General features: G+C 66.9%; 58 protein-coding genes and 1 other RNA gene (2 of these 59 cut by a window edge). 37 read left to right on the top strand and 22 right to left on the bottom strand.

Annotated features, from left to right (window positions below; translation table 11 throughout):
- Window positions 1-54 carry the final stretch of a DUF6491 family protein gene (locus ORK51_RS07005; RefSeq protein ID WP_266084621.1) on the top strand. It extends 411 nt beyond the left edge of the window, so 54 of the gene's 465 nt are visible here — the last part of the coding sequence; its start codon lies beyond the left edge, outside the window; its stop codon occupies window positions 52-54.
- 134 nt (window positions 55-188) lie between these two features.
- Here the strand turns inward: ORK51_RS07005 and ORK51_RS07000 are convergent, their stop codons facing one another.
- From ORK51_RS07000 to ftsY, 3 genes are read right to left on the bottom strand one after another with little or no spacing between them, the layout of a single operon-like run.
- Window positions 189-458 carry an oxidative damage protection protein gene (locus ORK51_RS07000; RefSeq protein WP_019183247.1) on the bottom strand — a complete coding sequence of 90 codons (270 nt, stop codon included), beginning with the start codon at window positions 456-458 and terminating at the stop codon, window positions 189-191.
- A gap of 4 nt (window positions 459-462) precedes the next feature.
- Window positions 463-1,602, bottom strand: a complete 1,140-nt coding sequence (mutY, locus tag ORK51_RS06995; RefSeq protein ID WP_266084620.1) for an A/G-specific adenine glycosylase — start codon at window positions 1,600-1,602, stop codon at window positions 463-465.
- Window positions 1,603-1,651: 49 nt separating this feature from the next.
- Window positions 1,652-3,169 carry a signal recognition particle-docking protein FtsY gene (ftsY, locus tag ORK51_RS06990; protein ID WP_266084619.1) on the bottom strand — a complete coding sequence of 506 codons (1,518 nt, stop codon included), beginning with the start codon at window positions 3,167-3,169 and terminating at the stop codon, window positions 1,652-1,654.
- Between the two features lie 167 nt (window positions 3,170-3,336).
- On the opposite strand from ftsY, the gene ORK51_RS06985 reads away from it, so the two are divergent.
- Window positions 3,337-3,633: a hypothetical protein gene (locus ORK51_RS06985; protein WP_266084618.1), complete on the top strand. Its 297-nt coding sequence runs from the start codon at window positions 3,337-3,339 to the stop codon at window positions 3,631-3,633.
- Window positions 3,634-3,724: 91 nt separating this feature from the next.
- On the opposite strand, the gene htpG is transcribed toward ORK51_RS06985, so the two are convergent.
- Complete coding sequence (gene htpG / locus ORK51_RS06980; RefSeq protein WP_266084617.1) at window positions 3,725-5,623, bottom strand: molecular chaperone HtpG; 1,899 nt, start codon at window positions 5,621-5,623, stop codon at window positions 3,725-3,727.
- A 327-nt stretch (window positions 5,624-5,950) separates the two neighbouring features.
- On the opposite strand from htpG, the gene rsmD reads away from it, so the two are divergent.
- The 6 genes from rsmD to ORK51_RS06950 all read left to right on the top strand — a co-directional run bounded on the left by rsmD (window position 5,951) and on the right by ORK51_RS06950 (window position 10,736).
- Complete coding sequence (rsmD, locus tag ORK51_RS06975) at window positions 5,951-6,553, top strand: 16S rRNA (guanine(966)-N(2))-methyltransferase RsmD (protein WP_266084616.1); 603 nt, start codon at window positions 5,951-5,953, stop codon at window positions 6,551-6,553.
- A gap of 7 nt (window positions 6,554-6,560) precedes the next feature.
- Window positions 6,561-7,070: a pantetheine-phosphate adenylyltransferase gene (coaD, locus tag ORK51_RS06970; RefSeq protein WP_019183241.1), complete on the top strand. Its 510-nt coding sequence runs from the start codon at window positions 6,561-6,563 to the stop codon at window positions 7,068-7,070.
- 47 nt (window positions 7,071-7,117) lie between these two features.
- On the top strand, window positions 7,118-7,609 hold the full coding sequence (locus ORK51_RS06965) for a hypothetical protein (RefSeq protein WP_070427135.1): 492 nt from the start codon (window positions 7,118-7,120) through the stop codon (window positions 7,607-7,609).
- Between the two features lie 125 nt (window positions 7,610-7,734).
- On the top strand, window positions 7,735-8,019 hold the full coding sequence (locus ORK51_RS06960; RefSeq protein ID WP_070427136.1) for a YfhL family 4Fe-4S dicluster ferredoxin: 285 nt from the start codon (window positions 7,735-7,737) through the stop codon (window positions 8,017-8,019).
- A complete protein-coding gene (ggt, locus tag ORK51_RS06955; protein WP_266084615.1) occupies window positions 8,016-9,752 on the top strand; it encodes a gamma-glutamyltransferase in 1,737 nt (578 codons plus the stop codon). Before ORK51_RS06960 ends, ggt begins: the two co-directional genes overlap by 4 nt.
- Before the next feature lie 96 nt (window positions 9,753-9,848).
- Window positions 9,849-10,736, top strand: a complete 888-nt coding sequence (locus ORK51_RS06950) for an MBL fold metallo-hydrolase (protein ID WP_019183237.1) — start codon at window positions 9,849-9,851, stop codon at window positions 10,734-10,736.
- A gap of 139 nt (window positions 10,737-10,875) precedes the next feature.
- Here ORK51_RS06950 and ORK51_RS06945 read toward each other — a convergent pair whose 3' ends face one another.
- Entirely contained in the window at window positions 10,876-11,160 is a 285-nt protein-coding gene (locus tag ORK51_RS06945) for a PsiF family protein (protein WP_266084614.1), read from the bottom strand.
- Between the two features lie 108 nt (window positions 11,161-11,268).
- The gene (gene upp / locus ORK51_RS06940) at window positions 11,269-11,904 is read right to left on the bottom strand and encodes a uracil phosphoribosyltransferase (RefSeq protein ID WP_019183235.1); all 636 of its coding nucleotides are present in this window, start codon (window positions 11,902-11,904) and stop codon (window positions 11,269-11,271) included.
- Between the two features lie 206 nt (window positions 11,905-12,110).
- Here upp and ORK51_RS06935 point away from each other — a divergent pair, with 206 nt between their 5' ends.
- The 4 genes from ORK51_RS06935 to ORK51_RS06920 are packed head-to-tail and all read left to right on the top strand — an operon-like array spanning window position 12,111 to window position 17,881.
- Window positions 12,111-14,681, top strand: a complete 2,571-nt coding sequence (locus tag ORK51_RS06935) for a TonB-dependent receptor (protein ID WP_261997395.1) — start codon at window positions 12,111-12,113, stop codon at window positions 14,679-14,681.
- A complete protein-coding gene (locus ORK51_RS06930) occupies window positions 14,681-15,814 on the top strand; it encodes an NHL repeat-containing protein (RefSeq protein WP_266084613.1) in 1,134 nt (377 codons plus the stop codon). The genes ORK51_RS06935 and ORK51_RS06930 overlap by 1 nt, the downstream gene beginning before the upstream one ends.
- 32 nt (window positions 15,815-15,846) lie before the next feature.
- Window positions 15,847-17,196, top strand: coding sequence for a purple acid phosphatase family protein (locus ORK51_RS06925; RefSeq protein WP_070427582.1), 1,350 nt, complete (start codon window positions 15,847-15,849; stop codon window positions 17,194-17,196).
- A 49-nt stretch (window positions 17,197-17,245) separates the two neighbouring features.
- Window positions 17,246-17,881, top strand: coding sequence for an inorganic diphosphatase (locus tag ORK51_RS06920; RefSeq protein ID WP_019183231.1), 636 nt, complete (start codon window positions 17,246-17,248; stop codon window positions 17,879-17,881).
- A 211-nt stretch (window positions 17,882-18,092) separates the two neighbouring features.
- On the opposite strand, the gene ORK51_RS06915 is transcribed toward ORK51_RS06920, so the two are convergent.
- Window positions 18,093-18,419 (bottom strand): tetratricopeptide repeat protein, encoded by a 327-nt coding sequence (locus ORK51_RS06915; protein ID WP_266084612.1) that lies wholly within the window; start codon window positions 18,417-18,419, stop codon window positions 18,093-18,095.
- Window positions 18,420-18,531: 112 nt separating this feature from the next.
- A complete protein-coding gene (locus tag ORK51_RS06910) occupies window positions 18,532-19,161 on the bottom strand; it encodes a superoxide dismutase (protein ID WP_266084611.1) in 630 nt (209 codons plus the stop codon).
- A gap of 218 nt (window positions 19,162-19,379) precedes the next feature.
- Here ORK51_RS06910 and ORK51_RS06905 point away from each other — a divergent pair, with 218 nt between their 5' ends.
- Both ORK51_RS06905 and ORK51_RS06900 read left to right on the top strand, forming a co-directional pair.
- A complete protein-coding gene (locus tag ORK51_RS06905) occupies window positions 19,380-20,795 on the top strand; it encodes a cryptochrome/photolyase family protein (RefSeq protein ID WP_070427144.1) in 1,416 nt (471 codons plus the stop codon).
- Window positions 20,796-20,946: 151 nt separating this feature from the next.
- Window positions 20,947-21,642, top strand: a complete 696-nt coding sequence (locus tag ORK51_RS06900; protein WP_019183227.1) for a YiaD family glycine zipper/OmpA-like lipoprotein — start codon at window positions 20,947-20,949, stop codon at window positions 21,640-21,642.
- Between the two features lie 244 nt (window positions 21,643-21,886).
- Here the strand turns inward: ORK51_RS06900 and ORK51_RS06895 are convergent, their stop codons facing one another.
- The 3 genes from ORK51_RS06895 to ORK51_RS06885 form a co-directional block, all read right to left on the bottom strand.
- Window positions 21,887-22,147: a hypothetical protein gene (locus ORK51_RS06895; protein WP_156785771.1), complete on the bottom strand. Its 261-nt coding sequence runs from the start codon at window positions 22,145-22,147 to the stop codon at window positions 21,887-21,889.
- A complete protein-coding gene (locus ORK51_RS06890) occupies window positions 22,144-22,527 on the bottom strand; it encodes a hypothetical protein (protein WP_266084610.1) in 384 nt (127 codons plus the stop codon). Before ORK51_RS06890 ends, ORK51_RS06895 begins: the two co-directional genes overlap by 4 nt.
- 347 nt (window positions 22,528-22,874) lie before the next feature.
- Window positions 22,875-23,897 carry a LysR family transcriptional regulator gene (locus ORK51_RS06885; RefSeq protein WP_019183226.1) on the bottom strand — a complete coding sequence of 341 codons (1,023 nt, stop codon included), beginning with the start codon at window positions 23,895-23,897 and terminating at the stop codon, window positions 22,875-22,877.
- Window positions 23,898-24,264: 367 nt separating this feature from the next.
- On the opposite strand from ORK51_RS06885, the gene ORK51_RS06880 reads away from it, so the two are divergent.
- The 6 genes from ORK51_RS06880 (at window position 24,265) to ORK51_RS06855 (ending at window position 32,288) form a co-directional block, all read left to right on the top strand.
- Window positions 24,265-25,038 carry an SDR family NAD(P)-dependent oxidoreductase gene (locus tag ORK51_RS06880; RefSeq protein ID WP_019183225.1) on the top strand — a complete coding sequence of 258 codons (774 nt, stop codon included), beginning with the start codon at window positions 24,265-24,267 and terminating at the stop codon, window positions 25,036-25,038.
- 90 nt (window positions 25,039-25,128) lie between these two features.
- On the top strand, window positions 25,129-26,340 hold the full coding sequence (locus tag ORK51_RS06875; protein WP_070427146.1) for an efflux RND transporter periplasmic adaptor subunit: 1,212 nt from the start codon (window positions 25,129-25,131) through the stop codon (window positions 26,338-26,340).
- Between the two features lie 160 nt (window positions 26,341-26,500).
- Window positions 26,501-29,671: an efflux RND transporter permease subunit gene (locus ORK51_RS06870; protein WP_019183223.1), complete on the top strand. Its 3,171-nt coding sequence runs from the start codon at window positions 26,501-26,503 to the stop codon at window positions 29,669-29,671.
- Between the two features lie 25 nt (window positions 29,672-29,696).
- Window positions 29,697-30,434, top strand: coding sequence for an SDR family oxidoreductase (locus tag ORK51_RS06865; RefSeq protein WP_019183222.1), 738 nt, complete (start codon window positions 29,697-29,699; stop codon window positions 30,432-30,434).
- Entirely contained in the window at window positions 30,428-31,858 is a 1,431-nt protein-coding gene (locus tag ORK51_RS06860; protein WP_266084609.1) for an efflux transporter outer membrane subunit, read from the top strand. Before ORK51_RS06865 ends, ORK51_RS06860 begins: the two co-directional genes overlap by 7 nt.
- A 208-nt stretch (window positions 31,859-32,066) precedes the next feature.
- Entirely contained in the window at window positions 32,067-32,288 is a 222-nt protein-coding gene (locus tag ORK51_RS06855) for a membrane protein (RefSeq protein ID WP_019183220.1), read from the top strand.
- Between the two features lie 82 nt (window positions 32,289-32,370).
- On the opposite strand, the gene ORK51_RS06850 is transcribed toward ORK51_RS06855, so the two are convergent.
- The 3 genes from ORK51_RS06850 to ORK51_RS06840 form a co-directional block, all read right to left on the bottom strand.
- Complete coding sequence (locus ORK51_RS06850; RefSeq protein WP_266084608.1) at window positions 32,371-33,243, bottom strand: endonuclease/exonuclease/phosphatase family protein; 873 nt, start codon at window positions 33,241-33,243, stop codon at window positions 32,371-32,373.
- Between the two features lie 100 nt (window positions 33,244-33,343).
- On the bottom strand, window positions 33,344-34,012 hold the full coding sequence (locus tag ORK51_RS06845; RefSeq protein ID WP_266084607.1) for a hypothetical protein: 669 nt from the start codon (window positions 34,010-34,012) through the stop codon (window positions 33,344-33,346).
- A 55-nt stretch (window positions 34,013-34,067) separates the two neighbouring features.
- Window positions 34,068-34,478 (bottom strand): g-type lysozyme inhibitor, encoded by a 411-nt coding sequence (locus ORK51_RS06840; RefSeq protein WP_266084606.1) that lies wholly within the window; start codon window positions 34,476-34,478, stop codon window positions 34,068-34,070.
- 272 nt (window positions 34,479-34,750) lie between these two features.
- Here ORK51_RS06840 and ORK51_RS06835 point away from each other — a divergent pair, with 272 nt between their 5' ends.
- Both ORK51_RS06835 and ORK51_RS06830 read left to right on the top strand, forming a co-directional pair.
- Window positions 34,751-34,921, top strand: coding sequence for a hypothetical protein (locus ORK51_RS06835; protein ID WP_019183216.1), 171 nt, complete (start codon window positions 34,751-34,753; stop codon window positions 34,919-34,921).
- A gap of 129 nt (window positions 34,922-35,050) precedes the next feature.
- Window positions 35,051-35,386, top strand: coding sequence for a hypothetical protein (locus tag ORK51_RS06830; protein ID WP_037553151.1), 336 nt, complete (start codon window positions 35,051-35,053; stop codon window positions 35,384-35,386).
- A 17-nt stretch (window positions 35,387-35,403) separates the two neighbouring features.
- Here ORK51_RS06830 and ORK51_RS06825 read toward each other — a convergent pair whose 3' ends face one another.
- Window positions 35,404-35,673, bottom strand: a complete 270-nt coding sequence (locus ORK51_RS06825; RefSeq protein ID WP_266084605.1) for a hypothetical protein — start codon at window positions 35,671-35,673, stop codon at window positions 35,404-35,406.
- A 211-nt stretch (window positions 35,674-35,884) separates the two neighbouring features.
- Here ORK51_RS06825 and ORK51_RS06820 point away from each other — a divergent pair, with 211 nt between their 5' ends.
- The 4 genes from ORK51_RS06820 to ORK51_RS06805 all read left to right on the top strand — a co-directional run bounded on the left by ORK51_RS06820 (window position 35,885) and on the right by ORK51_RS06805 (window position 38,876).
- Entirely contained in the window at window positions 35,885-37,390 is a 1,506-nt protein-coding gene (locus ORK51_RS06820) for an MFS transporter (protein WP_266084604.1), read from the top strand.
- Window positions 37,391-37,394: 4 nt separating this feature from the next.
- Window positions 37,395-37,946, top strand: coding sequence for a TetR/AcrR family transcriptional regulator (locus ORK51_RS06815; protein WP_261997401.1), 552 nt, complete (start codon window positions 37,395-37,397; stop codon window positions 37,944-37,946).
- A 55-nt stretch (window positions 37,947-38,001) separates the two neighbouring features.
- Window positions 38,002-38,313, top strand: a complete 312-nt coding sequence (locus ORK51_RS06810) for a hypothetical protein (RefSeq protein ID WP_266084603.1) — start codon at window positions 38,002-38,004, stop codon at window positions 38,311-38,313.
- Between the two features lie 260 nt (window positions 38,314-38,573).
- Window positions 38,574-38,876 (top strand): hypothetical protein, encoded by a 303-nt coding sequence (locus ORK51_RS06805; protein WP_266084602.1) that lies wholly within the window; start codon window positions 38,574-38,576, stop codon window positions 38,874-38,876.
- A gap of 280 nt (window positions 38,877-39,156) precedes the next feature.
- On the opposite strand, the gene ssrA is transcribed toward ORK51_RS06805, so the two are convergent.
- The 4 genes from ssrA to smpB form a co-directional block, all read right to left on the bottom strand.
- Window positions 39,157-39,559: a transfer-messenger RNA gene (gene ssrA / locus ORK51_RS06800) on the bottom strand.
- Window positions 39,560-39,666: 107 nt separating this feature from the next.
- Window positions 39,667-40,020: a hypothetical protein gene (locus ORK51_RS06795; RefSeq protein WP_019183168.1), complete on the bottom strand. Its 354-nt coding sequence runs from the start codon at window positions 40,018-40,020 to the stop codon at window positions 39,667-39,669.
- A gap of 137 nt (window positions 40,021-40,157) precedes the next feature.
- A complete protein-coding gene (locus ORK51_RS06790; protein ID WP_266084601.1) occupies window positions 40,158-40,586 on the bottom strand; it encodes a GNAT family N-acetyltransferase in 429 nt (142 codons plus the stop codon).
- Window positions 40,586-41,089 carry an SsrA-binding protein SmpB gene (gene smpB, locus ORK51_RS06785; RefSeq protein ID WP_019183166.1) on the bottom strand — a complete coding sequence of 168 codons (504 nt, stop codon included), beginning with the start codon at window positions 41,087-41,089 and terminating at the stop codon, window positions 40,586-40,588. Before smpB ends, ORK51_RS06790 begins: the two co-directional genes overlap by 1 nt.
- 57 nt (window positions 41,090-41,146) lie before the next feature.
- Here smpB and ORK51_RS06780 point away from each other — a divergent pair, with 57 nt between their 5' ends.
- The gene (locus ORK51_RS06780; RefSeq protein ID WP_026069778.1) at window positions 41,147-41,575 is read left to right on the top strand and encodes a type II toxin-antitoxin system RatA family toxin; all 429 of its coding nucleotides are present in this window, start codon (window positions 41,147-41,149) and stop codon (window positions 41,573-41,575) included.
- Window positions 41,576-41,578: 3 nt separating this feature from the next.
- Window positions 41,579-41,839, top strand: a complete 261-nt coding sequence (locus tag ORK51_RS06775) for an RnfH family protein (RefSeq protein ID WP_261997414.1) — start codon at window positions 41,579-41,581, stop codon at window positions 41,837-41,839.
- A 16-nt stretch (window positions 41,840-41,855) separates the two neighbouring features.
- Here the strand turns inward: ORK51_RS06775 and ORK51_RS06770 are convergent, their stop codons facing one another.
- The gene (locus tag ORK51_RS06770) at window positions 41,856-42,248 is read right to left on the bottom strand and encodes an outer membrane protein assembly factor BamE (protein ID WP_019183163.1); all 393 of its coding nucleotides are present in this window, start codon (window positions 42,246-42,248) and stop codon (window positions 41,856-41,858) included.
- Between the two features lie 104 nt (window positions 42,249-42,352).
- Here ORK51_RS06770 and fur point away from each other — a divergent pair, with 104 nt between their 5' ends.
- The gene (fur, locus tag ORK51_RS06765) at window positions 42,353-42,760 is read left to right on the top strand and encodes a ferric iron uptake transcriptional regulator (RefSeq protein ID WP_019183162.1); all 408 of its coding nucleotides are present in this window, start codon (window positions 42,353-42,355) and stop codon (window positions 42,758-42,760) included.
- A gap of 86 nt (window positions 42,761-42,846) precedes the next feature.
- Here fur and ORK51_RS06760 read toward each other — a convergent pair whose 3' ends face one another.
- Window positions 42,847-44,088 carry an SGNH/GDSL hydrolase family protein gene (locus ORK51_RS06760; protein WP_266084600.1) on the bottom strand — a complete coding sequence of 414 codons (1,242 nt, stop codon included), beginning with the start codon at window positions 44,086-44,088 and terminating at the stop codon, window positions 42,847-42,849.
- 96 nt (window positions 44,089-44,184) lie between these two features.
- On the opposite strand from ORK51_RS06760, the gene ORK51_RS06755 reads away from it, so the two are divergent.
- Window positions 44,185-45,102 (top strand): LysR family transcriptional regulator, encoded by a 918-nt coding sequence (locus ORK51_RS06755; RefSeq protein WP_266084599.1) that lies wholly within the window; start codon window positions 44,185-44,187, stop codon window positions 45,100-45,102.
- A gap of 145 nt (window positions 45,103-45,247) precedes the next feature.
- Here ORK51_RS06755 and recN read toward each other — a convergent pair whose 3' ends face one another.
- Window positions 45,248-46,909, bottom strand: coding sequence for a DNA repair protein RecN (gene recN, locus ORK51_RS06750; protein WP_266084598.1), 1,662 nt, complete (start codon window positions 46,907-46,909; stop codon window positions 45,248-45,250).
- Between the two features lie 125 nt (window positions 46,910-47,034).
- Between recN and hrcA the strand changes: the two genes are divergently transcribed.
- The 7 genes from hrcA to ORK51_RS06715 all read left to right on the top strand — a co-directional run.
- On the top strand, window positions 47,035-48,102 hold the full coding sequence (gene hrcA / locus ORK51_RS06745) for a heat-inducible transcriptional repressor HrcA (protein WP_019183158.1): 1,068 nt from the start codon (window positions 47,035-47,037) through the stop codon (window positions 48,100-48,102).
- 82 nt (window positions 48,103-48,184) lie between these two features.
- Entirely contained in the window at window positions 48,185-48,700 is a 516-nt protein-coding gene (gene grpE / locus ORK51_RS06740) for a nucleotide exchange factor GrpE (RefSeq protein WP_019183157.1), read from the top strand.
- Between the two features lie 175 nt (window positions 48,701-48,875).
- Window positions 48,876-50,804 carry a molecular chaperone DnaK gene (dnaK, locus tag ORK51_RS06735; RefSeq protein WP_019183156.1) on the top strand — a complete coding sequence of 643 codons (1,929 nt, stop codon included), beginning with the start codon at window positions 48,876-48,878 and terminating at the stop codon, window positions 50,802-50,804.
- A gap of 164 nt (window positions 50,805-50,968) precedes the next feature.
- Entirely contained in the window at window positions 50,969-52,102 is a 1,134-nt protein-coding gene (dnaJ, locus tag ORK51_RS06730) for a molecular chaperone DnaJ (protein ID WP_019183155.1), read from the top strand.
- A 153-nt stretch (window positions 52,103-52,255) separates the two neighbouring features.
- Entirely contained in the window at window positions 52,256-53,233 is a 978-nt protein-coding gene (locus ORK51_RS06725; RefSeq protein WP_237393607.1) for a hypothetical protein, read from the top strand.
- Window positions 53,234-53,296: 63 nt separating this feature from the next.
- Entirely contained in the window at window positions 53,297-54,205 is a 909-nt protein-coding gene (pdxY, locus tag ORK51_RS06720; protein WP_019183153.1) for a pyridoxal kinase, read from the top strand.
- On the top strand, window positions 54,202-54,934 hold the 5' portion of the coding sequence (locus ORK51_RS06715) for a prephenate dehydrogenase (protein ID WP_266084597.1). It continues 380 nt past the right edge of the window; the window shows 733 of its 1,113 coding nt (coding positions 1-733); its start codon is at window positions 54,202-54,204; its stop codon lies off the right edge, out of view. The genes pdxY and ORK51_RS06715 overlap by 4 nt, the downstream gene beginning before the upstream one ends.

Raw genomic sequence — 54,934 nt, 5'->3', positions numbered from 1 at the left:
CGGCAGGCGCAGCTGCAGGAGCGCGAAGAAGGCCAGCAGGCGCCGACCCGGTAGTGCCGGCCGCTGGCCGGACAAGGCCTATGGAGGATACACCGCGAGCTCGCGACCGGGATAACCTCGCGGCCGCCGACAACGTCGCGGTCCCATCCTCGCGGTAGATACCGACCGTTGGTCGGTATCAGACCCGGTCACGCCTCCGGAACGAACCCGGCCGGCTTCTCCGCGCCACCGCTGAAGAGATATTTCACCAGTTCCTCTTCCAGGAACGCACGGTGCTTGGGATCGCGCGGCGACAGCCGGTTCTCGTTGATCAGCATGGTCTGGTGCGCCAGCCACGCGGCCCAGGCCGGCTTGCCGATGTGGTTGAAGATGCGCTGGCCCAGCTCGCCGGGGTAGGGCACGAAGTCCAGGCCTTCGGCGTCGCGTTGTTCGTACTGGCAGAAAACGGTGCGGGGCATAGCGTTACTCGTTGTCTTGGGATGTTGCTGCGCGCCGCATTGTACGGCGCTTGGGCTGAGCGGGCGGTGCACCGGTCTGGAGCAGCTTGCGGATCGGTGCGGGCAGGCCCAGCGTGGCCAGCGCTTCGGCAGCGACCCAGCGTACGCCGGCATCCTCGCCGCGCGAGCCCTGAACCGTTGCCACCAGTATCTGCAGATGCAGCCGGTAGTGGCTGAAGGTGTGCTCCAGCACCGGCAGCGGCTCGGCATCGTCCAGCGAGCCCTCGATATGCGCATCGAACCAGTCCTGCAGGGCGATGCCGCTGTCAGCCTGGGGCAGGGTCCACAGCTGCGCCCAGATGCCGGTGTCCGGCCGCTTCTGCAGCAGCACGCGGCCGCGCGCATCGCGCAGCAGCAGCGCCACCGCCTCGCGTTCGGGCAGGGTCTTGCCCGGCTTCGGTGTCGGCAGCTGATCGGTACGGCCTTCGCGCCGTGCGACGCAGGTCGCCTGCAGCGGACAGATCACGCAGGCAGGCCTGCTGCGGCTGCAGACGCTGGCGCCCAGGTCCATCTGCGCCTGGGTGTAATCGACCATGCGGGTCGCGGGTACCTGCGCCGCGTGCGCCTCGGCGACCGCCCACAGTTGCTTCTCGATCGCCGGCAGGCCGGGGAAGCCCTCGATGCCGTGATAGCGGGTCAACACGCGTTTGACGTTGCCATCCAGGATCGCGAACCGATCATTCCAGGCCTGGCTGAGAATTGCGCCGGCGGTGCTGCGGCCGATGCCCGGCAGCGCATGCAGGGCATCGAAATCACGCGGCAGCTCGCCGCCATGCAGTTCGACGCAGCGCTGCGCGGCGGCATGCAGGTTGCGTGCACGGGCGTAGTAGCCCAGCCCCGCCCACTGCGCCATCACCGCGTCATTGCTGGCTGCGGCCAGGTCGGGCAGGGTCGGGAACACGTCCAGGAACTTCAGGAAGTACGGGATGACCGTGCTGACCTGGGTCTGCTGCAGCATGATCTCCGACAGCCACACCCGGTACGGCGAGCGCGGGTGCTGCCAGGGCAGGTCGTGCCGGCCATGGTCATCGAACCAGTGCAGCAGCCGGGAAACGAACACATCGTCGGCAGGCAATACGGCGCTGGCGGGTGGCTGGCGGGTCATGCAGATTCCGGAGAAGGACGGGAGCCACGCCATGCGTGGCTGCATCGGCTTAGGCCCCCAACGCTTCCGGCAGCAAGGCGTCGACAAAGGCCTCCGGATCGAACACGCGCAGGTCTTCCGGGCGCTCGCCGATGCCGCAGAAGCGGATCGGAATGCCGAACTCGCGGGCCAGCGCGAACACCACGCCGCCCTTGGCGGTGCCATCCAGCTTGGTCACCACCAGCCCGGTCACGTTGACCGCGGCATGGAACTGACGCAGCTGCGAGAGCGCGTTCTGCCCGGTGGTGCCATCGATGACCATCAGCACTTCATGCGGCGCATCGGCATCGATCTTGCCGAGCACGCGGCGGATCTTGCCGAGCTCGTTCATCAGGCCAGCCTGGGTATGCAGGCGGCCGGCGGTATCGGCGATCAGCACTTCGGTGCCGCGCGCCTTGCCGGCCTGCAGCGCATCGAAGGCGACCGAGGCCGCGTCGGCATTCTGGCCCTGGGCGACCACGGCCACGCCGTTGCGCTCGCCCCAGGCCTGCAGCTGCGCGACAGCGGCGGCACGGAAGGTATCGCCGGCGGCCAGCATCAGGCTGTGGCCGTCGTCCTTGAAGCGCTTGGCCAGCTTGCCGATGGTGGTGGTCTTGCCGACGCCGTTGACGCCGACGGTGAGCACCACGAACGGCTTGGCGGTGCGGTCGATCACCAGCGGCTTGGCGACCGGCTGCAGGATGGCGATCAGCTCGGCGCGCAGCGCGGTGAGCAGCGCATTGGCATCGGCGAACTCGCGCGCCTTCATGCGCTTGCGCAGGCCTTCCACCAGCGCGGTGGTCGCACCGACGCCGACATCGGCGGTGATCAGCGCAGTTTCCAGCTCATCGAGCAGGTCATCATCGAGCTTGGGATTGCGCGAGAACAGGCCGCCGAAGCTGCGGGCGATCACGCTGTTGCGCAGTCGCTCGCGCCAGCCGCTCTTGCCGGCCGCGGCGGGGGCGATGTCCTGGGAGGACGGGCGCTCGGTCAGGATGATCGGGGCAGCCGGGGAAGTCAGAGCTGCCGGGGCTGCCGGAGCGGCGACCGGCGGCGCGACGACCGCTGGCGCAGGCGCGCTCACCGGGGTGGCCGGTGCCGGGCTCGGTGCGGCTGGTGCCGCGCGGTTCTCCACGGGAGCTGCTGGAGCCGGCGCCGCGACGACAGGTGCAGGAGCAGCCGGAGTCGGGACAACCGGTGCGGTCACTACAGGTGCCGGCGCGACCGGCGGCGGGGCGGCAGGCGGTGCGACCACGGGCGCAGGTACAACGGGGGCGGGCACGACCGGGGTCGCAACTGCCGGCGTCGGAACTGCCGGGGCGGGAACCGCCGGGGTCGGCGCGATCACGCGCTCTGCGGGGGCAGTCGGCGCGACGGCAGGCACCGGGGCTTCCGCTGCGGGCGGCAGCGGCGCAGGCGCCGGCGGTTCTGCAGGCTGGGGATTGGCCTGCGGGAACGCGGCTGCCAGCTCCTCGGTGGAGTAATGCTGGGTTTTGGCCGCCTCTTGCGGGGCGTCCTGGGGCTTTTTGCGACGGAAGAAGCTGAGCATTGGCAAAAGACGCTGAAATCAGAGGGGTATGCTACCACTGCGCCCCGAAGGCCCATGGGCGTGCAGGTGCGGTGGGGCGGGACTCAAGTAATGGCCGATGCGGCCGTTACCGGTTGTGAAGGGCTGCGCCATGCCGGCGCGGCCGGAACAGCAGAAAACGGTGACCGATGAGCGTGATGTCCATTGCCAGTGCCGGCACGCGTGCCGCCTCGCTCGGGGTACAGACCGCCGCGTCCAACGTGGCGCGGTTGCCGGTCACGGATGCGACCCGCCTGGGCGTCGCGCAGACTGCAGCGGCACGCGGCGGCGTCACTGCCACCGTGATCACCGCGCCCGACGATGCCAATGCGCCGATTGCGGACCTGCTCACGGCCAGAGAAGCCGCGCTGGCGTTCGCCGCCAACGCGAGCGTGTTCCGCCGCCAGGACCAGATGCTGGGCACCTTGCTCGACCGCTGGGCCTGACTCGATTGCGCACGCCGGCCACGGTCCGGCGCCACGCATCATCAACGCCGGCAGGTGCCGACCCTTGGCCGGCACCCACCCGCAGAGCGACTTACGCCGACAGCTCCAGCAACAGCTTGTTGAGCCGGCGCACATACGCCGCCGGGTCCTTCAGCGTGTCGCCCGCGGCCAGCGCGGCCTGGTCGAACAGCACGCGGCTCAGGTCATCGAAGCGCGCGGCATCGCCTTCCTGGTCCAGCTTGCCGATCAGCGGGTGGCCGGGGTTGAACTCGAACACCGGCTTGCTGTCGGGCACCTTCTGGCCGCTGGCTTCCAGGATCTGGCGCATCTGCAGGCCCAGGTCCTGTTCGCCGATCGCCAGGATTGCCGGGGAGTCGGTCAGGCGGTGCGAGACGCGCACGTCGGCCACGTCATCGCCCAAGGCGGACTTGATGCGGTCCACCAGCGCCTGCTTGTCCTTGGCGACGGCTTCCTGGGCCTGCTTGTCTTCGGCGCTTTCCAGGGCGCCCAGGTCCAGATCGCCACGCGCGACATCGACGAACGACTTGCCGTCGAACTCGGTCAGGTACCCCATCAACCATTCGTCGATGCGGTCGGTAAGCAGCAACACCTCCACGCCCTTCTTGCGGAACACTTCCAGGTGCGGGCTGTCCTTGACCTGGGTATGGCTGTCGCCGGTCAGGAAGTAGATCTTGTCCTGGCCTTCGATCATGCGGCCCACGTAATCGGCCAGCGAGACGCTGGGCTCGCCGCTGTCGTCATGGGTGGAGGCGAAGCGCAGCAGGCCGGCGATCTTCTCGCGGTTGCCGTAGTCCTCGGCCGGGCCTTCCTTGAGCACCTGGCCGAACTGCTTCCAGAAGCCCGCATAGACCTCCGGCTTGTCCTTGGCCAGTTTCTCCAGCATGTCCAGCGAACGCTTGGTCAGCGCCGACTTCATCGAATCGATGACCGGGCCGGACTGCAGGATCTCGCGGGAAACGTTCAACGACAGATCGTTGGAATCCACCACGCCCTTGATGAAACGCAGGTACAGCGGCAGGAACTGCTCGGCCTGGTCCATCACGAACACACGCTGCACGTACAGCTTCAGGCCCTTGGGCGCGTCACGGTGGTACAGATCGAACGGCGCATGGCCGGGCACGTACAGCAGCGAGGTGTACTCCAGCTTGCCTTCAACCTTGTTGTGGCTCCACGCCAGCGGATCCTGGTGGTCATGCGCGGCGTGCTTGTAGAACTCCTGGTACTCGGCGTCGGTGATCTCGGTGCGCGGGCGGGTCCACAGCGCGCTGGCACGGTTGACGGTTTCCCACTCGACCTCGGCCGGGGCATCTTCGCCGTGGTGTTCCTTGGCCATCTGGATCGGCAGGCCGATGTGATCGGAGTACTTTTTGATGATGCCGCGCAGGCGCCAGCCATCGGCGAAGTCGCGCTGGTCATCCTTGAGGTGCAGCACGATGCGGGTGCCGCGCTCGGGCTTGTCGATGCTTTCCACGTCGAACTCGCCTTCGCCGCGCGAGGACCAGTGCACGCCCTCGCTGGCGGGCAGGCCGGCACGGCGGGAGTAGACGTCCACCTGGTCGGCGACGATGAAGGCGCTGTAGAAGCCGACGCCGAACTGGCCGATCAGCTGCGAATCCTTCTTCTGGTCGCCGGAGAGCTGACGCAGGAAGTCGCCGGTACCGGACTTGGCGATGGTGCCCAGGTGGGCGATCGCTTCGTCACGGCTCATGCCGATGCCGTTGTCGTCGATGGTCAGGGTGTTGGCGGTGGCGTCGAAGCTGACGCGGATGCGCAGTTCGCCGTCGTTCTCGAGCAGGGCCGGCTGGGTCAGCGCTTCGAAGCGCAGTTTGTCCGAGGCATCGGCCGCGTTGGAGATGAGCTCGCGAAGGAAGATTTCCTTGTTGGAGTACAGCGAGTGGATCATCAGCTGCAGCAGCTGTTTGACTTCGGTCTGGAAGCCCAGGGTTTCTTTTTGGGTCTGCACGGTCATGGGTCGTGTTGCTCCTTGGGACATTGCCGCGCCCGGCGCGGCGGCTGGCTCAAGGGGTAGGGGTGGATTGTCCCGAATTCAAGAGCGTCGGCAGCACCCGGGGCCGAATCGCAAGCAGGAGCGCGGTGCCTGCCTCTACAAGGTGGATCGGGCGTGCGACAGGTAGAGCCACGCCATGCGTGGCTGCATTTCATGCCAGCATCGGGATGCCTGGCAGAGACAGCGACCGGACCGCCTAGAATATTGTCCTGAACTCCTGCCATCTGTGCCCATGACTCTCTCCCGCCCGTTCGCCCATCCCGCTTCCATCTGCCCCCGGAGCCCCGCATGAAGCCGCGCCAGCCGGCAGCCGCCGTGGGCCAGGTGCGGATCATCGGGGGCAAATGGCGCAGCACGAAGCTGCCGGTGCCGTTGTCGCCGGGGCTGCGGCCCAGCAGTGACCGGGTGCGCGAGACGCTGTTCAACTGGCTGATGCCGCGCCTGGGCGGGGCGCGGGTGCTGGATCTGTTCGCCGGCAGCGGAGCGCTGGGGCTGGAAGCGGTCTCGCGCGGGGCGGCGCAGGCCACGCTGGTGGAGCGCGATGCCGCATTGTCCCGGCAGCTGCGCGAGTCGGTCGCCAAGCTGGGGGCGCAGGACCAGATCGCCGTGGTGCAGGCCGATGCGCTGCAGTGGCTGCGGCAGCCGGCCGGGGCGCTGGCGGACATCGCGTTCATTGATCCGCCGTTTGCCGATGGGCTCTGGGAGGCCGTGATGGCGGGACTGCCCCCGCATCTGGCGCCTGATGCCTGGGTGTACGTGGAGTCCCCGGCCGATCAGGCGCCGAAGATGCCGGCGCCGTGGCTGCTGCACCGCGAGGGGGGCACCCGGGAGGTCCGTTTTGCCCTGTATCGCCGCGCCACTGCTACACTTTCACCAGACCAACACGCGTAGCTGACGTATGACCGTGGCCAACCGCCGCATTGCTGTCTACCCGGGCACCTTCGATCCGATCACCAACGGTCACATCGATCTGGTGAACCGCGCTGCCCCCCTGTTCGAGAAGGTGGTGGTGGGCGTGGCGCAGAGCCCGTCCAAGGGACCGACGCTGCCGTTGGAGCTGCGCGTCCAGCTGGCCCGTGATGCGCTGGGCCACAACCGCAACGTGGAAGTGCGTGGTTTCGATACCCTGCTGGCGCATTTCGTGCGCTCGGTGCAGGGCGGGGTGCTGCTGCGCGGGCTGCGCGCGGTCTCCGATTTCGAGTACGAATTCCAGATGGCGAGCATGAACCGCCATCTGATCCCGGAGGTCGAGACGCTGTTCCTGACCCCGGCCGAGCAACACAGCTTCATTTCGTCTTCGCTGGTCCGCGAGATCGCCCGCCTGGGCGGCGACGTGTCCGGCTTCGTGCCGTCCGCCGTGCTTGAGGCACTGCGCAAGGTCCGTGAAGCGAAGTCGGGCCAAGCGTAGTACCTGTCAGACCCATACATACCAAGAATCACCAAGGGAGGAATTCCATGAACAACACCATGCGTGCCATGTTGATCGCGTCGTTCGCGCTGGCCTTCACCGCCTGCAAGAAGGAAGAGGCCGCGCCGGTCGTCGAAGCCCAGCAGGCGCTGGTCGCCCCGGCTGCCGATGACGATGCCGGCTGGAAGAAGTACCTGCAGGCCGTGGCCGTGCAGAACATGGGCAACATCAGCAACAGCCCGTACCTGTACTACCTCTCGCCGGAATCGGATCCGGAATTCGCCGCCAAGTATGAGCGTCAGGTCGAAAGCGCCACCCAGGCCGTCGCCCGTGGCGTGCAGCCGGGCAACATGCTGGCCTTCGGTTCCTCGGCCTCGGCCAAGATGGCCGACATGATCCAGGCCGTGTTCAAGGACGTCTCGCCGGACTCGATGAAGGGTGTGCGCGTGGTGTTCATCGGCAAGGCCGCCGACAACGCCCGCGTCCAGTCGATCATCCAGCCGACCGGCGCCGAGTACATCTTCGTCGAAGCCAAGTAACCCGTGCAGTGGCGGCCGTGCCTTGTGCGCGGCCCGGGTGGCGCCCGCAGGGGCGTCACCGATGACCGGCCCGCGCGCCCGCGTGGGCCGGTTCTCATCCGCCGGCGCGGGCGTGGAGTAACGCCATGTCGCTGAAAATCAATGAGCTCTGCGTCAATTGCGACGTCTGTGAGCCGGCCTGTCCCAATCAGGCCATTTCGATGGGTGAAACCATCTACGTGATCGATCCGGCCCGCTGCACCGAGTGCGTGGGGCATTTCGACGAACCCCAGTGCGTGGTCGTCTGCCCGGTCGAATGCATCGATCCCGATCCGGACATTCCGGAAACCCAGGACGCCCTGCTGGCCAAGCTGCACGGGCTGCAGCGCGATCATCCCGAATTGTATGTCACGGAGTTTCTGCCCAAATGAGAACGCTGTCGCGTCGTTGGTTGCTGCTCGTCCTGCTGGTGGCCCCGAGTGCCTGGGCCGCGGAATCCGCACCGGGGGTTCTGGCCAAACACCCTGACGGCGCCGCCGTCGCCAGTGGCCATCACCTGGCCACGGAAGCGGGCATGGAGATCCTGGCCAAGGGCGGCAACGCGTTCGACGCCGCCGTGGCCGTGTCTGCCACGCTGGCGGTGGTCGAGCCGATCAGCTCGGGCCTCGGCGGCGGTGGATTCTTCCTGCTGCACGATGCGGCCACCGGCAAGGACGTGATGCTGGACGCGCGCGAAACCGCGCCACAGTCCGCCACGCCCGAGGCGTTTCTCGACAAGAAGGGTGACCTGGACCGCGACCGTTCGGTCAACGGCGCCTGGTCGGCCGGTATCCCGGGCCTGCCGGCCGCGCTGGTGGAACTGTCCTCCAGGCACGGCAAGCTGCCGCTGAAGACCTCGCTGGAGCCGGCGATGCGCATCGCGCGCGATGGCTTCCCGGTGTACGCGCGCATGTCCAAGGGCTATCAGTCCCGGCGTGAGGTGATGCAGCGCTACCCCGGCACGCGCGAGGTCTACGAGCGCAACGGCAAGCCGATCGCCGAGGGCGACCTGTTCCGTCAGCCGGAACTGGCCAGGACCATGGAGCGCCTGGCCGACCAGGGCTTCGATGGCTTCTACCGGGGCGAGACCGGCAAGCTGCTGCTCAAGGGCGTGAAGCAGGCCGGCGGACACTGGACCGCCGAGGAACTGGCCGGCTACCGGGTCAAGCTGCGCGAGCCGATCGCCTTCAAGTACCGCGACTGGACCATCACCACCGCTTCGCCGCCGTCGTCCGGCGGCATCGCGTTGGCCGCCATGCTGCAGATCCTGGAAGGCTGGGACCTGAAATCGATGGATCCGGCGCACCGCACCCATCTGGTGGTGGAAGCCATGCGCCGCGCCTACCGCGACCGTACCTTCTTCCTGGGCGATCCGGATTTCGTGGACATCCCGCAGAAGGTGCTGACCAGCAAGGATTACGCGCAGGGCCTGCGTGCCACCATCCACCCGGACAAGGCCACCCCCAGCGATCTGCTGTCGGGCAACCCGACCCCGCTGGAAGATGACGAGACCACCCATTTCTCGATCATCGACCGCGAAGGCAACCGCGTCGGCGCGACCCAGACCGTGAACCTGCTGTACGGCTCGGGCCTGATTCCGTCCGGCACCGGCGTGCTGCTCAACAACGAAATGGACGATTTCGCGCTGAAGCCGGGCACGCCGAACGCCTTCGGCGTGATGGGCTATGCGGCCAATGCGCCCAAGCCGGGCAAGCGCATGCTCAGCTCGATGACCCCGACCTTCATGGAGTCCGCCGACAAGGTCGTGGTGCTCGGCACGCCCGGTGGCAGCCGCATCATCACCATGGTGCTGCTGGGCATCCTGGGGTACGACGACGGCCTGACCGCCCAGCAGGTCGCCGCGCTGCCGCGCTATCACCACCAGTGGCTGCCGGACCTGATCGAGGCCGAGGACGGCACCTTCGATGTGGGCACCATCAAGCAGCTGCAGGCGATGGGCCACAAGATCGACCTGCCCGGCGATACCGCAGCTGGCGGCCGCGGTTCCAGCCACGTCTGGGGCAACCTGCAGACCGTGGAATGGGACCGTCGCAGCAACGTGCTCAGCGGCGGCAGCGACCCGCGCAATCCGGTCGGCAGCGCCGCGGTCAGCCAGGCGCACTGATTGACCGCAGAAACGAGAAACCCCGTCCCAGTGGCGGGGTTTTTTCATGGGCGATGGCTAGCAAATATTTAACGGGCACGCGACGATAATTTGCGAATGAAACTATGGTCCATCCGCGGTAACACCCAGAAACTCGACGGCGGTGCGATGTTCGGCAACGCCCCGCGCGCGGTGTGGGAAAAGTGGGCGGCACCGGACGATCTCAACCGGATCGAACTGGCCTGCCGTGCACTGCTTGCCAGCCCGCTGGCGGGCAAGACCGTGCTGTTCGAAACCGGTATCGGGGCCTTCTTCGAACCGAAGCTGCGTGACCGCTACGGCGTGCAGGAACCCGGCCATGTGCTGATCGAATCCCTGCGTGAGGCCGGTTTCGAGCACGAGGATATCGACGTGGTGGTGCTGAGCCATCTGCATTTCGATCATGCCGGTGGCCTGCTGGCGCCGTGGAGCGAAGGGCGCACGCCCGAACTGCTGTTCCCGAACGCGACCTTCCTGGTCGGCGCCGAGCACTGGGCGCGCGCGCTGCATCCGCACCCGCGCGACCGTGCCAGCTTCATCCCCGAACTGCCTGGCCTGCTGCAGGCAAGCGGTCGGCTGGAAATCGTCGACGGCCCGCACTCCAGGACGCTGGGCGACAGCGTGCGTTTCAGTTTCAGTGACGGGCACACGCCGGGCCTGATGCTGGCCGAGATCATCGGCCCCGAAAGCGTGGATGGCCAGGCGCGGGGTGGGGTGGTGTTCTGTGCGGACCTGATTCCCGGCCGCTCGTGGGTGCACGTACCGATCACCATGGGCTACGACCGTAACGCCGAACTGCTGATCGACGAGAAACGCAGCTTCCTGGAAGACAAACTGGCCCGCAACGTCCATCTGTTTTTCACCCACGACCCGCAGTGCGCGCTGGCGCAGGTGTCACGCGATGAGAAGGGCCGCTTCGGCACCGTGCACGAACAGGGCGAACTGAAGGCCCGCGCGCTCGCGTAACGCCTGCGGTACATCCGGCCGCGCATGGGCCGGTGTCACCGCGCGGCCCCCTGCAGTAACGTCTGAGCAAGCACACCGGTAGGTGCCGACCGTTGGTCGGCACGGCACCCACGGCCGCGGGCATTACCCGCTCAACGCGTCAATGCGCCTTCAAACACCCGCTCATGAACGTCTTGCGCGCATCGCCGGCCAGCTTCTTCGCGGCCGCATCGGCGTTGCAGGTCTTCATGCGCTCCTGCGGCGTGCTTGCCGCCGGCGCCGGAGCGCTCAGGCAGGCCTTCTGCGCAGTCTTGTAGTCCTCGCCGGTCTTGCCTTTGTTCTTGGCCGAGCAATCGACCATCCGTTGTTGCTGCGGGGTCGCCGCGCTGGCGATCACAGGGCCACCCAGAAACAGCAGGCAGGCCAGCAGGGACAGGGTCTTCATGACGCAGCTCCAGGCACGGGTTGATGGTGCGCGCAGCTTCTGCCTGGCCATGGCCAGGCCGTGTGAAGCACCGGCGGCCGGTGCTGGCCGCCGGTCAGAACGAGCGGATCAACCGACCACGCGGGTCCCGAAGATGCGGTCGCCGGCATCGCCCAGGCCCGGCAGGATGTAGCCCTTCTCGTTGAGCTGGGCATCGATGGCGGCGGTGAAGATCTCCACGTCCGGGTGCACGGCCTGCACGGCGGCGATGCCTTCCGGCGCGGCGACCAGGAAGATGCCCTTGATGCGGCGGGCGCCAGCGCGTTTGAGCATGTCGATGGTGGCGATCAGGGTGCCGCCGGTGGCCAGCATCGGGTCCAGGATCAGCGCATCGCGCTCTTCCAGGCGGCCGGTCAGGCGCTCGAAGTAGGGCACCGGCTGCAGGGTTTCCTCATCGCGCTGCAGGCCGACCACGCTCACCCGCGCGGCGGGGATCAGCGAGAGCACGCCACTGAGCATGCCCAGGCCGGCGCGCAGGATCGGCACCACGGTGATCTTGGCCCCGGCAATGCGCTGCACCGTGACCGGGCCGGCCCAGCCGGCCATGGTGTGGGCTTCGGTATCCAGGTCGGCGGTGGCCTCATAGGCCAGCAGCCCACCGAGTTCATTGGCCAGCTCGCGGAAGTCCTTGGTGCTCAGGGACGCATCGCGCATCAGGCCGATCTTGTGCTGCACCAGCGGATGGCGCACTTCGACGATTTTCATGGGGGAATCAGGGGAGAGGAGAGGTCACTAGTGTGCCGCAACGCCCAACCGAAGCCAAAAGCCGAAGCCGCCATGCCCGGTAGTGCCGAGCCATGCTCGGCAGGCCCGCGACCCCGATCTCCGGCCTCGATGTCCCCGGTGTCATCCCCATGCAACCTCCCGGACATACCGTGCTGACCCATTCTTTACACAGATTGGGGAATGCAGTGCAGAAGAAGCGTCCGTTGGGCCTGGCGATCAGCCTTTCATTGCTGGCGGTGATCACCCCGTCCGCCCATGCCGCCGATACGCCCGATGGCAGCACGGTGGCCGGCAGTGCCGCCGCCGGTGCCGCCGCCATCGATCTGGACCGCGTGGAAGTACGCCCGCAGCTGGAGTCGCAGACGCGCGCGGTCGACCTCAAGCGCAGCAGCGATGCGATCGAAGATGCAGTGTCCTCCGATGCCATGGGCGTCTACCCGGACAAGAACGTGGCCGAATCGCTGCAGCGCCTGCCCGGCGTCAGTGTCACCCGTGACCAGGGCGAGGGGCGCTTCGTGGTCATCCGTGGCCTGGATGCGAATCTCAACAGCGTCAGTGTCGACGGCATCGCCATCGGCACCCCGGAAGACTCCAGCCGCGCTGCACCGCTGGACGTGATTCCCTCCGACTCGACCGAGCGCCTGCGCGTGGTCAAGTCGCCCACCCCGGACATGCCGGGCGACGCCATCGGTGGCGCGATCCTGGTCGAGTCGGCCTCGGCGTTCGACCGCGAAGGCCGCAACCTGCGCGGCAAGATCGAAGCCAGCCACCAGCAGCTCTCCGGCAATACCAGCCCGAAGGCCGCGATCAACTACAGCGAAGTGTTCGCCGATACCTTCGGCGTGGCGCTGGGCGTGAACTACCAGAACCGCAAGTTCGAGTCGGACAACACCGAAGTGGAGTACGGCGAGTTCGACGGCGGTGCCGAGGACGACCTGTTCGCCAACAGCCTGCAGCAGCGCAAGTACGAGATCGAGCGCAAGCGCATCGGCGCCAACCTCAACCTGGACTGGCACCCGGACGAGGACAACCGGTATTACCTGCGCACGCTGTACAGCCAGTTCGACGATGCCGAAACCCGCCAGCGCACCCTCTTCAACTTCGGCGATGGCGAGGTCACCGCGCTGGGCAACAACCAGTACCGCGTCGATGACCTGCCGGCCGATGCGATCCAGAAGCGCATGCGCTACCGCACCAAGAAGGAAAACACGTTCACCACCAGCGCCGGCGGCGAGAACCGGTTGACCAATGCGGTGGTCGATTACAAGGTCGGCTACACGCGTACCGAAGAGCGCGTCAACGACGAGATGGAGGCGCGTTTCGAGTACAACGGCGATGACCTCGGTGCCAGCGTCGATCAGAACCGCGGCATCCCGCGCTACACCCTGACCAGCGCGCAGTGGATGGACAACGGCAACTACGATTTCGATCGTTTCGTGGTGTCGCCCAAGCAGGTCAACGACAGCGAGCGCAGCGCGCAGATCAACGTGCGCTTCGATGGGGATTCGTCCAGCTACAAGATCGGCCTGCTGGGCCGCTGGCGCGACCGCGACGTCAACGTGGATGAGCGCGAACTGCGGGTCGGCCCGGACGTGGCGTTGTCGGACTGGACGACCTCCACGCCCGATCACCGGGGCGGCAGCCTCGGCCAGGGGATGAGCTCGGACGCCATGCGGCGCTACTGGGCCCAGCAGGGCGGCCAGTACAGCGCCCGCCCGCAGGATGCCGGCGGCAACGCCCTGGCCTCGCTGGAAGAGGATTACACCGCCAGCGAGGACATCTTCGCCAGCTACGCGATGGGCACCTGGGATGTTGGCGCGCTGCGCATCATCGGCGGCGTACGCGTGGAGAACACCCAGTTCAGTGCCACCGGCAACAGCGTGGAGGTGGCGCCCAACGGCCGCAGCTTCACGGTCACCCCGCTGAGCGTGAGCCGCAGTTACACCAATGTGCTGCCTGGCCTGCACCTGCGCTACGACGCAGGCGATGACTGGGTGCTGCGCGCGGCCGCCAACAAGACCGTCTCGCGCCCCTCGTTCGGCGATGTGGCGCCGCGTGTCGGCCTGAGCCGGGGCGATGAGGAAGTGCGCATCGGCAACCCGCAGCTGGACCCGTACGAATCGAAGAACATCGACCTGTCGCTCGAGAAGTACCTCGGCAGCACCGGCATCGTCTCGCTGGGGGTGTTCCACAAGTCGATCGATGGCTATATCGTCAACACGGTGAGCAATACGGATCCGGCGTATCCCGGCTTCGAAGTCACCCGGGTGATCAACGGCAACAAGGCCACGGTCAAGGGGGCCGAGTTCAACTGGCAGCAGCAGCTCGCCTTCCTGCCGGCCGGCTGGGATGGCCTGCTGGTCGGCGCCAGCGGTACCTGGCTGGACACCGATTTCGACCCGGGCGTGGCCGGTCGCGAGCGCGACGACTTCATGTTGCCGCGTGCCTCCAAGCATGTGTACAGCGCGCACATCGGCTATGAAAAGGCCGGCTTCAGTACCCGCGTGGCAGCGGTCTACCGCAGCGAGTATCTGGACTCGCTGGGCGACAGCCGCGCGTATGACATCTACGTCGCACCCAACACCCAGCTCGACTTCAGCATGGACTACAAGATCACATCGAACGTGAGCGTCTACTTCGAAGCGCAGAACCTGCTCGACAAGCCGCTGGAGCTGTACCAGGGCGTGCGCTCGCGCACCCTGCAGAACGAGGAGTATGGCCGTACCTACGCCCTCGGCCTGAAGGTGGCCCTGTGATGCGCGCCTCCCATTGCCTGAGCCTGCTCGCGCTGGCGCTGTTGAGCGCCTGCAAGCCCGCCGCCGCCCCCGGAGCAGCGACGCCGGACCCTGCCGCAGCCGGCGCGTCGACAGCTGCTGCCGACGCCTCCGCCGCGCGCCAGGTCGCCACGGTCGCCGAGGCGTTCCTGACCCCGATGACCCCGGACGACAACATCGACTCGCCGGCCAGCTGGACCACGCCCGACGGCCAGGTCTGGCTGATCGCCACCGCCAAGGCCACCGACAAGCTGGTGGTCTATGACGGGCAGACCGGCGCGAAGCTGCGCGATGTCGGCAGCCTCGGCACGGCGCCGGGCCAGTTCGACCGCCCCAACGGCATCGCCGTGGTGGACGACCTGGTGATGATCGTGGAGCGTGACAATCACCGTGTACAGGTGCTGCAGCTGCCGGACTTCACCCCGCTGGGCGTGTTCGGCGCCGATGAGCTGCGCAAGCCCTACGGGGTGTGGGTGAACAAGCTCGGCAGCGGCTACGACGTGTACGTCACCGATTCCTACGACGCTGGCGAAGACGCGCAGGGCAACGATGTGCTGCCGCCGCTGGCCGAGCTGGACAAGCGCGTGCGCCGGTATGCGCTCACTGTGCAGGGCGGCAAGGCGCAGGCCTCGCTCACCGCCAGCATCGGTGACACCACCGAAGCGGGCGCGCTGCGCGTGGTCGAATCGATCTGGGGCGACCCCGCCAACGACCGCCTGCTGATCGCCGAAGAGGACGAAACCTACGCCAGCGAGTTCAAGGTCTACACGCTGGAAGGTCGCTTCAGCGGCACCACGTTCGGCCGCGATGCCTTCCAGGCCCAGGCCGAAGGCGTGATGCTGCGGACCTGCGGCAAGGATGGCTGGTGGATCACCACCGAGCAGGGCAAGCAGCGCAGCGTGTTCCACCTGTTCGACCGCCACACCTTGAAGCACGTCGGCGCCTTCCAGGGCAACACGGTGGCCAACACCGACGGCATCTGGTCGATGCAGGCGCCGTCCGCGCGTTTCCCGAACGGCGCGCTGTACGCCGTGCACGATGACCAGGGCGTAGTGGCCTTCGATTGGGCCAGCATCGCCAGGCAGTTGTCGCTGCCGCTGGAGTGTGGCGCGTGAGCCGCGTTCCTGCCGCCCTGACCGCGCTCGCACTGGGGCTGCTGCTGTGCAGTGGCAGCGCCGTGGCAAAGAAGGAGGCCGAGACCGGTGCCGAACCCAACACCCAGGTCCCGGCCGGCAACCGCCATTACGCCGCGAGCGGATTCCCGGACCGGCTGGTCGCCTCCCCGGCGCAGGACGCTGCCCGCGGCTTCTCGGTCGCTTGGCGCACCGATACCTCGGTCAAGGCACCGGTGCTGGAATGGGTGCTGGCCGGCGACTCTCCGGATGTCGGCACGCCGACCCGCATCACCGCCACCACCCAGGCGCTGAGCACCGAACTCGGCACGTCCCACCATCACCGTGCGGACGTGACTGGCCTGCAGCCGGACACGCTGTATCTGTGGCGCGTGCAGGGGCAGAACACCTGGAGTGCCTGGAACCAGCTGCGTACCGCCGGCCGTGCCGAGCAGCCGCTGACCCTGTTGTATTTCGGTGATACCCAGAACAAGAACCTCAGCCACGTCTCCCGGGTGATGCGGGCCGGCATCAAGGCTGCCCCGGACGCGCGCCTGAGCCTGTTCGCCGGTGATCTGGTCAGTGGGGGCGATGGGCAGGACGACAGCGAGTGGGGCGAGTGGTTCGCCGCCGCCGGCTGGCTGCCGCAGGAAACCGCGGTCGCCCCGGCGATCGGCAACCATGAGTACTTCGAGGAGTTCGAAGACACCCCGCAGGAGCGTCGCGTGCTCGGTCGCCACTGGCCAGTGACGTTCGCGCTGCCGCGCAACGGCGTGGACGCCGCGGACACCAGCACCTACTGGTTCGACTACCAGGGCGTGCGTATCGCGGTGCTCGACGGCACCTCTGCGCTCGATCTGGGCACGGCCAAGGCGCAGGCGGCGTGGCTGGACACGGTGCTGGCCGACAACCCGCACCCGTGGAGCATCGTCCTGCTGCACCAGCCGTTCTATTCCCCGCGCGAAGGCCGCGAGAACACCGAGCTGCGCGATGTGCTGCTGCCGGTGGTGCGCCGTCACCAGGTCGATCTGGTGCTGCAGGGCCATGACCATACCTATGGCCGCCGCGGCGAAGGCCAGGGCGCCACGCCGCAGTTCGTGGTCACCGTGGCCGGGCCGAAGCAGTACCGGCTGTCCGATGAGGCCCGCGCCACCATGGCGCCGGTCGGCGAGGACACGCAGTTGTTCCAGGTGCTGAAGATCGACCCGCAGCACCTGCGCTACGAAGCACGCACCGTCACCGGCCGACTGTACGACGGCTTCGAGTTGACACGCGGCACCGATGGCCGCAAACAGAAGACCGAACTGACGCAGGGACGCATCGCCCCCCGTGACTGCACGCGCGCGCAGACCCTCAAGGGCCGCGCCGACCGTTGCTGGGAATGACCGACCGGCCGGGCCGCTGCGGCGTGCCCGGCCCTTCGTGGAGACCGAGATGATCCATCGCCGTTCCATCGGGCGGGCTGTGTTGGCCGCGTCCCTGCTGCTGCTCACCGGCGCCGGCGTGGCCGGCAACGCGGTGCTGCACCCGTTCCTTGCCGCGCAGCCGAACAATGCCCCGGAGGAGGTGAATCTGGCCGTGGAGATTCCGGCTGGCAGCGTCACCAAATACGAGATCAAGGAAGACGGCCTGGTCCACGTGGACCGCTTCCAGTCGATGCCGGTGGCATACCCGGCCAACTACGGCTCGATGCCGCGCACCCTGGCCGGCGACAACGATCCGCTCGACGCGCTGGTGCTGACCCGCGAGCCGCTGCATCCTGGCGTGATCGTGCGGTTCCGCCCAATCGGCTTCCTGAAGATGGTCGATGACGGCGAGCAGGATGAGAAAGTGATTGGCGTGCCGACCGACAAGATCGATCCCACCTACGCCGCCATCCGCGATCTGGACGATCTGCCGCTGATCGAACGGCAGCGCATCGAAGCCTTCTTCCGCGTCTACAAGGACCTGCCGGCCGGCCGCAACCCGGTCCAGCTCAACGGCTGGGGCAATGCCGCCGAGGCAAAGGCGCTGATCCGTGCCTCGATGCAGCGTTTCGATGCGCAGCAGCGGCACGCGAAAGGCGATTGAGGGTCCAGGTCGCCGGGGCATCGGCTGATTCACGGCTCACGCACCACCTTCCGTGACGCCGAGCGTGTCGGCTATGCGCGATGCCCTGCGACGGGGCACTGCCGATGGCAGGCCATTCCAGGAACGGGGCGACGGCACATGGAAGAGGAGATCAAGCGCGGCGTACTGACCGTGATCCACAACGGTCTGCTCTGGTAGCCCTCCCGGCCGATCACGCCGGGCCGGCGCCCGCCTTCTGCAGCCGCCGCAGGAACACGGCCATTTCCTTGACCGCCTGCTTGTCGCCGTTGGTCCCGGCGACAGCACTGCCTTGCCGCCATGCCTGTGCCGCCGCCTCCGAATCCCCGGCCGCCAGATGGGCTTTGCCCAGCCATTTCCAGCCCGCCGAATACCGTGGATCCTGTGCGACACAGCGCTGCAGATGGATGACCGCCTCCGCGGTGTGGCCCGCGTCGAGCAGGGCCTTGCCCAGGCCGAAGCGGAGCAGGGCGCTGTCGCGGCCCTGTTCGAGCAGACGTTGCAGTGCGGAGATATCCATTCGATGCAGACTCAGGCAGCGGTGGGGCGGGCAAGCGTCGGGTCCAGCACTGCAGCCTCGGACGGCGTGGCGGAGGGCTGCGTGCCTAGGCCGAGTGCGGGACCCGTGTCCATCAACGGCCGCCGGCGGCCTGGTAACGGCGCGCGACTTCAGCCCAGTCGATCAGCTCGAAGAACGCAGCGATGTAATCCGGGCGGCGGTTCTGGTAGTTCAGGTAGTAAGCGTGCTCCCACACATCCAGCCCCAGGATCGGCGTGCCACCGGAGAGGCCCGCAATGTCGCCCATCAACGGGTTGTCCTGGTTCGGGCTGCTCTCGACCAGAAGCGTGCCATCGCGGCTCAACGTCAACCACGCCCAGCCGCTGCCGAAGCGGGTCTGCGCGGCCTTGGTGAAGGCCTCCTTGAACGCGGCGTAGCCGCCGAGGTCGCGATCGATCGCCTGCGCCACAGCGCCTTCCGGCGTGCCGCCGCTGGCGGTCAGCACCGTCCAGAACAGGCTGTGGTTGGCATGCCCGCCACCATTGTTGCGGACGGCGTTGCGCACCCCTTCGGGCAGGGACCCGATATCGGCGATCAGCGTGTCGATATCCGTGCTCTCGATCCCGGCATCGGTGAGGGCGGCATTGAGATTGGTGACGTAGGCCTGGTGGTGCTTGGCATGATGGATTTCCATCGTGCGTGCATCAAAGTGCGGTTCGAGTGCGTCGTAGGCGTAGGGCAGGGCAGGGAGGGTGTAAGCCATGGGTATCTCCAGCAAAACGAAAGGGCGGGTCGGCACAGGTACGAGCACAGGGGCTTGGGCAGGCCCGCGTTGGTTCGGTGGACGCCAGGATAGAACCTCAAGCATGATTGAGGTCAAGCACAGCGATGTGGAACAGTGCGGGCCATCCGCGCGTGATCGCTGCCTGTCCTTCACCTGCACTGGCTATCATTGCCTCTCGAATCTTCCGGGGTAGTCTCGTGTCGGTAGCGTTGGTGTGGTTTCGCCGTGACCTGCGGTTGCAGGACAACCCGGCCCTGCAGGCCGCGCTGGATGCCGGCCATGTGCCGGTACCGGTCTACATCCATGCGCCGCACGAAGAAGGCGACTGGGCCCCCGGCGGCGCATCCAATGCCTGGCTGCACCGTTCGCTGGCGGCACTGGACGCCGACCTGCGCGCCCGCGGCTCGGCGCTGGTGCTGTGCCAGGGCGACAGCCAAGCCGAGCTGGAGCGCCTGATCGAGCAGACCGGGGCGGTGGCGGTCTACTGGAACCGCAAATACGAGCCGGCCACGCAGCCGCGCGATGCGAAGATCAAGCGCGAACTGCGCGAGCAGGGCATCGAGGCCGAGAGCCACAACGGCAGCCTGATGTTCGAACCGTGGGACGTGGCGACCCAGCAGGGTGGGCCGTACAAAGTGTTCACGCCATTCTGGCGCAATGCGTTGACGCGCCTGCAGCTGCCGGCGCCCACCCGCGTGCCTGACCGGCTGCCCGCGCACACGGCGGGCGGCGAAACGCTCGATGCCTTCGGCCTGGCACCCTCGATACCGTGGGACCGGCAGTTCTGGGAGCATTGGCAACCAGGCGAGGCCGGTGCGCACGAAGCGCTGACGGTGTTCATCGATGGTGCCCTCAACGGCTATCGCGAGCAGCGTGATCTGCCGGACCGGGTAGGCACCTCGCTGCTGTCGCCGCACCTGCATTTCGGCGAAATCGCCCCATGGCAGATCGTCCGCCGGCTGCAGGGCGAGCGCAGTGCCAGCCGCGATGCCGACATCGACGGCTACATCCGCGAGCTGGGCTGGCGCGAGTTTTCGTATCACCTGCTGCATCACTTCCCGCAGACGCCGGACCACAACCTCAACCCGCGCTTCGATCAGTTCCAATGGGCCAAGCCCGATGCGGACGCGCTGCGTGCATGGCAGCAGGGCCGCACCGGCATTCCGATCGTGGATGCGGGCCTGCGTGAGCTGTGGGCGACCGGCTACATGCACAACCGCGTGCGCATGATCGTCGCCAGCTACCTGTGCAAACACATGCGCCAGCATTGGCGCGAAGGTGCGCGCTGGTTCTGGGACACACTGGTCGATGCGGACCTGGCCAACAACACCATGGGCTGGCAGTGGGTGGCCGGCACGGGGGCCGACGCTGCGCCGTACTTCCGGATCTTCAATCCGGTGACGCAGTCGCAGAAGTTCGATCCGCAGGCGCGTTACATCACGCGCTGGGTGCCGGAACTGGCCGCGCTGCCGCTGAAGGCACGCTTCGCGCCCTGGCAATCGCCGCAGCTGCTGGCCGAGCACGCCCCAGCCTATCCCGCCTTGCCGCTGGTGGATCTGGGCGAAGGCCGCGACGCCGCCTTGGCCGCGTATCGGCACACAGGCGGGGCGTGATGGCCATCTCGGATCATCCGGCTCTGGGCTAAGCGTTTACCTGAACAGGGAGTTGCCGAGCGTGCCATTCATCATGCCGGCATCGCGTTGGGCTGTTTATGCTCTTCACGGCCCGCAAGCCGGCGCCGTCCGGTAACCAAGGAGAACCCTCATGATTCGACCCGCAACCCGCAACGTGGCCCTGGCCCTGATGACTGCTGCCGCCCTGACGGCCTGCGCCACCGGTGGCTCTTACGTGCAGAGTGACCAGTACGGCAACCCCGTCGAACAGCAGAACCGCACCGGCCGCAACGCCCTGATCGGCACGGCCGTCGGCGTGGCCGCCGGCCTGCTCAGCGGCAACAGCGCCACCGAGCGCCGCCAGCACGCCATGATCGGCGCCGGTATCGGTGCACTCAGCGGCGCGGCCGTCGGCCAGTACCAGGACCGCCAGGAACGCGCGCTGCGCGAACGTACCGCCAATACCGGTATCGACGTCTCCCGTGATGGTGACAACCTGACCCTGAACCTGCCGGACGGCATCACCTTCGATTTCGGCAAGTCCACCCTGAAGCCGCAGTTCTACAGCTCGCTCAATGGCGTGGCCAGCACGCTGGCCGAGTACAACCAGACGATGATCGAAGTGGTCGGCCACACCGACAGCATCGGCAGCGACGCGGTCAACAACCGCCTGTCCAAGGAACGTGCCGATTCGGTCGCCGCTTACCTGGCCGGCCAGGGCGTGCAGCGCGCCCGTATCGAAACCCTGGGTGCCGGCAAGGCCTACCCGATTGCCGACAACAACACCGATGCCGGCCGCGCGCAGAACCGCCGTGTCGAGATCCGTGTGATTCCGTTGCAGCAATAACAGCGCGCCAGCGCGCTGTTATTGCGTGGTGCGAGCCACAGGTTCGCAACACAGAAATGCCGCCCTTGCAGGCGGCATTTTTTGTAGGTACCGGCCGGTGGCCGGTACGCCCTGAACAGTTCCGTCCGCGCACGTCCGCAACACCCACGACAACGCCGCCAAAACAGTACCGGCCGTTGCCTGGCTGATCATCGCAACCGCGCCACCCGGTGCCGGTCACCGGACAGCTGAGTGCGGCATCGCCCTAAACGGGCTTGGAACGTTTTCGCGGGCTGATCGCGCCGGCCATCACTCCGTTGTACTTCGACAGCACATCCTCACCCGCCTTTCGGCAGGCCTGGGCCAGTATCGCCTTATCCGCATCGAACACGGCCTCAAGCTCGACCTTGGTCAACGTCTCACCAGATTTCGCGCCAATGCCGCCTGACAGGTGGCGCCTGACCTTGGCGACGTCCACAGGGGATGCGGCTCGCTTGCCCGGCTTCAATTGAGTGGAGCGTTTCATTGTTGGCCCCCTGAGCGGGTCGGTTCTGCCGAAAGTCTACTACTGCCATCTACAGCGACTGTCAAATCCTGGCCACCCACCGTGATGTCCTGGACAAGTCGACAGAGCATGCCTTTGCGATGGACATGCCGGGTGAAGCCCAGCCTTTCGTAGTACGCCACCAACTCCGGTACCGGACGATTCAGTGCGATTTCGCCACACCGCAGCTGGGTGGCAAGTGCAAGCAGATAGGCGGTCGCAATACGACCGGCTTCGCCTTGCAGGTCGTGTGATGCGGGGTTGGACTGAAGATAGTGGATGCTCGCCACCATCCGCCCCTTGCTGACTCGACCGACGGCCAGAGCGCACAGCACTTCTGCATCGCGTATCGCAAGATCCACTCTGCATGCGTGATTTCTGAAGCGTCTCCAGAGTTCCTGCCAGTCCCAAGGGACATAAGGGCGCCGGCGCCTGGTCGCGCAGGGGGCCTCAGCCCAGCGTCGGGCCTGGGCGACCGCATCAGTGTCGATGTCGATGCGGATAAAGAGCCTTCAGTTCGTTGACGACAACGCGACAGGCTTCGTTCCGGAGCCGGAGGTGTCGCGTTTCCGCGAGCTTGCGAGCAGGTATCTTGTCCAACGTCCGTTTCCATCTGACGATGGAACGAGATTGCAATCCTCCCTTTTTACTCGACAAGAGCGCTAAGCGACGGCGTGGCGTCGGTAGCCGGCCCGGCGTACCGTCAGAATCACCCCGCGGTCACCGTCTCCAGGATGCGCTTCCCGGTCGCCTGCAGCTCGGTTTCCACCTGGGTCTGCTGCTGCTTGGCCAGCTTGGCCGCCGGGCACTGCGCGAGCATGTAGTTCGCATCGAAGTTCATCTTCTCCACCAGGAAATCGACGAACGCGCGGACCTTCGGCGACACCAGCCGGCCGCCGGCGAACACCGCGTTGAAGTCCACTTCCGGCCCGGTCCAGCCGGCCAGTACGCGGCGCACCATGCCCGATTCGACGAACGGCTTGGCCATCACGTCACCGGTCAGCAGCAGGCCTTCGCCGCATACCAAGGCACCATTCAAGGCGGACGGGTCGTTGGCCACCAGCAGCGGGTTGACCGGGAAATCCAGCAGTTCGCCGCCGTTCTCGCCCAGCTGCCAGAAGAACCGGTTGTTGTTGAGGTTGCGCGCCTTGCGCATCGCCAGGATGCGGTGGAACTGCAGCTCATCCGGATGCAGCGGCTCGCCGTAGCGTTCGATATATGCCGGGCTGGCAAACACCTGCGTACGCAGACTGCCAAGCTTGCGCGCCACCAGGTTGGAGTCGGGCAGGGTGCCCACGCGCAGCGCCAGGTCCGCTTCACCGGCGATCAGATCCAGCTTTTCGTTGCCCAGGTGCATGTCCAGCTGGATTTCCGGGTACTGCGCATGGAACTGACCCAGCAGCGGCGCGATCCAGGTGATGCCGATCGAATAGGGCACGGTGAAGCGCAGCCAGCCACGCGGGCCGGACTGCAGCTGGTTGACCGCGCCTTCGGCTTCCTCCAGCTCGCGCGCGATGCGCTGGCAATGCTCGTGATAGACCGAGCCGGCTTCGGTGAGGCCGAGGCGGCGGGTGGTCCGGTGCAGCAGGCGCGCACCGAGGCGCGTTTCCAGTTCCTGCACTTTGCGGCTGACCGTGGTCTTGGGTAGCCCCAGTGCCGTGGCGGCGGCGATGAAACTGCCTTGTTCGACCACTTTGACGAAGATCAGCGTGTCGTTGAGATCGTGGGCCATGACGGGATCCAAAGTCGGGGGAGGGGAAGAGTGCCGCAAATGATTGTGCCGGGCACGGGATGATTATTCCCCTAAATCCGGACTAATCAAGGGGGAGTTTGAAGACTAATCTGGCGCCATTCCAGATATGAAGGACGTCAACCATGTGGTTGCGGAACATTCTTGGCCGCCTGCGTAGCGGCCCCAGCGCCCCGCTGGACCTCGCGATGACCGTTGAAGCTCGCCCGGGATCCCTCTCCCGCAAGGCTTTCCGCGAATTCACTCCGCCTGCCAACATGCAGCGTGGCGGCAGCATCCGCCTGGGCGCCCGCGGTGGCGATCGACTGGGCCGAATTGGGATTATCCCGGCGACGGGAGTGAAAGTCCCATGAATGGGACATTGGCCCCCGAGGTGCTGGTGCTCGGTGGCACCGGCAGCGTGGGCCAGGGCATCGTGGCGGCCTTGCTGGAGGCCGGCAGCCCCGTGCTGGTGGTCGGCCGCGATCCCGGCCGGCTGGCGGCGCTGCAGGAGCAGTTCGCCGACGAGCCGGGCCTGGAGGTCCTGCTTGGCTCGTTGGGCGATGACGGCTCGGCGCGCACCGTGGCCGAGCGCATCGGCGGGCGCCCGCGCGCGCTGGCCGCGGTGGTGGATGCGATGGGCGGCCCGTACAACCGCGGGCGGGTGACCGACCGCAGCGGCGACGCGTTGCTGCAGGCGCTGCAGGCCGACGTGATGCCGCACGTGCACGCCGGCCGGCATCTGCTGCCGCTGCTGCGCGGCGGCGCGCAGGCGCGGCGCTACGTGCTGGTGGGCGGCCCGGCCGGCTTCAAGCCGTGGGCCGGGCATGGCGAGTCCTCCATCACCATGTCGGCCACGCGCATGTACGCGCAGGTGCTGCACCAGGAAGCCCAGGCCCTGGGCGTGCGTGCGCAGATGCTGGAAGTGTGCGATCCGGTGTGTACCCCGGCCAATGCGGCCAAGGCCTGCATCGAGTGGCCGAGCGCGCTGCTGGTCGGCCGCCGTGTTGTCTCGCTGCTCGACAACTGCACCGACAACCGCGCCATCGTCCGCTGCGATGCGCGCGATGCCGAACTGCCGCGCGGACTGCTGCACCTCGACCGCCCTCCACCGATGTCGCGTAACACGGCCGGCACGGCTTGACCTCTACCAAGGTTCAGGTCCCAGGCTACGCCCCCACGTCGCCCCACGTTTTCGATTCTGTATCACCACCCCTACGTACGGATGCATGTCATGACTTCCAACTCCTCCCCGCAACGTTTCACCCGACGGCTGGCCATGGCCGGCGTTTCGATCCTTGCCGCCGCGGTGCTGACCGCCTGCAGTGGCAGCCATGCTGAAGAAGCCGGCATGCCGCCGCCGCCGTCGGTCAGTGCCGCGCCGGTGCTGGTCAAGCAGGTCAGCCAGTGGGACGACTTCAGTGGCCGCGTCGAAGCGGTTGAAAGCGTTGAGCTGCGTCCGCGCGTCTCCGGCTACATCGACAAGGTGAACTATGTCGAAGGCCAGGAGGTCAAGAAGGGCGATGTGCTGTTCACCATCGACGCACGCAGCTACCGCGCCGAGCTGGACCGCGCCACCGCCGAGCTCAACCGCGCGCGCACCCAGGCCCAGGTGAGCCGCAGCGAAGCCGACCGCGCCCGTCGTCTGTCCGACCAGCAGGCCATCTCCACCGAGACCTGGGAACAGCGTCGTGCCGTTTCCGAGCAGGCGCTGGCGCAGGTGCAGGCCGCGCAGGCGGCGGTGGATGCGGCGCGCTTGAACATGGAGTTCACCCAGGTACGCGCCCCCATCAACGGTCGCGCCGGGCGCGCGATGGTGACCGCCGGCAACCTGGTCACCGCCGGCGACAGCGCCAGCGTGCTGACCACGCTGGTCTCGCTGGACAAGGTGCACGTCTACTTCGATGCCGATGAAGGCACCTTCCTGCGTTACGCGCAGATGGCCCGCAAGGGCGAACGCCCGAGCGAGCGCGACAGCGAACTGCCGGTGAAGGTGGGCCTGTCCGGTGAGAATGGTTTCCCGCATGAAGGCAAGGTCGACTTCCTGGACAACCAGGTGACCCGCAGCACCGGCACCATCCGCGTCCGCGCGCTGCTGGACAACGCCGACCGCGCGTTCACTCCGGGCCTGTTCGCCCGCGTGCAGCTGCTGGGCAGTGGCCAGTTCCAGGCCATGCTGATCGATGAAAAGGCCGTGCTGACAGACCAGGACCGCAAGTTCGTCTACGTGGTCGACAAGGACAACAAGGCACAGCGCCGCGATATCGAACTTGGCCGCAATGCCGACGGCCTGCGCATCGTCGAGCAGGGCCTGAAGGCCGGTGACCGCGTGATCGTCGATGGCGTGCAGAAAGTCTTCATGCCCGGCATGCCGGTCCAGGCCAAGGCCGTTGCGATGCAGCCGGTTGCCGCGCCGGTAGCCGCGCCGGCTGTTGCAAAGAATTGAAGGGCAGCCGACTGACCGTCGGTTCTACATAGCAGCCGACCAACGGTCGGCTCTACCGTGACTGCCATCGCCCCGTGCAGGGGAACCCGCCACCGCTGTCGCCTGCGACAGCGGCCGGGGTCGTGCACGCCGGCGCTGGTGAAACCCCAGGAATCCACCCATGGACTTTTCCCGTTTTTTCATTGACAGGCCGATCTTCGCGGCGGTGCTGTCGATCGTGATCTTCGCCGCTGGCCTGATCGCGATCCCGATGCTGCCGATCAGCGAGTACCCCGAAGTGGTACCTCCTTCGGTGGTGGTGCGTACGGTGTACCCGGGCGCCAACCCGAAGGTGATCGCTGAAACCGTGGCCACGCCACTGGAAGAAGCGATCAACGGCGTGGAGGACATGATGTACATCAAGTCCGTCGCCGGCTCCGACGGCGTGCTGCAGATGACCGTGACCTTCCGCCCGGGTACCGATCCGGACGAGGCCGCGGTCAAGGTGCAGAACCGCGTCGCCCAGGCGCAGGCGCGCCTGCCCGAAGACGTGCGCCGCCAGGGTGTCTCCACCCAGAAGCAGTCGCCGACCTTCCTGATGGTGGTGCACCTGACCTCGCCGGACGGCAAGTACGATTCGCTGTACCTGCGCAACTACGCCCGCCTGCACGTCAAGGATGCCCTGGCACGCCTGCAGGGCGTGGGCGATGCGCAGATGTTCGGTGGTGGCGACTACGCCATGCGTGCGTGGCTGGACCCGGACAAGATCGCCGCGCGCGGCCTGACCGCCAGCGATGTGGTGCGTGCGATGCGCGAGCAGAACGTGCAGGTCTCGGCCGGCCAGCTCGGCGCCGAGCCGATGCCCAGCAGCGACTTCCTGACCCTGATCAATGCGCAGGGCCGCCTGCGTACCGAACAGGAATTCCGCGATATCGTGCTCAAGGCCGGTGACGACGGTGAAGTGGTGCGCCTGTCCGATGTCGCCCGCCTGGAGCTGGGCGCTGGTGACTACACGCTGCGCTCGCAGCTGGACGGCAAGAACGCAGTCGGTATCGGTATCTTCCAGGCCCCCGGCGCGAACGCGCTGGAGATCCGCGACTCGGTCATCCACACCATGGATGAACTGACCAAGCAGTTCCCGCCGGGCGTGAAGTACGAAGCGGTGTATGACACCACCATCTTCGTGCGCGATTCGGTCAAGGCCGTGGTCTCCACGCTGCTCGAGGCGATCGCCCTGGTGGTGCTGGTGGTGATCCTGTTCCTGCAGACCTGGCGTGCCTCGATCATTCCGCTGATCGCCGTGCCGGTGTCGATCGTGGGTACCTTCGCGGCGCTGTACGTACTCGGCTTCTCGATCAACACCCTGACCTTGTTCGGGCTGGTGCTGGCGATCGGCATCGTGGTCGATGACGCGATCGTGGTCGTGGAAAACGTCGAACGCAACATCGAAGAAGGCCTGACTCCGCTGGCCGCGGCCCACCAGGCAATGCGCGAAGTGTCCGGCCCGATCGTGGCGATCGCGCTGGTGCTGTGTGCCGTGTTCGTGCCGATGGCGTTCCTGTCCGGCGTGACCGGTGCGTTCTACAAGCAGTTCGCCGTCACCATCGCGATTTCGACCGTGATCTCGGCGATCAACTCGCTGACCTTGTCGCCGGCCCTGGCCGCACGCCTGCTCAAGCCGCACGGCGCGCCGAAGGATGGCCTGACCCGCCTGATCGACCGTCTGTTCGGCTGGATCTTCCGTCCGTTCAACCGCTTCTTCAAGACCAGTTCGGAGAAGTACCACGGTTCGGTTGGCCGCCTGCTGGGCCGTCGTGGCCTGGTGTTCGTGGTCTACGCCGGCCTGCTGCTGGCCACCGGCCTGATGTTCAAGGCGGTGCCGGCCGGCTTCATTCCGACCCAGGACAAGCTGTACCTGATTGCCGGCGTGAAGCTGCCGGAAGGCTCCTCGATCGCACGTACCGACGCCATGCTGGCCAAGGTCGCCGAGATCGCGCGCAATACCGATGGTGTGGCGCACACGATCCAGTTCCCGGGTCTGAACGCGCTGCAGTTCACCAACACGCCCAACACCGGTGTCGCGTTCGTTCCGCTCAAGCCGTTCAGTGAGCGCAAGGGCCGCACCGCCGCGCAGATCAATGCCGAGATCAACGCCAAGATCGCCGGGCTGCAGGAGGGCTTTGCGTTCTCCATGATGCCGCCGCCGATCCTCGGCCTGGGCAACGGCAACGGCTACCAGATGTTCATCCAGGACCGCGGCAATCTCGGCTATGGCGCACTGCAGACGGCGGTGAGCACGATGCAGGGTGCGGTCGCGCAGACGCCGGGCATGGCGTTCCCGATCACCAGCTACCAGGCCAACGTGCCGCAGCTGGATGCCGAAGTAGACCGCGTCAAGGCCAAGGCCCAGGGCGTGGAGCTGACCGAATTGTTCGACACGCTGCAGACCTACCTGGGCTCGGCGTACGTGAACGACTTCAACCAGTTCGGTCGTACCTGGCAGGTGATCGCCCAGGCCGACGGCCAGTTCCGTGACAGCGTGGAAGACATCGGTCGCCTGCGTACCCGCAACAACCGTGGCGAGATGGTGCCGATCGGCTCGATGGTCACCGTGAAGCAGACCTACGGCCCGGACCCGGTGCTGCGCTTCAACGGTTACCCGGCGGCCGATCTGGCCGGCGAAGCCGACCCGCGCATGCTGTCCTCGGCCGAGGCCATGACCAAGCTGACCGAAATCGCCGGCAAGGTACTCCCGGTCGGCATGCAGACCGAATGGACCGACCTGAGCTACCAGCAGGCCACCCAGGGCAAGGCCGCCTTCATCGTGTTCCCGGTGGCGATCCTGCTGGCCTTCCTGGTGCTGGCCGCGCTGTATGAAAGCTGGTCGTTGCCGCTGGCGGTGATCCTGATTGTCCCCATGACCCTGCTGTCGGCGTTGTTCGGCGTATGGATGACCGGTGGCGACAACAACGTGTTCGTGCAGGTCGGCCTGGTGGTGCTGATGGGCCTGGCCTGCAAGAACGCCATCCTGATCGTCGAGTTCGCCCGCGAACTGGAAATGGGCGGCAAGGGCATCGTGGAGGCTGCACTGGAAGCGTGCCGCCTGCGTCTGCGGCCGATCGTGATGACCTCCATCGCGTTCATCGCCGGCACCATCCCGCTGGTGATCTCGCATGGCGCCGGTGCGGAAGTCCGCTCGGTCACCGGTATCACGGTGTTCGCCGGCATGCTGGGCGTCACCCTGTTCGGCCTGTTCCTGACCCCGGTGTTCTACGTGGCCCTGCGCAAGTTCGTCAGCCGTAACGGCGGCGGGCAGCTGGTGACCCACGGCGAACCGACCATCCACCACTGATTCCTTCCCCCGCGAGGTTTTTCTCATGAATACCGCTACCCAAAAGATCGCTCTGGTCACCGGTGCCACCCGCGGCATCGGCCTGGAAACCGTCCGTCAGCTGGCCCAGGCCGGCGTGCATACGCTGCTGGCCGGCCGCAAGCGCGACGTCGCCGTGGCCGAGGCGCTGAAGCTGCAGGCCGAGGGCCTGCCGGTCGAAGCGATCCAGCTCGACGTGGGCGATGCCGCCAGCATCGCCGCCGCCGTGCAGACCGTGACCGAACGTCACGGCCGCCTGGACATCCTGGTCAACAACGCCGGCATCCTGCTCGACGACCCAACGCTGGCGCCGTCGGCGCAGACCCTGCAGACCTGGCGCGATACCTTCGACACCAACGTGTTCGCCGTGATTGCCGTTACCCAGGCCTTCCTGCCGCTGCTCAACGCCTCGCCGGCCGGCCGCATCGTCAACGTCTCCAGCATCCTGGGCTCGCTGACCCTGCACAGCCAGCCGGGCTCGCCGATCTACGGCTTCGCGGTGCCCGCCTACAATGCCTCCAAGAGTGCGGTGAATGCGTGGACCGTACAGCTCGCCTACGAGCTGCGCGACAGCACCACCAAGGTCAATACCGTGCATCCGGGCTACGTCAAAACCGACATGAACGGCGGTGAGGGCGAGATCGAAATCAGCGAAGGTGCACGCTCCAGCGTCGGTATGGCGCTGATCGATGCCGATGGCCCCAACGGCAGCTTCACCTACCTCGGCGAGGTGCTGCCATGGTGATCCGCCTGTTGACCGTGGCCGTGACCAGCGCGCTGCTGGCCGGCTGCGTCAGCGTCGGCCCCAACTACCAGGCGCCGCCGGCCGAGCCGGTGACCCTGCAGGGCGCCGCCGCGCCGGTGTTCACCAGCACCTCGCCGGTGGCGAGCTGGTGGGCCCAGTTCGACGATCCGGTGCTGGAGCAGCTGGTGCATGAAGCGCTGGGCACCAACCTGGACCTGCGCATCGCGATGTCGCGGGTGCGCGAGGCCCGCGCGGTGTTCGTCGAGCAGCGCCTGGACCAGTTGCCGCACGTCACCAGTGGCGGCAGCTATGACCGCCGCAAGCAGCCCGATGCCACGGTGGGTGGCGAGCGCATCTTCAGCGAGACCTACCAGCTCGGCTTCGATGCCGGCTGGGAGCTGGATCTGTTCGGTCGCCAACGCCGTGCCGCCGAAGCGGCGCGCGCGGACCTGGGCGCCGAGCAGGACAACCTCGCCGACGCGCAGGTCACCGTCGCCGCCGAAGTAGCCCGTAACTACTTCGAGCTGCGCGGTACCCAGAAGCGCATCGCGGTGGCCAAGCGCACCCTGGTCAATCTGCGCGACACCCAGAAGCTCACCGAGACCCGCTGGGAACTGGGCGCCGGCAGCGAGCTGGACGTGCAGAGCAGCCGTGCGCGCCTGAAGGCGATCGAGGCCGACATCCCGCTGCTGGAAGTCGCCGAAGTGCAGTCGCGTCATCGCCTGGCCGTCCTGCTGGGGCAGCGTCCGGATGCACTGGACAGCCTGCTGCAGCCGCGCGAGATGCGGCCGTACGCCAAGGCGTTGCCGTTGGGCGACACCACCGATCTGCTGCGTCAGCGCGCCGATGTGCGCGTGGCCGAGCGTCGTCTGGCGGCGGCCACTGCGCGCGTTGGCGTGGCCACCGCGGACCTGTTCCCGCGGATCAGCCTGAGTGGGTTCGTCGGCTTCCTGTCCGGTGACGCCAGCGGGTTGGTCAACGGCAACAACAAGGCGTGGTCGGTGACCCCGTCGATCAGCTGGGCTGCCTTCGATTTCGGCACGGTCAAAGCCCGTCTGCGCGCCAGCAAGGCGCAGGCCGATGGTGCCGCCGCCGAGTATGAGAAGGCGGTGCTGCTGGCGCTGGAAGACACCGAGAACGCGTTGACGCGGTACGCCAAGCAGCAGGCCCGGCTGGCGATCGTCGCCGAGCAGGCCCAGGCGGCGGGGCGCGCGGAGGAACTGGCGCAGATCCGCTTCCGCGAGGGGTCGGAAGACTTCCTGACCCTGCTCGATGCACAACGCACCCAGCTGGCCGCGGACGATGCACTGGCCGAGGCCGAATCCACGGTCAACGTCAGCGTCGTGGGGGTGTACAAGGCCTTGGGTGGCTGGGGCCAGCAGCAGGATGCAGCCAACACCCCGGTGGCGGTGACGCAGCGCTGACCGGCCGCAGGTCGCAGGGGCGGCGAAGGCGCCGTCCCTGCGAGAATGGCAACAGCCGTCACATCCGCTGCGCAGGGCGTCGCGGTTGACGGCTTTGCCTCTGCACGGTGCCGATGCACGATGCTACAAGCGTGGGTTGTTCTCTGGAGTGGCCCGCATGCAACCCAATCAGTGGCGTCCTGTCCGTCCGCGTGTGCAGGAGCCGGGCATGGGATCCGGCGCGGGGCTTTCGCGCGGCGTCATCGCGCTGCTGGTCGCCGCGATCATCGTGGTCGCCATCGGATTCGCCCGTTTGACCGAAGGCCTGTTCGAGATCGGCCTGATCGCCACCGGTGTGTTCATCGCCATCGGCGCGCGGATCTGCCAGGCACGCGAGCAGCATCAGGCGCTGTACCAGCTGCTGCAGCAGATCGATGAGCGGCAGCCGTGATCGGCGCGGTGAAAGCGCAGGGCCGCAGTGCGGCCATGCGCAAGCCTATGGACGGTGCTATGACCGCCCATCGCGCGTCTGGTTACCGGCCCGTCGGCGGCGATGCGGGGAACCGCAGCTCGGCCTGGACCGGGTAGTGGTCCGAAGGCAGCACGCCACCGGGTTTCTGGTCCAGCGTGCTGAAACGGTCCACGCTGAAACCGCGTACCAGGATCCAGTCCAGTTCCACCGTCGGTTTGCCGGTGAAATCGTGGAAGGTCAGGCGCGGGCCGTCGACCTTGCCGGCGAGTTCGCGGGCATCGCCCAACGCGGCAGTGAAGGCCTTGTAGGTGTCGCTGCCGGGCTCACTGTTGAAATCGCCGGTGACCACGACCGGGATGTCCTTGGGCAGCGTCGCCAGGCGCGAGACGATCAGCTTCGCACCGAGCACGCGGCGCGGCTCATCTTCATCGCGATAGGGCAGGTGGGTGTTGAACAGATAAAAGCGTTGGCCATCGGCCTGACGCTGGAACAGCGCCCAGGTCACCATGCGCGGGAACAGGTTGCCCCAGGTGATGCTGCCCGGCACATCCGGCGTATCGGAGAGCCAGAAGTCGCCCGATTCGAGCACCTTCAAGCGCGCGCTGTCGTACAGCACGCCCATGTGTTCGTCGGCGTTGCCGCCGCGGCGGTCCCTGCCGAACAGGGTGTAGCCGGGCAGGTGCGCGACCAGGTACTCGCCCTGTTTCCGCACCAGCTCCTGGGTGCCGATCACCTCGGGTTTCTGTTCGCGGATCAGCGTGACCATCGCATCGCGGCGGTCTTCCCAGCGCTTGCCGGGGTCGGTATCGGCCGGCGTGCGCACGTTGAACGACATGACTTTCAACGCGTCCGGTGCCTGCGCCCAGGCGCTGCCCAGCGGGGCGGCAAACATCATCAGGGCCAGCAGCGCGGGCCGGTGGAAACGAAACAACATGTGGAATCCCTCCATTCCATGAAAACGTTCCCAAAGGGTCGCATGGAAGGGCGGGGAAAGGATATGCGCGACATGGCGGTTGGGCGGGGCGCCGGTCGGATCAATTCGACAGCAGGATCACCCCGATCGTGAGGTTGATGAGCGATCCCAGCACCAGCACCCATACCGTGGAGAGGATCGTGTTCAACCAGGAGCGTTGAAGCGCGACCTTCAGCCACCCGGCCTGGACCACCGCATACCACAGCGCGGCGATCACCCCCACCGCAGTGCCGAGCACGGTCGACAGCTCGCCGGGCAGCCGTACGAACACCATGCTGGTGGACAATGTCACCGCGAACGGGGCGGTCAGGTAGCACTGCATGAAAAACGGTCGGCGCAGCGACTCCCGGGTCATCGGCACATGCTTGCGCCGCAGCAGGTGCGTGGTGGTCACCAGCGGCCAGATGGCAAAGGTGATCGAGCGGTACAGCAGCAGGCTTTCCTCGTTGCCGAAAATCGAACGCGACAGCGCACCGGTGCCGACCACCTGCTGGTGCAGCATCAGCTCCACCCCGTGAGCGACCAGCACCGACAGCATCAGGAACATCGGCGGGCTGATCGCATCGTCGAACTGGCGCTCCAGCTTTTCCTTCAGCTCGGTGTCCACGTACTGGGCCATCCGCCGCGGATGCACCACCACGCGGTACAGCGTGCGCGGGAAGAACAGAAACCAGGTGCACAGCTCGTAGAGAAACTCTTCCAGCGACCGCAGCAGTTTGAGGAAGTCCATCCCGGGCCCCTTGCGTGGACGAAACCGACACCCCCGAGGATACCCGGGGCTGGCCTCAGCGGATGGCGACGGTCAGGCTGTGCGGTGCCTTCTCACCCCGGCGCGCCTGCGCACGCATCTGGTAGACCTGCACCACATAGGTGCCGGTGTACGGCAGGGTGCCGCTCCAGCGCCGGGTCTCGTCGTTGCTGCCCAGGGCCTCGCCCTGGCCGGGCGTTACGCCGGGCGCGAACACATTGAAGTTGGCATTGGGGCTGCCGTCGATCGTGACCGCCATGGTCTGGCCGGCGCGCGCGGCGATGGTGTAGCGGACGGTGTCATAACCGGACAACGTCCCACGCAGGGTGGCGCTGCTGGCGCCCTTGGTGAAGTGCACTGGGGTGGTGGTGACCTTGTCCGCCGCGGTGGCCAGCATCGGCGTCAGGGCGAGCAGGGCGGTCAACAGCAGCGAGCGGAGCGGCGTCATGGCACATCCTCGGTGGGGGCCCGGCAAGGGCCTTTCGTCGCGAGCATGAGCGCGCGCCCATCAAGGAACTGTCGATGCGCTGCAGATCACCGCTACCGGGCAGTGAACGCACGGTGCTCTCTCGGTATCGCTTTCCAATACGTTCTGAATTGTTTACGCAGGTGCCCGGCGCGTGCAGGGCGCGCCGCCCGCCACGCACACATGGGTAACGCGGGCAGGCCTAGCGTGGTTTCACCGGCACCACTTCGATGCCGAACACCGGAGATACGGCAATGGCCAACACCCCGAACCCGCAGCAGGGTCAGAACGATCCGCAGCGCAACACCCCGCAGCAGGGCCAGCAGGATCAGCAGGATCAGCGCGACCGTGACGCCCAGAAGCAGCAGCAACAGCAGGATCAGCAGGGCCAGCGCTCGGGCCAGCAGAGCGACCAGGAAGAATAAGGCCAGGCATGACCTACCGAGGGCCCGGCCGATCTGGCCGGGCCTTTGTGCGTCATGGGCAATCACAACGCTTCAGCCATCGCCAGTCGCCGTCGGGCACCGCAGCGGCTTACCGGCTACCATGCCCGCATGAGCATTCCTCTTCCCGACAGCAGCGTGCCACGCCTGCTGGGTTTCGACGTCCCGACCCTGCAGACCATCGTCGACCATGGTGCGGACGAGGCGATCGTGGCGATGCTGGATGTCGCCCCCGATGCCCACTGGTTGAAGCTGTTCGACGAACGCGTCGCCGCGCTCAAGGGCGAGCTCGGCCTGGCCGGGGTCGAACTGGACGGCACCTCGATCCTGTTCTTCGGCTCCATCGCCGACAGCCGCCGCCTGGCGACGGCCGTGTCGGCCCTGATCAATGCGATCAACATGGAAGTGGCCGGGCGCAACGCGCCTTTCCAGCCGACCGCACCGTAACCCAGCCGGCACGGCGCTCAGGAATCGATCCGGGAGGCACGCAGCCGCAGGACCTCGCTCCGTCCCGGTTCGGCAACGCCATGGGGCGACGGGCAGGTGCCGCGTATTTCGGTGACCCACATCACCATCATGCCGACGATGCGGGTGGCATCGCCCGGCCACTGCGCTACCAGCCGGTCGTGGATACTGTCGTACACCGCCCATCGCTCGGCCGCCGACCGGCCGCGCGTCCAGCACTGCTCCAACTCGGCGTGTGCCTGCCGAAATGCCTCTTGCTGTCCGTCCATAGCGATCCCCGACACCGTGCATACCGGGCAGGCGTACCTGCGCGGGTGAGCCCCCCTGCCATGTGACCAACGCCAGTTGCCACGCAGACCGGCCACGCCCGCGATTGCGCACGGCACGGCCTGCCGCAGGCTGAACCCGTCGGGAGGGGGGGAGCCATAACCAAACAGGACGTCCTGTATAGTTACTGCCCGCCCGAAACGTTCGCTCCCCATGACCCCCACCAAGACCCAGCGCTGGAGCCTGTTGCTCACCGTGGCCGCCGGCCTGCTGCTGATCACGCTCGACAACTCGGTGCTCTACACCGCCTTGCCCACCCTGACCGCCGAACTCGGCGCCACGTCGCTGCAGGGGCTGTGGATCATCAACGCCTATCCGCTGGTCATGGCCGGCCTGCTGCTCGGCGCGGGCACCCTCGGCGACCGGCTGGGGCACCGCCGTATGTTCCTGATCGGCCTGGTGATTTTCGGCATCGCCTCGCTGCTGGCTGCGTTCGCGCTGGACGCCAACCTGCTCATCGGCGCCCGCGCGCTGCTCGCGGTGGGTGCCGCGGCGATGATGCCGGCCACCCTGGCGCTGATCAGCCTGACCTTCGCGGATGAGCGCGAGCGCAATCTGGCGATCGCGGTCTGGGGCTGCATTTCCATCATTGGCAGCGCGATCGGCCCGATCGTCGGCGGCGTGCTGCTGGCCCATTTCTGGTGGGGTTCGGTGTTCCTGATCAACGTGCCGATCGTGCTGCTGGCGATGGTTGGCGCCGTGCTGTTCGCGCCGCACGGCACGCCCGATGCGAGCAAGCCGTGGGACCTGATTTCCTCGCTGTTGAGTCTGGTCGCGTTGTCCGGCCTGGTGGTGGCGATCAAGGAAATCGCGCATGCGCCGCCGAACGGGCCGCTGGCCGCGGGCGCGGCGCTGGTCTTCGTCGTGGGTCTGGTGCTGTTCCTGCGTCGCCAGCGTCGCCTGCCGTATCCCATGCTTGATGTGGCGATCTTCCGCAATGCGCCGTTCCTGGCCGGTGTGCTCTCGGCGGCCTTCGCGATGTTCGCCATCGCCGGCCTGCAGCTGCTGACCACCCAGCGCTTCCAGCTGGTCGCCGATTACACGCCGCTGCAGGCCGGTCTGCTGGTGTCGGTGGTCGCGCTCGGCTGCCTGCCCAGCGCGATCTTCGGCGGCGCGTTCCTGCACCGCGTCGGGCTGTTGCCGCTCATCACCGGTGGGCTCGGCGTGGGTACCGCCGGCGTGCTGCTGGTCGCGGTGACCTTCGGTAGCGACCTGGGCTGGACCATTACCGGGTTGCTGCTCACCGGGCTGGGCATGGGCGCGACCATTTCGGTCGCTTCCACCGCCATCATCGGCAACGTGCCGCCGCACCGCGCCGGCATGGCGTCCTCGGTGGAGGAGGTGTCCTACGAGTTCGGCAGCCTGTTCGCGGTCTCGCTGCTGGGCAGCCTGATCGCCGCGCTGTACTCGGCAACCGTGTCGCTTCCGGACGGCGTGGACGCCGCTGCGGGTGAGAGCATCCAGCAGGCGTTAGCCCTGGCCGCGCGCCCCGGTGCCGATGCAGGGTGGCTCGGTGCTGCCGCCAGCGCCTACGACGCCAGCTATGTTTGGGTACTGTATGTGATCGCCGCCGTGCTCCTGGTCGGCACCGTCGTCACCGGCATTCTGCTGCGCCGTCACGGCCCCGGCAGCGCCACCACTGTTTCCCAGGCCCACTGACTCCATGCGCCCGAGCAACCGAACCAACATCCTTGATGCCGCCGTCCGCGTGATCGAACGCGACGGCATCACCGCGCTCACCTTCGAGGCGGTCGCCACCGAATCCGGCATCGCCAGGGGAGGGCTGCTGTACCACTTCCCCTCGCGCGACGCGCTGCTCCAGGGCATCCATCAGCACCTGGCCGGCGTGTGGGAGGCGAGCTTGATCGAGGTGGCCGGCAAGCCGGCCGAGGCCGCCGATGCCACCGAGCGCTACCAGGCCTACGCACTGACCTGTGTGCAGACCGCTACGCGCGCCGAACTGCAGCTGATGTTTGATGCGGCGGCGACGGATGAGAACGTGCAGCCCTGGGCGACCGTGGCCGAGCGCTGGTCGCCGCCGACCCCGCAGGACCTGAGCGACCCGGCCGCGCTGGACCTGTTCATCGCCAAGCTCGCCGCCGACGGCATGTGGGTGTTCGAAGCACTGTCGCGCTCGCGCCTGCCGCCGGAGGTAGGGCAGGCCATCGCCGACCGGCTGGCGCAGATGATTGCCGCCGCTTCAAACACAGCGTGATTTCCGTCATGCGGGTAACCTTGGCGGTTCACTTCTTGAATGACGGGTCCGCCTGATGGATTACCAGCTTGTGATCAAGTTCTGGCGCAAGTCGCTGGAGGATGAGGCATTCCTGGCCACGCTGGAGGCCGAGCTGACCGCCGCGCTCGGCAAGGCCGCGACGCTGGACGGCTATGACGTCAGCGCGAAAGAGATCAACCTTTTCATGTTCACTGCGGATCCGCGCCCGACGTTCCGGAAGACCAAGGATGTGCTGGAGGCGATGGGGGTGCTGCATAGTGTGTCCGCCGCGTACCGGCTGGTCGGCGGCGCGCAGTTCACCTCGGTGTGGCCGCTGCGAATGGCGCGGAAATTTACCTTGCCGTGAGGCACAAAAAGGGGGGGGACCTTCGATGTCTTCACTCGCTGGCCAGCAGCATTGCCGTCGCGTCATCCCGCTCGGCAGCCAGCCACGCCCTGAATCAGAGAAGTCCCGCGCCGCTTCAAAGGTCATGACAAACCCAACTGCGGACGCGTACGCGGTCACGTTGGCGAGATCACGGCAGGATCAGCAACCCAGCCACATGCTTCACGGTGCTAGGATCAAATCGCCGAGCAAATCGGCGATTTCTCAATAAAGGATCTATTGTGAAGCTCTTTGGTGCGATGCTTGCATTAACGGCCGCGGCGGTTGCAATGCCTGCTTTTGCGGCTCAGCCGGTGCACTGCCCCACCTGCGTGACCGATGAGGACTTCCGCCAGCGCGCAATCCTGGAAGAAGCGGTAACGAAGGCTGGCGGGACATATTGGGTCTATAACCTGCCCGCGGGCACGGTCCAGAAGTGGTACATCCCGCCCTCCGAGGGCGAAGAGGAGGCGGCGGTACGCCGCGATCCGTCTGGAACAGCGCGGCAACTGCCGCAGCGCCACGAGGCCAGCAGCAGCCCGTAGAGGCTCATGTGCAGGCGCTGAGGTCCATAAGGGTCAGGTGCCACCACCGACCATCAACAGGATGAGGTCTCCAGGTAGAGACCGCCGCGGTCGAACAGGTTCTGGGTCTTCTCGGCCGGCTTGGCGCGCCGCAAGGCAAGATGGGTGAGTGGGGGCATCGCTCCCCACGGTCTCACGACCTGCAACGCACGGGGCCTGACGATGCCGCAAATAAAAAAGCCCGGGAACCCTTTTTGTGTAAGGGTTCCCGGGCTTCTTGGGATTCTTTCGAACCCCTCATTGGTGGAGGTGGGCGGAATTGAACCGCCGTCCGAAGGCACTCCATCCCCGGTACTACATGCTTAGCTCACCGTTGGATCTCATCCTGTGGCAGCACGGTGTGCAAAGCGCACCCCAGGACCAGCCTGCTTTAGTTAAGTCGTGACTGACAGGCAGCCATCACAACCGGTTCCGTGATAATGACCCTACATCTACGAGCACGGGCACAAGTAGGTTCGGGGGTTCGCCTAAGGCGGCTGTAGAACTAAACGCTAAAGCTGTTTTTAGGCAGCGATTGCGAAGTCGTTCGAACCGTAGTTGTCGTCGTTGGCAACTAAAAGTTTGCTGCTGGATTAACGAGGAAAGCTGCCCCCTCGGCATGCACCAAGTAACTTCACAACCCCCGTCGAAACCAATGCACCCCCGGTTTCTTCAAGAACCGCACTTCATCCGGAAAACAGCGCCAGACGTCTACTTGACGGAATGGATGCTACTCCAATCCGGCTGAACAGTCACCTTGCCGGTCTGCCGCTTACTTCTGCAGCTGGCGGCGGCTGTCGGCCTTGTGGCGGGCCTTTTCCTTCTTCAGGCGGTTGTGCTCGTTGCGCACGGCCATCGCCTGCTTCTTGGCCTGCGGCTCGACCCGGGCCATCAGCGATTCCACCTGGGCCACCAGCCGGCGGTGCTCCAGGGTGTCGTAGCTCTGCGTTTCCGAGGCAACGCGCTTGGCGTTGCGGATCAGGTAGGTCAGCACCTTGAGCAGCGCGGCCGGGTCCATCGCGCGGGCGAGTTCGTCAAAGATGAACTCCAGCGCGGCCACGTCGGCGCGCAGGGTGGTCAGTTCGTCCGCCGCCAGTGCGGGTGCCGGGGTAGTTTCAAGTGTCACGCGCGGATCCTTTCCGTATCAATGCGGGGATTCTGACAGCTGCGCGGGGCTGGCGGGGAAAGATCGCTGTCCTGCCGGGGCCGCGGGGTCAGGTCGGCCTTGGCGATACGTGGCGCTGGCAGCGCCCGGGCAGGGCGTTACAGCGGCTTGCGCAGGTACAGGCGATGGTGCCCAGGCGGGAAGTCCTGCAGCCGGCCGAACACCTCATAGCCCTGCTTGAGGTAGAAGCCCTCGGCCTGCCAGGAGAAGGTGTCCAGCGTCACCGCGTGTGCGCCGAGCGTGCTGGCCTGCTGCTCGGCATCGGCCAGCAGCGCCTGGCCCAACCCCTGGCCACGCTGGCTGGCGTCCACCCACAACGCATGCACCATCAGCCAGCCACCGCAGACGTCGGCGGCGATCCCGGCCACCACCCGGCCGGTGGCATCGTGGATCACCCTGTTGACCGGCTGGTCGTCCAGGGCATCGCCACTGGCGGCCTGGTTGAAAGCCAGCAGGCCGGCGAACACCGCGCGGGTGTCTTCGGCGCTGGCTGGCGTGATCGCAGGCGCGGGCGACACCGGGGGCATCAGGCGTCGCGGTTGTGCCGGCGCATGGTGCGCGACTTCTCGCGCGCCCAGTCGCGGTCCTTCTCGGCATCGCGCTTGTCGTGCGTCTGCTTGCCCTTGGCCAGCGCGATCTCGAGCTTGATCTTGTTCTTGCTCCAGTACATCGCGGTGGGCACGATCGTGTAGCCGTCGCGCTGCACCTTGCCGATCAGCTTGTCAATCTCGTTGCGATGCAGGAGCAGCTTGCGGTCCCGGCGGTCGTTGGCCACCACGTGGGTGGAGGCCTGGATCAACGGGGTGATCTGCGCACCGATCAGATAGATCTCGCCATCACGCACGTAGGCGTAAGCATCGATGATGTTGCCGCGCCCGGCGCGGATCGACTTGACCTCCCAGCCCTGCAGGGCCAGGCCGGCTTCGAAGCGATCTTCGATGTGGTACTCGTGCCGGGCACGCTTGTTGAGTGCGATGGTTTTGTTGGCCGTCGCGCCCTTTGCTTTATCCTTGCCGCTGTTCTTGCTCATTTCCCTATTGTCTCCGATTCGGGCACGCCCGGTCGATTCATCAGACATCTGTATCGCATGCCAACTATCCGCCGTAGTGCCCTGGTCGAACATTCGGCTGCCCGCATGTTCGACCTGGTCAATGATATTGACGCCTATCCGCGCCGCTTCCGCTGGTGTTCGGCCTCGCAGATCCTGGAGTCCGGCCCGGACCGCCTGGTCGCGCGCCTGGATCTGGGCTTCGGTTCGTTCTCCACCTGGTTCATGACCGAGAACACGCTGCAACGCCCGCACAGCATCGATATGCAGCTCAAGGACGGGCCGTTCAAGCGCCTGCACGGTCGCTGGGAATTCCACGCGCTGGCCGAAGATGCCTGCAAGGTCACGCTGACGCTGGAGTTCGAGCCGACCTCACGTCTGCTCGGTCCGGCTCTCGCGCTGGGCTTCCAGGGCCTGGCCGACCGGATGGTCAATGATTTCGTCCGCGTCGCCGACGCCCAGGACTGAGCCGTGATCACGGTCGAGGTGGTGCTGGCCTGGCCCGATCGGGCCGCGTCGAAGCTGCTGACCCTCGCCGAGGGCACCACCGTCGCCGAGGCCACTGCGCTGGCCCGCATCGAGGGCAGCGACCAGTGCCCGGCCGTGGCCGTGCATGGCCTGCTGGCCAAGCCGGATCAGGTGCTGCGCGAGGGCGACCGGGTCGAGCTGCTGCGTCCGCTGCTGGCCGACCCGAAAGACAACCGCCGCCGACGCGCCCGCGCCGGCAGCTGAGTGAAGAACGCGGGCCTCAGCGGCCGCGCTTCTTCTTGTCCTTGGGCAGGTTGCGGCCGAACTGGCGCAGCGTGCTGCGGGCCAGCTGGGCGTCGTCGCTGGCGAAGTACTCGCCGTCCCAGCGGGTGACCGCGTCGTTTTCGAAGTAGACGGTGAAGTTCTTCACTTCCGTCTTGCCGACCCGGTTCACGCGCTGGCTGGCGGTGTAATCCCAGCGCTGGGCGTGGAACGGGTCCGGGATGGAGGGCGTGCCAAGCAGGGCGTTGACCTGCTGCTTGCTCTGGCCCACCTGCAGCTGACCGACGGCCTGCTCCCGGATCAGGTTGCCCTGATAGATGGGTTGCTTGTAAATGATGCCGCAGCCCGTGGTGGACAGGGCAACGGCGGCGACCAGCAGGAGATTGCGCATCGGGGAATGGCGTTTGGGGAAATCGAGTCGATGATACACTCCCGACGTGTCGCCGCGACCCAATCCGAGGCAGCTGGCGCTAAATCGCCAATGAACGGAGAACTATGGAAACCCACGACCTGCGCAAAGTCGGCCTCAAGGTGACCCATCCGCGTATGCGGATCCTGTCGCTGCTCGAGCAGCGCAATGCCAGCCACCACATGACCGCCGAAGACATCTACCGCCAGCTCCTGGAGCACGGGGATGAGATCGGGCTGGCCACGGTCTACCGGGTCCTGACCCAGTTCGAGGCGGCCGGCCTGGTGCTCAAGCACAACTTCGAAGGTGGCCAGGCCGTCTACGAGCTGGACCGCGGGGGTCACCATGACCACATGGTCGATGTGGACAGCGGCAAGATCATCGAGTTCGAAAGCCACGAGATCGAGGAGCTGCAGCGCAAGATCGCAGCCGACCACGGCTACGAACTCGAAGAGCACTCGCTGGTCCTGTACGTGCGCAAGAAGCGCCGGTGATGGCACCGGGCCGGTCGTGACGACCGGCCTGGGCAGGGCACGCTGCAGATCAAACCCCCGCGCCCCGGCCCGGGGGTTTTTCGTTGTCAGGGTGTCGTGACCGGCACTAGGCCGGGCAGCAGCGCCTGCAGGTCCACCGCGTCGGCCATCGCCCGGTTGCCCGCATCGCCCGGGTGCAGGTGGTCGCCGGAATCGAACGCTGGCGCCATCCGCGCCGGATCGGCCGGGTCACGCAGGGCGGCGTCGAGGTCGATCACCGCATCGAACGGGCTGACCTGCCGCAGCCAGGCATTGAGCTGGCGGCGCAGCGCGTCTTTGTCGGGCTGGTAGTAGTTGTCCAGCGGCGTGCCGGGCAGGGCGCCCGCGAACGGCGGCAGGGTCGCACCGACGATGCGCACGCCCCGGGCATGGGCGCGATCCACCAGGGCGCGATAGCCGGCCTGCAGTTCGGCCAGGGTCGGCGCAGGTTCGGAGCGGGCGAAGGCCGTACCGGGCCAGCCGATGTCGTTGGTGCCCAGCAAGACGATCACGCTGGCCACGCCGGATTGATCGAGCACATCGCGCTGGAAGCGGGAGAGCGCGGCCTCTCCCATGCCATCGCGGAGCAGGCGGCCACCGGAGATGCCGGCGTTGACCACGGCCACGCCCTGCGGCGCGAGGCGTGCGGCGAGGTGGTCGGTCCAGCGCTGGTCGCGGTCCAGGCTGGCGGTCGCGCCATCGGTGATCGAGTCACCGATCACCACCACGCTGCGGGCGCCTGCGGCGGCCTGCACATCGATACCCGAGACGAACAGGCGGGCGGTGGTGGTCGAGGAGGTGGCCAACGTCGGGGCGAGCGTCTGGTCGCCGGTGGCGAACGCGGCGGTCTGCCGGCCTTCCCAGTGGAAGCTGCGAAGGGGCGTGTGCTCGGCCAGGTAGACGCTCACCTGCACGGCCTGGAGATCGGTGGTCGCCAGCGCCAGCGGGTCGCTCAGGCGTTCGGTACCGGGGGCGATCACGGCCTCCGCGCTTCCCTCGAAGGACAGCGCCAGGGGCGGCTGGCCGGCCCCCGCGGCAACGCTGGCCGCGCTGATCCGCAGCGGTTGCTCGCCATAGGTATTGCTCAGGCGCACCCGCAGCTGGCGGCCGCCGAGGCTCAGGCGCGCGGTCTGGCGGAAGGTCTGCGCCTCCAGGTGCGCCGGGATCAGCGTGGGGAAGAGGAAATCTGCGCCCCAGACCGGCTGCGGGCTGGCCTGCCAGCTGGCCACCCAGGTGGGCGCAGGGGCGGCAACCGCGGTGCCGGCGGTGGCCAGCAGGGCGGTGGCGGTAAGGCGGGCGAAGGTATTCATCGGGCGATCCGTGGGAGAGGAAGCGCCATGGTGATCTTCGGGGTACCTGTGAACTAGACTGCCTGAGGACAATCATCTGTGAACTGGATTCATCCCATGGCAGGCACCGACATCAACCGTTCCGGCGAACTGGAAGTGTTCGTCCGGGTCATCGAAACCGGCGGGTTTTCAGCGGCTGCGCGTTCGTTGGACCTGAGCCCCTCGGCGGTCAGTAAGCTGGTTTCGCGGCTCGAACAGCGGCTCGGCACGCGCCTGCTGCAGCGCTCCACCCGCCAGCTGCAGCTGACCCAGGAGGGCTGCGCGTTCTATGAGCGCGGGCTGCGGGTGCTGGCCGATCTGGATGAAGCCGAGCGCTGTGCCAGCGCCCATGCCGAACCGCGTGGGCGCCTGCGGGTGAATGCCAATGTGCCGTTTGGCCAGCATTTCCTGCTGCCGCTGCTGCCGGACTTTCTCGCGCTGCACCCGCAGGTCGGCGTGGACCTGGTGCTGACCGACGAGGTGATCGACCTGCTCGAGCAGCGCACCGATGTGGCGGTGCGCGCCGGCCCGCTGAAAAGCTCCAGCCTGGTTGCGCGGCGACTGGGCGCGACCCGGATGATGATCGTCGCCGCCCCCAGCTACGCCACCCGGCATGGCTTGCCGCAGGACGCCGACATGCTGATGGCGCACAACCGGCTCGATATCGGGCATCCGCGTACGCAGGCCGGCTGGCCACTGGTCGTTGATGGCGAGCGGCAGGTTGTGCCCACCCAGGGCAATGCCCGCGCCAGCGACGGCGAGGCGCTGCGCAGGCTGGTGCTCGGTGGCGTGGGCATGGCGCGGCTGGCGGCGTTCCAGGTGCAGGCCGATGTGGCGGCCGGGCGCCTGCTGCCGGTGCTGGAATCGGCCAACCCCGGCGATCTGGAGGAGGTGCACGCGGTGTTCCAGGGGCAGGGCGGCTACCTGCCGCTGCGCGTGCGCGCGCTGCTGGATTTTCTGGTCGCGCGGGTGGATCTGGCCCAGCCGTTGGGGTGAGGGGTGTGGGGTGGATACCGCGGGCGGAACCGGGTCTGCGGGGAGCCGGCCAGCGGCCGGCACTACCGAGTCGGGGCCGGCAGGTACCGACCGTGGGTCGGTACGTTGGAACGGGTAGGTACCGACCGTGGGTCGGTACCCACCCTCAAACCTGCAACAGCTTGCGCGCCGCGGCGCGGGCTTCCTTGCTGACTTCCACGCCACCCAGCATCCGTGCGAGCTCTTCTTCGCGGGCCTTGGTGTCCAGCTTCTCGACCGCACTCTGGGTCATGCCGTCCACCGGGGCCTTGCTGACCCGGTAGTGGGCGTGGCCCTTGGAGGCGACCTGCGGCAGGTGGGTGACGCACAGCACCTGACGCTTCTCGCCCAAGGCGCGCAGCTTCTGCCCGACGATGTCGGCCACGGCGCCGCCGATGCCCGAATCGACTTCGTCGAAGACCATGGTCGGCACGGCATCCAGGCCCAGCGCCGCCACTTCGATCGCCAGCGAAATGCGCGACAGTTCACCGCCCGAGGCCACCTTGCGCAGGGCGCGCGGCGGCTGGCCGGCGTTGGCGGCGACCAGGAACTCGACCCGCTCGGCCCCGTTCGGGTCCGGCTTGACCACGCTCTGCGGCTCGATATCGATCAGGAACTGACCGCCGCCCATGCCCAGCTCGCCGATCAGGGTGGTGGTGGTGTCCGACAGGGCCTTGGCAGCCTTCCGGCGGCTGGCGCTGAGCACCTCGGCCACCGTCTTCCACTGGCCGGCGGCACGGTCGATCTCGCCGGCCAGGGCCTGCAGGCGCTCGTCGGCACCGCGCAGCTGCTCGACTTCGGCCTCCATGGCGTCGCGGTGCTCGCCCAGCGCTTCCATCGGCACGCGGTGCTTGCGGGCGAGGTCGTGCAGGCGGCCCAGGCGTCGCTCGATGTCCTCGAACTGCTCCGGGTCGGCATCCAGGTCGTCGTGGACGCGATCAAGCAGGGACAGCGCTTCGTCCAGTTGGATGGCGGCACTGTCGAGCAGTGCATCGACCTCGCCGAGCCGGCTGTCGTGCTCGGCCACGCGGGCCAGATCATGCCGGGTCTGCTGCAGCAGCTGCAGCACCGAGACCTCGTCGTCGCCGTTGAGGCGGCTGACGGCCACGTCGCAGGCGCCGATCAGCGCGCTGGCATGGGCCTGGCGGCGGTGGCTGCTGCCCAGGGTGGCGATCGAGGCCGGGTCCAGGTCTTCGCGCTTGAGCTCGCTGAGCTGGTGCTCCAGGTAACCGATCCGGTCGCTGACATCGCCCTGGCGCGACAGCGCCTCGGCTTCGTCCACCAGCGCCTGCCAGCGTGCCGCGGTCTGGCGGACCTGGGCGCGCTCGGCGTCGTTGCGGGCGAAGGCGTCCAGCAGCGAGAGCTGCGAGGGGCGCGAGAGCAGGGCCTGCTGTTCGTGCTGGCCGTGGATCTCCACCAGCATGCCGGCCAGCTCGGTCAGCTGGGTCAGCGTCACCGGGCGGCCGTTGATGAAGGCGCGCGAACCGCCATCGGCGCGGATCACCCGGCGCAGTTGGCACTGTTCTTCGTCGTCCAGCTCGTTGTCGCGCAGCCACTGGCGGGCCGGCGCATCGGCCGGCGGCGCGAATTCGGCCGAGAGCTCGGCGCGGGTGGCGCCGTGACGGACCACGCCGCTGTCGGCGCGCAGCCCGGACAGGAAGCCCAGCGCGTCCACCATCAGCGACTTGCCCGCGCCGGTCTCACCCGAGACCACGGTCATGCCGGCGCCGAATTCCAGCTCGGTGGCGCGGACGACCGCGAAATCCTTGATCGATAGATGTCTAAGCATGATCTACGTTGTACACGAGGGGCGTCTCCAAGCCGCGCAAGCTAGCATGGGCGGGGGGCGTCTCCAATGACTTGCCAACGCCCCGTGCAGCCATTATCTAAGTGGGCGTCTCACAGGCTGATTCCATGCATCCTTCCGCGTCCCATCTCGCCCCGCGTGCCCGCCATCTGCTGCGGACGCTGATCGCGCGCCACATCCAGGATGGCGAGCCGGTCGGCTCGCAGACCCTTGCCCGGCATGCCGGCCTGGATGTCAGCCCGGCCACCATCCGCAACATCCTGGGCGACCTGGAAGACCTCGGCCTGCTCAGCTCGCCGCATACCTCGGCCGGCCGCGTGCCGACCGCGCACGGTTACCGGGTGTTCGTGGACAGCCTGGTCAAGATGCAGCCGCCGGGGGAGGGTGAGCTCAGCCGCCTGCGCACCGAGCTGGCCACCGGAACCGGCACCCAGGCCCTGCTCGGCAGTGCCTCGGAGCTGCTCTCGGCGATGAGCCATTTCGTCGGGGTGGTCAGTGCCCCGCGCCGGGAACAGTTCGCGTTCCGGCACATCGATTTCGTGGCGCTGGACGCGCGCCGGGTGCTGGCGATCCTGGTGTTTGCCGACAACGAAGTACAGAACCGGGTGATCGAGCCGCGCCGCAGCTTCGATCCGGGCGAGCTGGAGCAGGTCGCCAACTACCTCAACGCCAACTGCGCCGGGCGGCCGCTGGCCGAGATCCGGGCCCGGCTGCTGCTGGAGCTTCGCGATGCGCAGTCGGAGATGGAGCAGCTGCTGGCGCACAGCATCGAGCTGGCCGAGCAGGCCATGGTGCCGCCGGCCGACGACATGGTGCTGGCCGGGCAGACCCGGCTGATGGGCGTGCAGGACCTGTCCGACCTGGAGCGCCTGCGCGAGCTGTTCGACGTGTTCGCCAGCAAGCGTGAGATCCTCCAGCTGCTCGAACGCACCATCCAGGCCCCGGGAGTGCGCATCTTCATTGGCGAGGAGACCGGGGTGATGCCGCTGGAAAGCGTCTCGCTGGTCACCGCCCCGTATTCGGCCGATGGCCAGGTGCTGGGCGTGCTGGGGGTGATCGGCCCCAAGCGGATGGCCTACGACCGGATGATTCCGCTGGTGGAAGCCACCGCCCAAGTGCTGGGCGCTGCGCTGGGCTCGCCCGGTGGCGGCGGATTGTCCCGCGATCGCGCATAAAGCGGCCTTGGACTCTTGAATCCCGTAGCCGCGCCCACATAGGGGTGGGTGGAGGCGGAGAGTCACCGCCAAGGATCCGGAAATGAACCAAGATCAGTCAGATATCGCATCCCAGAATCCCGCCGGCGAGCCGGCCGCGGAGCCGTCCCTGCAGCAGCAGCTGGACAGCCTGCACAACGAGCTGGCGCTGCTGCGCTCGGAGTCGCTGCGCGAGCGCGCCGACCTGGACAACCAGCGCAAGCGCGTGGCCCGCGACGTCGAACAGGCGCGCCGCTTCGCCAACGAAAAGCTGCTCGGCGAGCTGCTGCCGGTCTTCGACAGCCTCGATGCCGGCCTCAATGCCGCCGGCAGTGACCCGAGCCCGCTGCGCGAAGGTCTCGAACTGACCTACAAGCAGCTGCTCAAGGTCGCCGCCGACAACGGCCTGACCCTGCTCGACCCGACCGGGCAGACCTTCAACCCGGACCACCACCAGGCCATCAGCCAGGTCGACGCGCCCGGCGCGGCGCCGGGCAGCGTGGTCCAGGTGTTCCAGAAGGGCTACCTGCTCAACGACCGCCTGCTGCGTCCGGCGCTGGTCGTGGTGGCCCGCGACTGAGCCGCAGGCCGGTGAGCCGGGCGTTGCCCGGCTGCTCGACCGGACGCTGAACGCGTTGGGTCGCCATCGAACACTGTGTTTGATGGACGGCTTGAAAGTGTCCCCAGCGTCCCACACATCCCATTCATAACCCGGCAACTGCCGGATGTACCCAGAACTTTCAGGAGTCTCCCTCATGGGCAAGATCATTGGTATCGACCTCGGCACCACCAACTCGTGTGTGGCGATCATGGACGGCGGCAAGGCCCGCGTCATCGAAAACGCGGAAGGCGATCGCACCACGCCTTCCATCGTCGCCTACACCAAGGACGGCGAAGTCCTGGTCGGCGCCTCGGCCAAGCGCCAGGCCGTGACCAACCCCAAGAACACCTTCTACGCTGTCAAGCGCCTGATCGGCCGCAAGTTCACCGACGCTGAAGTCCAGAAGGACATCGCGCACGTGCCCTACGGCATCCTGGCCCATGACAACGGCGACGCCTGGGTGCAGACCAGCGACGGCAAGAAGATGGCCCCGCAGGAAATCTCCGCCCGCGTGCTGGAGAAGATGAAGAAGACCGCCGAAGCGTTCCTGGGTGAGACCGTCACCGAGGCCGTGATCACCGTGCCGGCCTACTTCAACGACAGCCAGCGCCAGGCCACCAAGGACGCAGGCCGCATCGCCGGTCTGGAAGTCAAGCGCATCATCAACGAGCCGACCGCTGCTGCCCTGGCCTATGGCCTGGACAAGGGTGACGGCCGTGACCGCAAGATCGTTGTGTACGATCTGGGCGGCGGCACCTTCGACGTGTCGATCATCGAAATCGCCAACGTGGACGGTGAGAAGCAGTTCGAAGTGCTGGCCACCAACGGTGACACCTTCCTGGGCGGCGAAGATTTCGACAACCGCGTCATCGAGTACCTCGTCGACGAGTTCAACAAGGACCAGGGCATCGACCTGCGCAAGGATCCGCTTGCCCTGCAGCGCCTGAAGGACGCCGCCGAGCGCGCCAAGATCGAGCTGTCCACCAGCCAGCAGACCGAAGTGAACCTGCCGTACGTCACCGCTGACGCGTCGGGCCCGAAGCACCTGAACATCAAGCTGACCCGCGCCAAGCTGGAAGCGCTGGTGGAAGACCTGATCAAGAAGTCGATCGAGCCGTGCCGCATCGCGCTGAACGATGCCGGCCTGCGTTCGAGCGACATCGGTGAAGTGATCCTGGTCGGCGGTCAGACCCGCATGCCGAAGGTGCAGCAGGCCGTGACCGAGTTCTTCGGCAAGGAACCGCGCAAGGACGTCAACCCGGATGAGGCCGTGGCACTGGGTGCTGCGATCCAGGGCGGCGTGCTGGGCGGCGACGTCAAGGACGTGCTGCTGCTGGACGTGACCCCGCTGTCGCTGGGCATCGAGACCCTGGGTGGCGTGTTCACCAAGATCATCGAGAAGAACACCACCATCCCGACCAAGGCCTCGCAGGTGTTCTCCACCGCCGAGGACAACCAGTCGGCCGTGACCGTGCACGTGCTGCAGGGTGAGCGCGAGCAGGCCCGCTTCAACAAGTCGCTGGCCAAGTTCGACCTCTCCGGCATCGAGCCGTCGCCGCGCGGCCTGCCGCAGGTGGAAGTGTCCTTCGACATCGACGCCAACGGCATCCTGCACGTGTCGGCCAAGGACAAGAAGACCAACAAGGAACAGAAGGTCGAGATCAAGGCCGGTTCGGGTCTGTCCGAGGACGAGATCGCACGCATGGTCGCCGACGCGGAAGCCAACCGCGAAGAAGACAAGAAGTTCCACGAGCTGGTCCAGGCCCGCAACCAGGCTGACGCGCTGATCCACGGTACCCGTACCGCGATCACCGAGCACGGCAGCAAGGTCGGCGGCGATGTGATCGGCAAGGTGGAGTCGGCCCTGGCCGATCTGGAAACCGCGATGAAGAGCGACGACAAGGCCCAGATCGAAGCGAAGTCGAAGGTGCTGGAAGAAGCCGGCCAGGCGCTGTTTGCTGCCTCCGCAGCGGCAGAGCAGGGCGGCGCGGCGCCGGGCCCGGATGCCGGTGCCAACAACGGCGCGCACGACGATGTGGTCGACGCCGAGTTCACCGAAGTCAAGGACGACAAGAAGTCCTGATCCGGACTCGACACGGGACGTTGCGCAGGCAGCGTCCCGTTGTCATATCCCCCTTCTGGTCCTGACAGCCGTTTCCCGGCCTGTCGGGGCGCCCGGCGAAAGAGCGGACCTGGTGCCGCTCTTCCGCTTTGACGAATCCCGACTTCCGGAACCCGATTCAAGTTATGAGCAAGCGCGATTACTACGAAGTGCTGAGCGTGTCCCGCACCGCCAGCGACGAAGAACTGAAGAAGGCCTATCGCCGTTGCGCGATGAAATACCATCCGGACCGCAATCCGGGTGACAGCGAGGCCGAAGCATCCTTCAAGGAATGCAAGGAAGCCTACGAAACCCTGTCCGACAGCAACAAGCGCCGCATGTACGACGCCCACGGCCACGCCGCGTTCGAGCACGGCATGGGCGGCGGCGGTGGTCCGGGTGGCCCGGACATGGGCGATATCTTCGGGGACATCTTCGGCAACATCTTCGGCGGTGGCGCCGGCGGTGGTGGTCCGCGCCAGGCCCGTCGCGGTGCCGATATCGGTTACGTGATGGAGCTGGACCTGGAAGAAGCGGTGATGGGCGTGGAACGCCGCATCGAGATTCCGAGCCTGGTCGAGTGTGATGACTGCAACGCCAGCGGTTCGGAAGATGGCAAGGTCGAGACCTGCTCGGTCTGCCGTGGCCAGGGCCAGGTGCGCATCCAGCGCGGCATCTTCGCGATGCAGCAGGCCTGCCACCACTGCAACGGCCGTGGCCAGATCATCCAGAACCCCTGCAAGACCTGTCACGGCAATGGCCGTGTCGAGGAAGACAAGGTGTTGTCGGTCAAGGTGCCTGCGGGCGTCGATACCGGCGACCGCATCCGTCTGTCCGGTGAAGGCGAGGCCGGTCCGGCTGGCACCCCGGCGGGCGATCTGTACGTGGAAGTGCGGGTGCGCGAGCACGCGATCTTCCAGCGCGACGGCGACGACCTGCACTGCGAAGTGCCGATCCGCATCTCGCAGGCCGCGCTGGGCGATACCGTACGCGTGGCGACCCTCGGCGGCTATGCGGAAATCCGCATTCCGGCCGAAACCCAGACCGGCAAGCTGTTCCGCATGCGTGGCAAGGGCGTGCGTTCGGTGCGCAGCCGCAGTGAAGGCGACCTGTACTGCCGCGTAGTGGTGGAGACCCCGGTCAACCTCACCCCGGAGCAGCGCAAGCTGCTGGAGCAGTTCGAGACCACCTTCACCGGCGAGGAAGCGCGCAAGCATTCGCCCAAGTCGGCGACATTCATCGATGGCGTTAAGGGCTTCTGGGATCGGATGACCTCGTAAGCGCACCTAGATCCACACGATGTACCTGGCCCCCTGCGAGAGCAGGGGGCTTTTTTGTCGTCGGTGTGACGCGGAGGGCCAATTGCAAATGAGGGCATCCCGGCATCTGCGAAGAGCATCGCGTCGCGGTCCGATACAAGATGCTTGCTTCTGGTGTTGATCGCGACAGGTGTGGGTGACTGCGCCTGCAGCGATCACTACCCTGTCTGGATGAATAAACTCACCCGTATCGCCCACGCCGCCGCTCGACCACTGCCTTCCGCTGTACGCTGCGCATTGTCGGTGGCCGTGGTGGCTGCCTCCCTCACTGCAGGAGTGGTGTCCGCCAGGACATTGGATGCATGCAAGCTGGATGCGATTGATGGGACGATCGAGCGTCCTCTGCAGTTGGCGCCTGGCACGCGATGGACGTATTCGGTGGGTGCCGACCATCCTGTGTCGACCCTTCGCCTGGATGGGATGGCGGAGAGTCTGACGCGGCTGACGGTGGGGCACGGTCTGCAGCGAGTGGAACACACCGACACCTATGCGGATGTCAATCCGCTTCGTCAGGGGCGAAAGGAAATCCTGCGGTTCCCACTTGCGGTGGGTGCAGCGTGGAACGATGAGTTCGCCGAACCCGGTGCAGTCGTGAGCGAGAATTGGGGCTACCGCTACGACTACGAAGAGAAAGGCAGCAGTCGTGTGGTGGCCATGGAGACAATCAAAATTGGGGTCGGTAACGTCCGTGCGTACCGCATCGAGAGGAGTGCACACTGGCGAAAGTCCAATCCCAGGTCGAATGATATGACCGGCATGCGCTGGCAGGGGCGGGAGGCCGTCGAGGGACTGGAGCGCAGTATCAGCTGGTACGTGCCTGCCATGGGGCGGGTAGTGCTTAAGCGCAGCATCACCGCGCATCCGTCGTATGCCCTCTATCTCTCGGCAGAGGGCAACTCCCGCGATGTCATCGTCACAGAGCTGGTAGCCTTCGAATCGCCGGGAGGCTGCCGAGTGGAAGGGGAGCCCATCCACGCGCAACGGTTCGCCGATCGCCGACCGCTGCATTACCCGTCGGTCTTTAACGATACCTGGGAGTTCGTGTTGCAGCGTCACCCCCACATCCCGGAACGGGCAGATTCGGCAGAGTAAAGGGCGGGATGCGGCGTGGTGGTTGGGGGATAATGGCAATAGAGCCCCCACAGTGCCGGTCCCATGAACGAATCCCTCGAAAGCCACCTGGTCCACGGCCGCCGCCAGCGCCCGGACGGTCCGTCGCCGGTCGACGTCATCTCGGTGCAGTCGCAGCTGGTCTACGGCTATGCCGGCAACAGCGCTGCCGTGCCGCCGCTGCGCGCGCTGGGCGTGCGCGTCGCCGAAATCCCCACCACGCTGCTCAGCAACGCGCCGTTCTACGAGACCACGCGTGGCCGCGTGCTGCCCTCGGACTGGTTCGCTGATCTACTGCTGGGTGCGGGTGAGCGCGGCCTGCCGCAGCGCGCCCGCATGCTGGTCTCCGGCTACTTCGGCAGCGTCGGCAACGGTGCGGCCTTCGCCGATTGGCTCGATGCGGTGCTGCCGTCCTCGCCGCAGCTGCGTTACTGCCTGGACCCGGTCATCGGCGACACCCATACCGGCCCCTATGTCGAGCCGGGCCTGGAGAAAGTCTTCGCCGAACGCCTGCTTCCGCACGCCTGGCTGGTCACGCCCAATGCCTTCGAACTCGGCCGCCTCACGGGGATGCCGAGCCTGGCCCAGGACGATGCGATCGCCGCCTCGCAGGCCCTGCTAGCACGCGGTCCGGAATGGGTGCTGGCGCACAGCGTCGGCGGTGATCCGGGCCAGCTGGTCACGCTGGCGGTCAGCCGTGATGCGATCTGGCGCTGGTCCTCGCCGCATCTGCCGGTGGACGTGGCCGGGACGGGCGACGTGCTGATGTCGCTGCTGGTCGCCTTCCTGCTGCGTGGCGAAACCTTCGAACAGGCGATCTCGCGCGCCATCGCCGGCGTGCATGTCGCGCTGGAAACCACGCTGGCCAACGGCCACGAAGAGTTCGATGTGCTGGCCGCGGCGCCGGCGGCGCTCGCGCTGCCCGATCGTTTCGTTCCCGAGCGTCTGGCGTGAGTCTGACACCGGTGGTGGGCATCGTCGGCAGCGACGGTGCCTACGGGCGCTGGCTGCGCCCCTTCCTGGAACAACGCCTTGGGCTGGAGGTCATCGGGCATGACCCGGCCGATGCCGCATCGGACAGCCCGGAGACGCTGCTGGACCGCGCGGAGGTGTTGATCTTCTCCGCACCGATCCGGCACACGCCGGCGCTGATCGCCGACTATGCGGCGCGCTCTGCCGGTCGCGAAGCCGGTCGGTTGTGGCTGGATGTCACCTCGGTCAAATCCGCACCGGTGGAGGCGATGCTCGCCTCGCAGGCGGAGGTGGTGGGCCTGCACCCGATGACCGCACCGCCCAAGGCACCCACGCTCAAGGGCCGGGTGATGGTGGTCTGCGAGGCGCGCCTGTCGCAGTGGCAGCCATTCGTGCAGCAGCTGTGCGACGCGCTGGAAGCCGAATGCGTGCGCGCCACGCCGGAGCACCACGACCAGGTCATGGCGCTGGTGCAGGCGATGGTGCATGCCACCCATCTGGCGCAGGCCGGCGTGCTGCGCGAGTACGCGCCGATCCTGGGCGCCTTGCCGGCGTTGATGCCGTACCGCTCGGCCTCGTTCGAACTGGATACCGCGATCATCGCGCGCATCCTTTCGCTCAATCCGGCGATCTACGAAGACATCCAGTTCGGCAATCCGCACGTCGCACCGATGCTGGACCGCTTGCTGGCCCAGTTGCAGCAGCTTCGCG

The sequence above is a fragment of the Stenotrophomonas sp. RIT-551 genome (genome assembly GCF_026241915.1).
In the GTDB taxonomy this organism is placed as follows: Bacteria; Pseudomonadota; Gammaproteobacteria; order Xanthomonadales; family Xanthomonadaceae; genus Stenotrophomonas; species Stenotrophomonas bentonitica_A.
This window is presented reverse-complemented; position numbering and strand designations above follow the sequence as displayed.

Coding starts and splice junctions, on each gene's coding strand:
- ORK51_RS06760 (WP_266084600.1), bottom strand. CDS start 44,088: ATGAATACCTTCGCCCGCCTTACCGCCACCGCCCTGCTGGCCACCGCC.
- ORK51_RS06815 (WP_261997401.1), top strand. CDS start 37,395: ATGCGCCCGAGCAACCGAACCAACATCCTTGATGCCGCCGTCCGCGTG.
- ORK51_RS06915 (WP_266084612.1), bottom strand. CDS start 18,419: ATGGATATCTCCGCACTGCAACGTCTGCTCGAACAGGGCCGCGACAGC.
- dnaJ (WP_019183155.1), top strand. CDS start 50,969: ATGAGCAAGCGCGATTACTACGAAGTGCTGAGCGTGTCCCGCACCGCC.
- ORK51_RS06830 (WP_037553151.1), top strand. CDS start 35,051: ATGAGCATTCCTCTTCCCGACAGCAGCGTGCCACGCCTGCTGGGTTTC.
- ORK51_RS06945 (WP_266084614.1), bottom strand. CDS start 11,160: ATGAAGACCCTGTCCCTGCTGGCCTGCCTGCTGTTTCTGGGTGGCCCT.
- dnaK (WP_019183156.1), top strand. CDS start 48,876: ATGGGCAAGATCATTGGTATCGACCTCGGCACCACCAACTCGTGTGTG.
- ORK51_RS06820 (WP_266084604.1), top strand. CDS start 35,885: ATGACCCCCACCAAGACCCAGCGCTGGAGCCTGTTGCTCACCGTGGCC.
- ORK51_RS06790 (WP_266084601.1), bottom strand. CDS start 40,586: ATGCCCCCGGTGTCGCCCGCGCCTGCGATCACGCCAGCCAGCGCCGAA.
- ORK51_RS06780 (WP_026069778.1), top strand. CDS start 41,147: ATGCCAACTATCCGCCGTAGTGCCCTGGTCGAACATTCGGCTGCCCGC.
- grpE (WP_019183157.1), top strand. CDS start 48,185: ATGAACCAAGATCAGTCAGATATCGCATCCCAGAATCCCGCCGGCGAG.
- fur (WP_019183162.1), top strand. CDS start 42,353: ATGGAAACCCACGACCTGCGCAAAGTCGGCCTCAAGGTGACCCATCCG.
- ORK51_RS07000 (WP_019183247.1), bottom strand. CDS start 458: ATGCCCCGCACCGTTTTCTGCCAGTACGAACAACGCGACGCCGAAGGC.
- ORK51_RS06840 (WP_266084606.1), bottom strand. CDS start 34,478: ATGACGCCGCTCCGCTCGCTGCTGTTGACCGCCCTGCTCGCCCTGACG.
- ORK51_RS06850 (WP_266084608.1), bottom strand. CDS start 33,243: ATGTTGTTTCGTTTCCACCGGCCCGCGCTGCTGGCCCTGATGATGTTT.
- ggt (WP_266084615.1), top strand. CDS start 8,016: ATGAGAACGCTGTCGCGTCGTTGGTTGCTGCTCGTCCTGCTGGTGGCC.
- ORK51_RS06950 (WP_019183237.1), top strand. CDS start 9,849: ATGAAACTATGGTCCATCCGCGGTAACACCCAGAAACTCGACGGCGGT.
- ORK51_RS06930 (WP_266084613.1), top strand. CDS start 14,681: ATGCGCGCCTCCCATTGCCTGAGCCTGCTCGCGCTGGCGCTGTTGAGC.
- ORK51_RS06885 (WP_019183226.1), bottom strand. CDS start 23,897: ATGGCCCACGATCTCAACGACACGCTGATCTTCGTCAAAGTGGTCGAA.
- smpB (WP_019183166.1), bottom strand. CDS start 41,089: ATGAGCAAGAACAGCGGCAAGGATAAAGCAAAGGGCGCGACGGCCAAC.
- ORK51_RS06900 (WP_019183227.1), top strand. CDS start 20,947: ATGATTCGACCCGCAACCCGCAACGTGGCCCTGGCCCTGATGACTGCT.
- ORK51_RS06920 (WP_019183231.1), top strand. CDS start 17,246: ATGATCCATCGCCGTTCCATCGGGCGGGCTGTGTTGGCCGCGTCCCTG.
- upp (WP_019183235.1), bottom strand. CDS start 11,904: ATGAAAATCGTCGAAGTGCGCCATCCGCTGGTGCAGCACAAGATCGGC.
- ORK51_RS06870 (WP_019183223.1), top strand. CDS start 26,501: ATGGACTTTTCCCGTTTTTTCATTGACAGGCCGATCTTCGCGGCGGTG.
- ORK51_RS06755 (WP_266084599.1), top strand. CDS start 44,185: ATGGCAGGCACCGACATCAACCGTTCCGGCGAACTGGAAGTGTTCGTC.
- ORK51_RS06855 (WP_019183220.1), top strand. CDS start 32,067: ATGGGATCCGGCGCGGGGCTTTCGCGCGGCGTCATCGCGCTGCTGGTC.
- ftsY (WP_266084619.1), bottom strand. CDS start 3,169: ATGCTCAGCTTCTTCCGTCGCAAAAAGCCCCAGGACGCCCCGCAAGAG.
- ORK51_RS06770 (WP_019183163.1), bottom strand. CDS start 42,248: ATGCGCAATCTCCTGCTGGTCGCCGCCGTTGCCCTGTCCACCACGGGC.
- ORK51_RS06835 (WP_019183216.1), top strand. CDS start 34,751: ATGGCCAACACCCCGAACCCGCAGCAGGGTCAGAACGATCCGCAGCGC.
- ORK51_RS06910 (WP_266084611.1), bottom strand. CDS start 19,161: ATGGCTTACACCCTCCCTGCCCTGCCCTACGCCTACGACGCACTCGAA.
- ORK51_RS06860 (WP_266084609.1), top strand. CDS start 30,428: ATGGTGATCCGCCTGTTGACCGTGGCCGTGACCAGCGCGCTGCTGGCC.
- htpG (WP_266084617.1), bottom strand. CDS start 5,623: ATGACCGTGCAGACCCAAAAAGAAACCCTGGGCTTCCAGACCGAAGTC.
- ORK51_RS06810 (WP_266084603.1), top strand. CDS start 38,002: ATGGATTACCAGCTTGTGATCAAGTTCTGGCGCAAGTCGCTGGAGGAT.
- ORK51_RS06895 (WP_156785771.1), bottom strand. CDS start 22,147: ATGAAACGCTCCACTCAATTGAAGCCGGGCAAGCGAGCCGCATCCCCT.
- pdxY (WP_019183153.1), top strand. CDS start 53,297: ATGAACGAATCCCTCGAAAGCCACCTGGTCCACGGCCGCCGCCAGCGC.
- hrcA (WP_019183158.1), top strand. CDS start 47,035: ATGCATCCTTCCGCGTCCCATCTCGCCCCGCGTGCCCGCCATCTGCTG.
- ORK51_RS06845 (WP_266084607.1), bottom strand. CDS start 34,012: ATGGACTTCCTCAAACTGCTGCGGTCGCTGGAAGAGTTTCTCTACGAG.
- rsmD (WP_266084616.1), top strand. CDS start 5,951: ATGAAGCCGCGCCAGCCGGCAGCCGCCGTGGGCCAGGTGCGGATCATC.
- ORK51_RS06865 (WP_019183222.1), top strand. CDS start 29,697: ATGAATACCGCTACCCAAAAGATCGCTCTGGTCACCGGTGCCACCCGC.
- ORK51_RS06825 (WP_266084605.1), bottom strand. CDS start 35,673: ATGGACGGACAGCAAGAGGCATTTCGGCAGGCACACGCCGAGTTGGAG.
- mutY (WP_266084620.1), bottom strand. CDS start 1,602: ATGACCCGCCAGCCACCCGCCAGCGCCGTATTGCCTGCCGACGATGTG.
- ORK51_RS06880 (WP_019183225.1), top strand. CDS start 24,265: ATGAATGGGACATTGGCCCCCGAGGTGCTGGTGCTCGGTGGCACCGGC.
- coaD (WP_019183241.1), top strand. CDS start 6,561: ATGACCGTGGCCAACCGCCGCATTGCTGTCTACCCGGGCACCTTCGAT.
- recN (WP_266084598.1), bottom strand. CDS start 46,909: ATGCTTAGACATCTATCGATCAAGGATTTCGCGGTCGTCCGCGCCACC.
- ORK51_RS06965 (WP_070427135.1), top strand. CDS start 7,118: ATGAACAACACCATGCGTGCCATGTTGATCGCGTCGTTCGCGCTGGCC.
- ORK51_RS06875 (WP_070427146.1), top strand. CDS start 25,129: ATGACTTCCAACTCCTCCCCGCAACGTTTCACCCGACGGCTGGCCATG.
- ORK51_RS06985 (WP_266084618.1), top strand. CDS start 3,337: ATGAGCGTGATGTCCATTGCCAGTGCCGGCACGCGTGCCGCCTCGCTC.
- ORK51_RS06960 (WP_070427136.1), top strand. CDS start 7,735: ATGTCGCTGAAAATCAATGAGCTCTGCGTCAATTGCGACGTCTGTGAG.